General features: G+C 75.8%; 56 protein-coding genes (1 of these 56 cut by a window edge). 25 read left to right on the top strand and 31 right to left on the bottom strand.

From position 1 onward, the window contains the following. The 6 genes from ACZ3J7_RS16460 to ACZ3J7_RS16435 form a co-directional block, all read right to left on the bottom strand. Window positions 1-1,110, bottom strand: partial view of a class I adenylate-forming enzyme family protein gene (locus tag ACZ3J7_RS16460; RefSeq protein ID WP_465621224.1) — the 5' portion only. Its footprint begins 555 nt before the window's first position; 1,110 of the gene's 1,665 nt are visible here — the first part of the coding sequence; it begins with the start codon at window positions 1,108-1,110; the stop codon falls past the left edge of the window. Window positions 1,111-1,235: 125 nt separating this feature from the next. Beyond that, a complete protein-coding gene (locus ACZ3J7_RS16455) occupies window positions 1,236-1,799 on the bottom strand; it encodes a beta-ketoacyl synthase chain length factor (protein WP_465621222.1) in 564 nt (187 codons plus the stop codon). After that, a complete protein-coding gene (locus ACZ3J7_RS16450) occupies window positions 1,796-2,920 on the bottom strand; it encodes a beta-ketoacyl synthase N-terminal-like domain-containing protein (RefSeq protein ID WP_465621220.1) in 1,125 nt (374 codons plus the stop codon). The genes ACZ3J7_RS16455 and ACZ3J7_RS16450 overlap by 4 nt, the downstream gene beginning before the upstream one ends. After that, window positions 2,917-3,213, bottom strand: a complete 297-nt coding sequence (locus ACZ3J7_RS16445; protein ID WP_465621218.1) for an acyl carrier protein — start codon at window positions 3,211-3,213, stop codon at window positions 2,917-2,919. The genes ACZ3J7_RS16450 and ACZ3J7_RS16445 overlap by 4 nt, the downstream gene beginning before the upstream one ends. Beyond that, window positions 3,210-3,515: an acyl carrier protein gene (locus ACZ3J7_RS16440; protein WP_465621216.1), complete on the bottom strand. Its 306-nt coding sequence runs from the start codon at window positions 3,513-3,515 to the stop codon at window positions 3,210-3,212. The genes ACZ3J7_RS16445 and ACZ3J7_RS16440 overlap by 4 nt, the downstream gene beginning before the upstream one ends. A gap of 53 nt (window positions 3,516-3,568) precedes the next feature. After that, entirely contained in the window at window positions 3,569-5,002 is a 1,434-nt protein-coding gene (locus tag ACZ3J7_RS16435) for a class I adenylate-forming enzyme family protein (RefSeq protein ID WP_465621214.1), read from the bottom strand. Between the two features lie 173 nt (window positions 5,003-5,175). Between ACZ3J7_RS16435 and ACZ3J7_RS16430 the strand changes: the two genes are divergently transcribed. From ACZ3J7_RS16430 to ACZ3J7_RS16420, 3 genes are all read left to right on the top strand, one after another. Beyond that, window positions 5,176-6,261, top strand: coding sequence for an alpha-hydroxy acid oxidase (locus ACZ3J7_RS16430; protein ID WP_465621212.1), 1,086 nt, complete (start codon window positions 5,176-5,178; stop codon window positions 6,259-6,261). An 88-nt stretch (window positions 6,262-6,349) separates the two neighbouring features. Continuing rightward, window positions 6,350-7,288, top strand: coding sequence for an alpha/beta hydrolase (locus tag ACZ3J7_RS16425; RefSeq protein ID WP_465621210.1), 939 nt, complete (start codon window positions 6,350-6,352; stop codon window positions 7,286-7,288). After that, window positions 7,285-8,646 carry an aminotransferase-like domain-containing protein gene (locus tag ACZ3J7_RS16420; protein ID WP_465621208.1) on the top strand — a complete coding sequence of 454 codons (1,362 nt, stop codon included), beginning with the start codon at window positions 7,285-7,287 and terminating at the stop codon, window positions 8,644-8,646. Before ACZ3J7_RS16425 ends, ACZ3J7_RS16420 begins: the two co-directional genes overlap by 4 nt. Window positions 8,647-8,707: 61 nt before the next feature. Here ACZ3J7_RS16420 and ACZ3J7_RS16415 read toward each other — a convergent pair whose 3' ends face one another. The 4 genes from ACZ3J7_RS16415 to ACZ3J7_RS16400 form a co-directional block, all read right to left on the bottom strand. After that, a complete protein-coding gene (locus ACZ3J7_RS16415; protein WP_465621205.1) occupies window positions 8,708-9,472 on the bottom strand; it encodes an ABC transporter permease in 765 nt (254 codons plus the stop codon). A gap of 24 nt (window positions 9,473-9,496) precedes the next feature. Further along, window positions 9,497-10,450, bottom strand: coding sequence for an ATP-binding cassette domain-containing protein (locus tag ACZ3J7_RS16410; RefSeq protein WP_465621202.1), 954 nt, complete (start codon window positions 10,448-10,450; stop codon window positions 9,497-9,499). Window positions 10,451-10,567: 117 nt separating this feature from the next. Beyond that, a complete protein-coding gene (locus ACZ3J7_RS16405) occupies window positions 10,568-11,725 on the bottom strand; it encodes a glycosyltransferase (protein ID WP_465621199.1) in 1,158 nt (385 codons plus the stop codon). After that, a complete protein-coding gene (locus ACZ3J7_RS16400; RefSeq protein WP_465621197.1) occupies window positions 11,722-12,051 on the bottom strand; it encodes a hypothetical protein in 330 nt (109 codons plus the stop codon). The genes ACZ3J7_RS16405 and ACZ3J7_RS16400 overlap by 4 nt, the downstream gene beginning before the upstream one ends. A 99-nt stretch (window positions 12,052-12,150) precedes the next feature. Here ACZ3J7_RS16400 and ACZ3J7_RS16395 point away from each other — a divergent pair, with 99 nt between their 5' ends. The 4 genes from ACZ3J7_RS16395 to ACZ3J7_RS16380 all read left to right on the top strand — a co-directional run bounded on the left by ACZ3J7_RS16395 (window position 12,151) and on the right by ACZ3J7_RS16380 (window position 14,993). Next, window positions 12,151-13,083, top strand: coding sequence for a 3-oxoacyl-[acyl-carrier-protein] synthase III C-terminal domain-containing protein (locus ACZ3J7_RS16395; protein WP_465621195.1), 933 nt, complete (start codon window positions 12,151-12,153; stop codon window positions 13,081-13,083). Between the two features lie 68 nt (window positions 13,084-13,151). Next, window positions 13,152-13,451 (top strand): acyl carrier protein, encoded by a 300-nt coding sequence (locus ACZ3J7_RS16390; protein WP_465621193.1) that lies wholly within the window; start codon window positions 13,152-13,154, stop codon window positions 13,449-13,451. Window positions 13,452-13,455: 4 nt separating this feature from the next. Next, a complete protein-coding gene (locus ACZ3J7_RS16385) occupies window positions 13,456-14,268 on the top strand; it encodes a hypothetical protein (RefSeq protein WP_465621191.1) in 813 nt (270 codons plus the stop codon). After that, window positions 14,265-14,993, top strand: a complete 729-nt coding sequence (locus tag ACZ3J7_RS16380) for a 4'-phosphopantetheinyl transferase family protein (RefSeq protein WP_465621190.1) — start codon at window positions 14,265-14,267, stop codon at window positions 14,991-14,993. Before ACZ3J7_RS16385 ends, ACZ3J7_RS16380 begins: the two co-directional genes overlap by 4 nt. A 93-nt stretch (window positions 14,994-15,086) precedes the next feature. Here ACZ3J7_RS16380 and ACZ3J7_RS16375 read toward each other — a convergent pair whose 3' ends face one another. From ACZ3J7_RS16375 to ACZ3J7_RS16365, 3 genes are all read right to left on the bottom strand, one after another. After that, a complete protein-coding gene (locus tag ACZ3J7_RS16375) occupies window positions 15,087-15,608 on the bottom strand; it encodes a GNAT family N-acetyltransferase (protein WP_465621189.1) in 522 nt (173 codons plus the stop codon). Further along, entirely contained in the window at window positions 15,605-16,909 is a 1,305-nt protein-coding gene (locus ACZ3J7_RS16370) for a DUF6271 family protein (protein ID WP_465621187.1), read from the bottom strand. The genes ACZ3J7_RS16375 and ACZ3J7_RS16370 overlap by 4 nt, the downstream gene beginning before the upstream one ends. Window positions 16,910-17,432: 523 nt before the next feature. Continuing rightward, window positions 17,433-20,399 carry an AfsR/SARP family transcriptional regulator gene (locus ACZ3J7_RS16365; RefSeq protein WP_465621185.1) on the bottom strand — a complete coding sequence of 989 codons (2,967 nt, stop codon included), beginning with the start codon at window positions 20,397-20,399 and terminating at the stop codon, window positions 17,433-17,435. A 411-nt stretch (window positions 20,400-20,810) separates the two neighbouring features. Here ACZ3J7_RS16365 and ACZ3J7_RS16360 point away from each other — a divergent pair, with 411 nt between their 5' ends. After that, the gene (locus ACZ3J7_RS16360; RefSeq protein ID WP_465621183.1) at window positions 20,811-21,545 is read left to right on the top strand and encodes a helix-turn-helix transcriptional regulator; all 735 of its coding nucleotides are present in this window, start codon (window positions 20,811-20,813) and stop codon (window positions 21,543-21,545) included. Between the two features lie 85 nt (window positions 21,546-21,630). Here ACZ3J7_RS16360 and ACZ3J7_RS16355 read toward each other — a convergent pair whose 3' ends face one another. Then, window positions 21,631-22,533 carry a 5'-3' exonuclease gene (locus ACZ3J7_RS16355; protein ID WP_465621607.1) on the bottom strand — a complete coding sequence of 301 codons (903 nt, stop codon included), beginning with the start codon at window positions 22,531-22,533 and terminating at the stop codon, window positions 21,631-21,633. Window positions 22,534-22,688: 155 nt separating this feature from the next. Next, window positions 22,689-23,783, bottom strand: a complete 1,095-nt coding sequence (locus ACZ3J7_RS16350) for a cation diffusion facilitator family transporter (protein ID WP_465621180.1) — start codon at window positions 23,781-23,783, stop codon at window positions 22,689-22,691. 184 nt (window positions 23,784-23,967) lie between these two features. Here ACZ3J7_RS16350 and chrA point away from each other — a divergent pair, with 184 nt between their 5' ends. After that, window positions 23,968-25,215 carry a chromate efflux transporter gene (chrA, locus tag ACZ3J7_RS16345; RefSeq protein WP_465621178.1) on the top strand — a complete coding sequence of 416 codons (1,248 nt, stop codon included), beginning with the start codon at window positions 23,968-23,970 and terminating at the stop codon, window positions 25,213-25,215. Between the two features lie 33 nt (window positions 25,216-25,248). Here chrA and ACZ3J7_RS16340 read toward each other — a convergent pair whose 3' ends face one another. Then, window positions 25,249-26,055 carry a gamma-glutamyl-gamma-aminobutyrate hydrolase family protein gene (locus tag ACZ3J7_RS16340; RefSeq protein ID WP_465621176.1) on the bottom strand — a complete coding sequence of 269 codons (807 nt, stop codon included), beginning with the start codon at window positions 26,053-26,055 and terminating at the stop codon, window positions 25,249-25,251. A 240-nt stretch (window positions 26,056-26,295) separates the two neighbouring features. Here ACZ3J7_RS16340 and ACZ3J7_RS16335 point away from each other — a divergent pair, with 240 nt between their 5' ends. Next, a complete protein-coding gene (locus ACZ3J7_RS16335; protein WP_465621174.1) occupies window positions 26,296-27,486 on the top strand; it encodes a DUF2510 domain-containing protein in 1,191 nt (396 codons plus the stop codon). Between the two features lie 313 nt (window positions 27,487-27,799). Here ACZ3J7_RS16335 and ACZ3J7_RS16330 read toward each other — a convergent pair whose 3' ends face one another. From ACZ3J7_RS16330 to ACZ3J7_RS16320, 3 genes are all read right to left on the bottom strand, one after another. Further along, the gene (locus tag ACZ3J7_RS16330; RefSeq protein ID WP_465621172.1) at window positions 27,800-29,035 is read right to left on the bottom strand and encodes an RNA polymerase sigma factor; all 1,236 of its coding nucleotides are present in this window, start codon (window positions 29,033-29,035) and stop codon (window positions 27,800-27,802) included. Continuing rightward, window positions 29,032-29,439 (bottom strand): YciI family protein, encoded by a 408-nt coding sequence (locus ACZ3J7_RS16325; RefSeq protein WP_465621170.1) that lies wholly within the window; start codon window positions 29,437-29,439, stop codon window positions 29,032-29,034. Before ACZ3J7_RS16325 ends, ACZ3J7_RS16330 begins: the two co-directional genes overlap by 4 nt. Window positions 29,440-29,839: 400 nt before the next feature. Then, complete coding sequence (locus tag ACZ3J7_RS16320; RefSeq protein WP_465621168.1) at window positions 29,840-30,397, bottom strand: TetR/AcrR family transcriptional regulator; 558 nt, start codon at window positions 30,395-30,397, stop codon at window positions 29,840-29,842. An 85-nt stretch (window positions 30,398-30,482) separates the two neighbouring features. On the opposite strand from ACZ3J7_RS16320, the gene ACZ3J7_RS16315 reads away from it, so the two are divergent. After that, window positions 30,483-31,727, top strand: a complete 1,245-nt coding sequence (locus ACZ3J7_RS16315; protein WP_465621166.1) for an FAD-dependent monooxygenase — start codon at window positions 30,483-30,485, stop codon at window positions 31,725-31,727. Between the two features lie 112 nt (window positions 31,728-31,839). Here ACZ3J7_RS16315 and ACZ3J7_RS16310 read toward each other — a convergent pair whose 3' ends face one another. The 3 genes from ACZ3J7_RS16310 to ACZ3J7_RS16300 form a co-directional block, all read right to left on the bottom strand. Next, complete coding sequence (locus ACZ3J7_RS16310) at window positions 31,840-33,060, bottom strand: alanine racemase (RefSeq protein WP_465621165.1); 1,221 nt, start codon at window positions 33,058-33,060, stop codon at window positions 31,840-31,842. 123 nt (window positions 33,061-33,183) lie between these two features. After that, a complete protein-coding gene (locus tag ACZ3J7_RS16305) occupies window positions 33,184-34,245 on the bottom strand; it encodes an ABC transporter substrate-binding protein (RefSeq protein WP_465621163.1) in 1,062 nt (353 codons plus the stop codon). A 109-nt stretch (window positions 34,246-34,354) separates the two neighbouring features. Continuing rightward, a complete protein-coding gene (locus ACZ3J7_RS16300) occupies window positions 34,355-35,092 on the bottom strand; it encodes a serine hydrolase (protein WP_465621162.1) in 738 nt (245 codons plus the stop codon). Window positions 35,093-35,160: 68 nt separating this feature from the next. On the opposite strand from ACZ3J7_RS16300, the gene ACZ3J7_RS16295 reads away from it, so the two are divergent. Then, complete coding sequence (locus ACZ3J7_RS16295; RefSeq protein WP_465621160.1) at window positions 35,161-35,907, top strand: SseB family protein; 747 nt, start codon at window positions 35,161-35,163, stop codon at window positions 35,905-35,907. A 124-nt stretch (window positions 35,908-36,031) separates the two neighbouring features. Here ACZ3J7_RS16295 and ACZ3J7_RS16290 read toward each other — a convergent pair whose 3' ends face one another. Then, complete coding sequence (locus tag ACZ3J7_RS16290; RefSeq protein ID WP_465621605.1) at window positions 36,032-36,550, bottom strand: alpha/beta fold hydrolase; 519 nt, start codon at window positions 36,548-36,550, stop codon at window positions 36,032-36,034. 425 nt (window positions 36,551-36,975) lie between these two features. On the opposite strand from ACZ3J7_RS16290, the gene ACZ3J7_RS16285 reads away from it, so the two are divergent. The 9 genes from ACZ3J7_RS16285 (at window position 36,976) to ACZ3J7_RS16245 (ending at window position 45,029) form a co-directional block, all read left to right on the top strand. Beyond that, window positions 36,976-37,326 carry a cupin domain-containing protein gene (locus tag ACZ3J7_RS16285; RefSeq protein ID WP_465621158.1) on the top strand — a complete coding sequence of 117 codons (351 nt, stop codon included), beginning with the start codon at window positions 36,976-36,978 and terminating at the stop codon, window positions 37,324-37,326. A 14-nt stretch (window positions 37,327-37,340) separates the two neighbouring features. Beyond that, window positions 37,341-39,017, top strand: coding sequence for a methionine--tRNA ligase (locus tag ACZ3J7_RS16280; RefSeq protein ID WP_465621156.1), 1,677 nt, complete (start codon window positions 37,341-37,343; stop codon window positions 39,015-39,017). A gap of 13 nt (window positions 39,018-39,030) precedes the next feature. Then, window positions 39,031-40,113, top strand: coding sequence for an FAD-dependent oxidoreductase (locus ACZ3J7_RS16275; RefSeq protein ID WP_465621154.1), 1,083 nt, complete (start codon window positions 39,031-39,033; stop codon window positions 40,111-40,113). Further along, on the top strand, window positions 40,041-41,171 hold the full coding sequence (locus tag ACZ3J7_RS16270) for a hypothetical protein (RefSeq protein ID WP_465621153.1): 1,131 nt from the start codon (window positions 40,041-40,043) through the stop codon (window positions 41,169-41,171). The genes ACZ3J7_RS16275 and ACZ3J7_RS16270 overlap by 73 nt, the downstream gene beginning before the upstream one ends. Beyond that, a complete protein-coding gene (locus ACZ3J7_RS16265; protein WP_465621151.1) occupies window positions 41,171-41,659 on the top strand; it encodes a DUF4178 domain-containing protein in 489 nt (162 codons plus the stop codon). The genes ACZ3J7_RS16270 and ACZ3J7_RS16265 overlap by 1 nt, the downstream gene beginning before the upstream one ends. Before the next feature lie 37 nt (window positions 41,660-41,696). Further along, entirely contained in the window at window positions 41,697-42,509 is an 813-nt protein-coding gene (locus ACZ3J7_RS16260; protein ID WP_465621149.1) for a class I SAM-dependent methyltransferase, read from the top strand. 5 nt (window positions 42,510-42,514) lie between these two features. Beyond that, window positions 42,515-43,507, top strand: a complete 993-nt coding sequence (locus ACZ3J7_RS16255) for an SIS domain-containing protein (protein ID WP_465621147.1) — start codon at window positions 42,515-42,517, stop codon at window positions 43,505-43,507. A 154-nt stretch (window positions 43,508-43,661) separates the two neighbouring features. Beyond that, window positions 43,662-44,276, top strand: a complete 615-nt coding sequence (locus ACZ3J7_RS16250; protein ID WP_465621145.1) for a P-loop nucleotide/nucleoside kinase family protein — start codon at window positions 43,662-43,664, stop codon at window positions 44,274-44,276. Window positions 44,277-44,321: 45 nt separating this feature from the next. After that, entirely contained in the window at window positions 44,322-45,029 is a 708-nt protein-coding gene (locus ACZ3J7_RS16245; RefSeq protein ID WP_465621143.1) for a GNAT family N-acetyltransferase, read from the top strand. Window positions 45,030-45,191: 162 nt separating this feature from the next. Here ACZ3J7_RS16245 and ACZ3J7_RS16240 read toward each other — a convergent pair whose 3' ends face one another. Further along, the gene (locus ACZ3J7_RS16240) at window positions 45,192-45,383 is read right to left on the bottom strand and encodes a DUF5999 family protein (protein ID WP_465621141.1); all 192 of its coding nucleotides are present in this window, start codon (window positions 45,381-45,383) and stop codon (window positions 45,192-45,194) included. A 289-nt stretch (window positions 45,384-45,672) separates the two neighbouring features. Further along, a complete protein-coding gene (locus ACZ3J7_RS16235; RefSeq protein WP_465621140.1) occupies window positions 45,673-46,341 on the bottom strand; it encodes a hypothetical protein in 669 nt (222 codons plus the stop codon). 368 nt (window positions 46,342-46,709) lie between these two features. Here ACZ3J7_RS16235 and ACZ3J7_RS16230 point away from each other — a divergent pair, with 368 nt between their 5' ends. Continuing rightward, the gene (locus ACZ3J7_RS16230; RefSeq protein WP_465621139.1) at window positions 46,710-48,209 is read left to right on the top strand and encodes a glutamate-cysteine ligase family protein; all 1,500 of its coding nucleotides are present in this window, start codon (window positions 46,710-46,712) and stop codon (window positions 48,207-48,209) included. Window positions 48,210-48,319: 110 nt separating this feature from the next. Continuing rightward, the gene (locus tag ACZ3J7_RS16225) at window positions 48,320-49,108 is read left to right on the top strand and encodes a CPBP family intramembrane glutamic endopeptidase (RefSeq protein ID WP_465621137.1); all 789 of its coding nucleotides are present in this window, start codon (window positions 48,320-48,322) and stop codon (window positions 49,106-49,108) included. Here the strand turns inward: ACZ3J7_RS16225 and ACZ3J7_RS16220 are convergent. Then, entirely contained in the window at window positions 49,092-49,718 is a 627-nt protein-coding gene (locus ACZ3J7_RS16220; RefSeq protein WP_465621135.1) for a TetR/AcrR family transcriptional regulator, read from the bottom strand. The two genes, ACZ3J7_RS16225 and ACZ3J7_RS16220, sit on opposite strands and share 17 nt — an antisense overlap. Before the next feature lie 75 nt (window positions 49,719-49,793). On the opposite strand from ACZ3J7_RS16220, the gene ACZ3J7_RS16215 reads away from it, so the two are divergent. Together ACZ3J7_RS16215 and ACZ3J7_RS16210 are read left to right on the top strand one after the other, a co-directional pair. After that, window positions 49,794-50,543 (top strand): MBL fold metallo-hydrolase, encoded by a 750-nt coding sequence (locus ACZ3J7_RS16215; RefSeq protein WP_465621134.1) that lies wholly within the window; start codon window positions 49,794-49,796, stop codon window positions 50,541-50,543. 87 nt (window positions 50,544-50,630) lie between these two features. Further along, window positions 50,631-50,900 (top strand): hypothetical protein, encoded by a 270-nt coding sequence (locus ACZ3J7_RS16210; protein WP_465621132.1) that lies wholly within the window; start codon window positions 50,631-50,633, stop codon window positions 50,898-50,900. 44 nt (window positions 50,901-50,944) lie between these two features. On the opposite strand, the gene ACZ3J7_RS16205 is transcribed toward ACZ3J7_RS16210, so the two are convergent. The 5 genes from ACZ3J7_RS16205 to ACZ3J7_RS16185 all read right to left on the bottom strand — a co-directional run. Then, entirely contained in the window at window positions 50,945-51,463 is a 519-nt protein-coding gene (locus tag ACZ3J7_RS16205) for an HAD domain-containing protein (protein ID WP_465621130.1), read from the bottom strand. 81 nt (window positions 51,464-51,544) lie between these two features. Continuing rightward, a complete protein-coding gene (locus ACZ3J7_RS16200) occupies window positions 51,545-52,810 on the bottom strand; it encodes an MFS transporter (protein WP_465621128.1) in 1,266 nt (421 codons plus the stop codon). A 42-nt stretch (window positions 52,811-52,852) separates the two neighbouring features. After that, on the bottom strand, window positions 52,853-53,416 hold the full coding sequence (locus ACZ3J7_RS16195; protein ID WP_465621126.1) for a GNAT family N-acetyltransferase: 564 nt from the start codon (window positions 53,414-53,416) through the stop codon (window positions 52,853-52,855). Between the two features lie 163 nt (window positions 53,417-53,579). Next, window positions 53,580-54,983, bottom strand: coding sequence for a sugar porter family MFS transporter (locus tag ACZ3J7_RS16190; RefSeq protein WP_465621603.1), 1,404 nt, complete (start codon window positions 54,981-54,983; stop codon window positions 53,580-53,582). Window positions 54,984-55,228: 245 nt separating this feature from the next. Then, window positions 55,229-55,411: integrase core domain-containing protein (locus ACZ3J7_RS16185; RefSeq protein ID WP_465621124.1), on the bottom strand; the 183-nt coding region annotated here is incomplete at its 5' end.

Below are 55,411 nucleotides of genomic sequence, written 5' to 3'. Positions count from 1 at the left end.
GCCGTCCGGGCCGACCACCTCGCAGTCGACGAAGGTGTGCGGACGGCCCACGCAGCGGCCGTACTTCTCGGTGCCGGGGGCGTGGGTGATGTGGAAGTGCGAGTGGCCCATCTCGGTGGAGCCCAGGCCGTCGACGAACACCGAGCCGGCCAGCCGGCCGCGCCCCTCGCGGGTGACGGTCTCGCGCGAACCCTGGGCGATCAGGCGGCGGATGTGCGCCTCGTGCGCGCAGTCGCCGGTGTTCCACCACAGGCCGACCGAGGACAGGTCGCGGGCGGCGAGGTCCTGCCGGGCCAGGTCGGCCCAGCTGGTGGCGAAGCCGAACACGCTCTGCGGCCGCCAGCGCTCGATCGCGTCCAGCACGGCCGGGCCGGTCTGCTGCGAGATCAGGTGCAGCCGGGAGTCGAAGCTGAGCGCCAGGTTGAGCGCGATCAGCGTCGCGGCGTGCGCGGCGGGCAGCACGCTGAGCACCCGGTCGATGCCCTGCGGCCGGGGCAGCGCGGCCCGGTGCCGGATCGACGCGTACAGGCTGGCGTGCGAGTGCACCACGGCCTTCGGCATCCCGGTGGTGCCGGACGAGTGGGTGATCGCCACCGGGTCGTCCGCGTGGTGCCGGTACGGGGCGGGCGCCGCGTCCGGGTCGGCCGCGCCGAGGTCGGCGGCGTCGGCCAGCACCGGGGTCGCCGGGTCGTGCCCGGCCAGCTCGGCCCGGTGCGCGGGGTCGGTGAGGATGCCGACCGCGCCGAGCCGGGCGATGTAGCGGGCCGCGCGCTCGCCGTCCACCCCGGGGTTGAGCAGCGCCGGGATCGCGCCGAGCCGGGCCAGCGCCAGGAAGGACAGCACCTGGTCGGCGGCGGCGGTCGCGTACACCACCACCACGTCCCGCCGGCCGACCCCGAGGGCGTGCAGCGCGGCCGCCCGGGCCCGGACGGCGCGGTCGGCCGCGCGCAGGGTCAGCGCCTCGCCGGCGGGGTGCCCGTCCACCGGGGTGTCGAAGGTCAGCCGCGGGTCGTCGAGACCGAGGCCCAGGGCGACCCTGCTGGTCAGCACGTTCCCGGCGCCGACGTCCGGGTCGTTGGCCAACAGGCTGCGGATGCTGCGGATGCTCACGGTGTGGATCCCTCCCATGGTGCTGACCATGCGGGTGCGGTGCGGCGTCCGGGGACGCGTACGGACGGGGGTGGGCGGCGGGGCGGTGCGCGGCGGGGCGGCGCGTGGTGCGCGGCGCGGCGCGCTCAGGCGGTGGTGACCAGGACGGCGGTGGCGTGGTCGGTTCCCGCGGTCCCTGCGGCCGCGGGCTCGGCCTGCTCGGCGGCGATCACCAGGACCTGGTCGGCGTCGCCGTCCACGAGCAGCAGGGCGGCCGACTCCAGCGCCTCGGGCGGGAGTTCGCCGGGCGCGGCGGCGGTCGGGAGACCGATCGCCACGACCGGACCGGTCAGGCCCCAGCGGGCGGCGACGTGCCCGAGGACGGCGTTCGGGTTGGACTGGAAGAACAGCAGCGGCGGCATCCGGCGCCCCGCCGCGCCGGCGTCGATGGCCAGCGCGGTGGCCCGGTCGCCCGAGGCGCTGGCGAGCAGCAGGCCGGTGCGGCGCGGCTCCCCGGGTTCTCCGGACTCCCCGGGTTCTCCGGACTCCCGGGGTTCTCCGGGCGTCCCGTAGTGCGCGGCCAGGCAGCGGTCGGCGACGGCCGCGACCAGCGGGTTGAAGGTCGAGGCGGTGAAGCCGGGCAGCGGGGGAGGCGGTTCGCCGCCGGTCCAGCGCGCGGTGGCGAGGGTGCGCAGGCGGTCGGGGTTCACGCGGCGGCCACCAGGAGCGCGGTGTTGGCGCCGCCGAACGCCGAGTTGAGGCTCAGCGCGTAGCGGGGACGCGCGTCCGCGCGCGGCCCGGCGAGCACGAGGTCCAGCTCGACCTCCGGGTCCGGGCCCAGCCAGCCGGCGTTGACCGGCAGTCGCCCGCTGGCCAGCGCACCGATGGTGACCGCGAGTTCGAGCAGCGCGGAGGCCTCCAGGGCGTGTCCGTGGACGGACTTGCTGGAGCTGACCGGGAGTCCGGCCAGCGCGTCGCCGAACACCTCGCGCAGCGCCCGCGCCTCCGCCAGGTCGGACATCGGCGAACCGGTGCCGTTGGCATTGACGTAGCCCACCTCGGCCGGGGCGACGCCGGCCCGGGCCAGCGCGGACCGGACCGCCCGGGCCACGCCCGCGCCGTCCGGCCGCGGCCGGCACACGTGGTGCGCGTCGCCGGAGCGGCCCCAGCCGGCCAGTCGGGCCAGCGGACGGGCGCCGCGCCCGGCGGCGGCGTCCGCCGCCTCGACCACCACGGCCGCCGCGGCGTCCCCGAGCAGGGTGCCGCTGCGCCCGGTGCTGAACGGCCGCAGCTCGCCGTCGCGGGCCAGTGCCCGGCCCGCGTCGAAGGCCGCGAAGACGCCCGGCTCCACCAGGTGTCCGGCCGCGACCACCACCCGGGGGTGCCGGCCGGAGCCGACCAGCGCGGCCGCGTCGGCCACCGCGGTGGCGGCGGCCACGCAGGCACCGGTGTAGACCCGGCCCACCCCGGCCAGGCCGAGGGCGGCGGCGCCGGCCGCCACCTCCGCGACCGTCCCGCGGGTGTGCAGGTCGCTGTGCAGGGCGAGCAGCAGCGGTGCGCCGTCGGTGAGTCCGGCCTGCCCGCAGGCGTCGGCGACGGCGCCGAGCACCGCTTCGGCGAGCGGCGGCGGGTCGGCCAGCAGGGCCGCCCGCCGGGTGCCGCGCCGGGCGACGTCGAAGCGGGTCACCTCGGCGAAGCCGGTCGTGGCGGTCCCGGCCCCGGTGGTCCCGGCGGTCGCGGCGGCCAGCGGGGCGAGCCCGGCACCGAAGGCGCTGAGCACCCCGAGGCCGGTGAACACCGGCCGTCCGGCCGGCGGTGCGCTGCTGCTCATGACCGGGCGACCCCGCCGGTGTCGGTGCCACTCCCGCTGCCGGTGTCGCTGCCGGGGGTGGCGGCGAGCACGGCCCCGCGCAGCACCGCGACGGCGTCGTCCACCGTGCGGACGGCGGCGAACTGCTCGTCCGAGAGGTCCAGCTCGATGCCGTAGCGCTGCTCGAACTCGGCGGTCAGCCAGGTGAGTTCGAGCGATCCGAGGCTGTCGGGCACGCTCGCCGCGGCCCGCTGCCCGAACGCCGCGAGCATCGCCACGACCTCGGCCCGGTCCGGCAGCACGGTGCTGCTCACGCGGCGGTCCCGGCGGTGGCGGCGGTGGCGGTGGAGTCGGCGGCCGTGGCGGTGCCGGCGGCGATCCGGCGGGCCACGTCGGCGGTGAACTGGTCGAGGGTCATCAGGGCGGTGCTCTCCATCTCCTCCACCTCGAACTTCACCCCGAACTCGTCCTCGACCTGGACCGAGAGCTCGGCGAGCGCCAGCGACTCCAGGTCGAGGCCGGCCGGGCCGAGGTCGGTGTCGCCGGTGACCTCGGCGGTGTCGTAGTTCATCTCGGCGAGCGCCGCGATGACGAACTCCTGGATGCGCTCCTGCATGGTGTGCTCCTCGTGCTGGGTCGGGGTTCAGTGCGGTCCGGGGACGGACGTGGTCAGGGTGCGGCGGCGCGCAGCGCGGCGGCGTCGCGGACGAGCTTGCCGGTGGCGGTGCGCGGCAGCGCCGGGAGGAAGGCGAGCCGCCGGGGCCGCTTGAAGGCGGCCAACTCGCGGGCCAGCGCGGCCCGGACGGCCTCGGCCTCCGCCTCGCCGGCCCCGGCGTCCCCGGCGCTTTCGGTGGCCAGGTAGGCCTCGATGGCGCCGTCGGCGAAGACCACCACGGCCTCGCGGACCTCCGGCAGGGCCGCCAGGGTGTGCTCGACCTCGTTCAGGTCGACCTTCAGGCCGCCGATCGAGACCTGCGAGTCGCGGCGGCCGAGCACGGTGATCCGGCCGGTGGCCGGGTCGACCCGGCCGGCGTCGCGGGTGTGCAGCCGGCCGTCCGACCAGCGGGTGGGGTCGGTGAGGCCGGGGTACGGGGAGGCGGCCGTCGCGATGTGCAGTTCGCCGCCGTCCGCGCGCAGCTCCATGCCGTGGACGGGGGCCGTCTCGGGGTGCAGGACGCCGTCGAGGTCGGTGGCGATGACGCCGACCTCGGTCATCCCGTACATGGTGCCCAGCGGCACGCCGTACCGTTCGGCGAAGGCGGCGGGCAGGCCCGGGCGGACCAGTTCGCCGGCCACGATCATCCGGCGCAGCTGCGGCAGCGGCGGCGGGTCGGCCGCCCCGGCCAGCAGCTCGGCGTGGAACGGGACGCCGATCACGGTGGTCGGCCGGTCGTCCGCGGCGACCGCGGCGAGGATGCCCGCCGTGGTCATCCGGGCCGGGACGGTCAGCGGCACCCGGGCGTGCAGGCTGTTGAGCAGCCCGCCGACCAGCCCGAGGACGTGCACCACCGAGGAGAGCAGGACGACCCGCTCGCCGGCCTTCGGGAACTCCGGCAGCCGTGCGTAGCAGTCGAGTTCGCGCAGCAGGTCGGCGGCGGTGCGGGCGATCACCTTGGCCGGGCCGGTCGAGCCCGAGCTGAGCTGCACCAGGGCGTGGCCGGTCGCGGCCGGGCGGCCCTCCGGCCGCGCCACCGGCACCGGGTCGGTCTCGGCGAAGCCGCGCATCGCCGCCGCCGGGCCGTGCGCCGACTCGACCAGCACCTGGGGCGCCAGCCGCTCGACGGCGAGCGCGACCTCGTGGTCGGTGAGCCGGTGGTCCAGCAGGACGGCCTGCGCGCCCAGCTGCCAGCAGGCCAGCAGCGCGGCGGCGTAGCCGAGCGAGGGCGCCAGCCGCAGCGCGGCCGTGCCGCCGCGCCGCAGGCCGGCGGCGGACAGCCGGGCGGCCTGCTCGGCGACCAGTGCGCGCAGCGCGGCCCGGTCGACGGGGGTGCCGAAGCGCAGGCACTCCTGGTCGGCGGGGCCGGCCAGCAGGTAGCGGTCCACCCAGTCGTGCGGGGCCTCGCCCGACTGGCCGGGCAGGGAAGGAGATCCGGTCAACGCCACTCCACGGAGGGGAGGTTGGAAGGGGGCCGGTCGCGACGGACGTGGTCGGTTCGGCTTCCTGACGATTACACAGGCGTTCGAGCCGAAGCAAGGTCTAGACCATTGGGGGCACGGCCTCCTACGCTGCCGGGCCGGAGCGGGCCCGACCGAGGCCTGCCCGGAAAGGCAGACCCTTGGACGCACTGGAACTCGCGGACTTCGAACGCGCCGCCCGCGACCGGCTCCCCGCCGAGGTGTGGGACTTCGTCCAGGGCGGCAGCGGCGCCGAACGCACCCTCGCCGCCAACCGGGCCGGGTTCGACCGGTGCCGGCTGCGCCCGCGCACCATGGTCGACGTCTCCGCCACCGACCAGGGCCTCACCCTGCTCGGCAGCCGCCTGGAGACCCCGATCGGCATCGCCCCGATGGCCTACCACCAGCTGTTCCACCCCGAGGGCGAGGTCGCCACCGCCCGCGCCGCCGGCCGGGCCGGCGCGCTCCTGGTCGCCGGGATCTTCGCCAGCCGCACCCTGGAGTCCATCGCCGCGGCCGCCACCGGACCGCTCTGGCTCCAGCTCTACTGGCTGCGCCGCCGCGACGCCCTGACCGCCCTGGTCGAACGCGCCGAAGCCGCCGGCTTCCGCGCCCTGGTCCTGACCGTGGACGCCCCCCGGATCGGCCGCCGCCTGCGCGACGCCCGCAACGGCTTCGCGATCCCCGCGCACGTCCGCGCCGTCAACCTCGACCAGGCCGTGACGGCCGCCAGCCACCGCGCCGGCCACGGCAGTTCGGGCATCGCCGACCACGCCAAGGAGCAGTTCGACCCCACCCTGACCTGGGCCGACCTCGCCTGGCTGCGCGAGCGCACCCGCCTGCCGATCGTCCTCAAGGGCATCCTCACCGCCGAGGACGCCCGCCTCGCCGCCGAGCACGGCGTCGACGCCGTCCTGGTCTCCAACCACGGCGGCCGCCAGCTCGACGGTGCCCTCCCGTCCCTCACCGCCCTGCCCGAAGTGGCCGCCGCGCTGCCCCCGAACCTGCCCGTCCTCCTGGACGGCGGTGTCCGCACGGGCACGGATGCTGCCCTCGCGATCGCCCTCGGCGCCCGCGCCGTCCTCCTCGGCCGCCCGGTCCTGTGGGGCCTCGCCGCCGACGGCGAGAACGGCGTCGCCCGGGTCCTCGACCTGCTGAAGGCCGAACTCGACGACACCCTCGCCCTCCTCGGCCGCCCCCGCCTCACCGACCTCGACCCCGGCGCCGTCGCACCCGCCGCCGACTGACCCGCCGCGGACGTCGCACCTGCGCCCGCCCGACCCGCCACCGACCCCCGCCGCCACCGACGCGCGGCCCGAACCCAGGAACCTTCCCTTGCCACTGCACCCCCAGGCCGAGGCGCTGCGCCAGCAGCGCGCCGCGGCCGGCACGCCGCCGTTGTACGCCCTCGGCCTCGCGGAGGCCCGCGCCGCCGACCTCGCCGACATCCGGGCCGCCGCCGGGAACCCGGAACCGGTCGGAGCGGTCACCGAGCCGACCGTCGACGGCCCCGGCGGACCGCTGCCGCTGCGGACCTACCGACCCCGGACCGGCGCCACCACCGAACTCCCGGTCCTGCTCTACCTGTTCGGCGGCGGCTGGACCCTCGGCTCGCCGGACACCAGCGACGCCATCTGCCGCCGCCTGACCAACGCCGTCGGCTGCGTCACCGTCTCGGTCGGCTACCGGCTCGCCCCCGAGCACCCGTTCCCGGCCGCCGTGCACGACGTGGTCGCCGCCGCCGAGTGGGTCGCCGCGCACGCCGCCGAACTCGGCGGCGACCCGGGCCGGTTGGCGGTGGCGGGCGACAGCGCCGGGGGCAACCTGGCCGCCGCCCTCACCCTGGCGCTCCGCGAGCGCGGTGGCCCGGCGCTCCGCCACCAGCTGCTGGTCTACCCCAACACCGACCACGCCGCGGACACCCCGTCCGTCCGCGAGCACGACGACCCGCTGCTGTTCAACCGCCGTTCGGTGGCCTGGTACTGGGGCCACTACCTCGCCGACCCGGCCGACGGCGCCGACCCGCTGGCCTCCCCGCTGCGCGCCGCCTCGCTGGCCGGGCTGCCGCCCGCGACCGTGATCACCGCCGAGTACGACCCGCTGCGCGACGAGGGCGAGGCGTACGCGCGGGCCCTGCGCGCCGCCGGCGTCCCCGTCGAGCTGCGCCGCTACGACGGCGTGCCGCACGGCTTCTTCGCGATGGCCGGCGTCCTGGACGACGGCCGCGACGCCCAGCGCTACGCCGCCGACCGGCTCCGCGAGGCGCTCCGGTGACCGCCACGACCGAGACCACGCTCCCGCTGGGCGACCTGCACGCCAGCCTGGCCGACCCGCTGCTGGACGCGATGACCTTCCTCAACGAGGTCACCGAGCGCTACCCGGCCGCGCTCTCCTTCGCCCCCGGCCGCCCGCACGAGGGCTTCTTCGAACCCGAGGACGTCCACGGCCACCTCGACGCCTTCCTCGCCCACCTCGCCGAACGCGGCCTCAGCGGCGGCGCCGTCCGCACCGCGCTGTTCCAGTACGGCCCGACCAAGGGCATCATCGCCGACCTGGTCGCCCGCACCCTCGCCAACGACGAGGGCCTGCACGTCGACCCCGCCGCGCTGGTGCTCACCGTCGGCGCCCAGGAGGGCATGCTGCTGGTGCTGCGCGCGCTGTGCGCCACCCCGGACGACGTGCTGCTGGTCAGCTCGCCCTGCTACGTCGGCGTCACCGGCGCCGCCCGGCTGCTCGACCTGGCGACCGTGCCCGTCCCGGAGGGCCCGGCCGGCGGCCCCGACCCGCGGGCCGTGCGCGAGGCGGCCCGCGCCGTCCGGGCCTCGGGCCGCCGCCCGCGCGCGCTGTACGTCGTCCCCGACTTCGCCAACCCGTCCGGCGGCAGCATGCCGGTCGGGGCGCGCGCCGCACTGCTGGACGCGGCGGCCGACGAGGGACTGCTGGTGATCGAGGACAACCCGTACGGCTTCTTCACCCGCGCCCCCCACGCCCCCCACGCCCCCGACGCCCCCGACGGCGGCTCCGACGGCTCCGGCGCGCGCCCGACGCTGAAGGCGCTGGACCGCCGCCGCCAGGTGGTCTACCTGGGCTCCTTCGCCAAGACCTGCTTCCCCGGCGCCCGGCTCGGCTACGTCGTCGCCGACCAGCGGGTGCTCGCCCCGGACGGCCGGAGCACGCTGCTCGCCGACGAGCTGGCCAAGCTGAAGAGCATGACGACGGTCAACACCCCGGCGCTCAGCCAGGCCGTGATCGGCGGCATGCTGATCCGGCACGACTGCCGGCTGCGCGACGCCAACGCCCCGGCCCGCGCCCACTACGCGGCGAACCTGACCGTCCTGCTGCGGGAATTGGAACGGCACTTCCCGCCGGCCGAACGGGCCCGGCTGGGCGTCTCCTGGAACGAGCCGGAGGGCGGCTTCTTCGCCGTGCTCCAGGTGCCGTTCACCGCCGACGAGGCGGCGATGGAGCGCTGCGCCCGCGAGCACGGCGTGCTCTGGACGCCGATGGCCCCGTTCTACCCGGCGGGCGGCGGCGAGCACCGCCTGCGGCTGTCGATCAGCGCGCTGAGCGCGCGGCAGATCGAGACGGGCGTGGCCCGGCTGGCCGCCTTCGTCCGGTCGGCCGCGGGCTGAGCACAACGGGAGGAGGGGGGAGGGGCCGCGGCCCCTCCCCCCTCCTCCCCTACCCGCGCGGCTACCGGATCCGGGCCGAGAACAGCCGGGCCGAGTACCACACCGCCGCGCTGGTCAGCACCGCGACGATCAGCAGCCCCTGCCAGACCACGCTGTCACCGGGGTGCCCGGAGAACAGCGCCCGCATGCCCTCCACCGCCCAGTAGAAGGGGTTCCACTCGGCGACCCGCTGCAGCCACACCGGCGCCAGCGCCAGCGGCAGCAGCACGCCGGAGAGCAGGCCGATCGGCTGGGCGATGGTGTTCACCACCGGCGCCATCGCGGCGTCGTTGGGCAGCGCCAGCGCGATCCCGTACGAGACGGCCGAGGTCATCAGCGCGAGCAGGCCGAGCAGCACGTACGCCAGCAGCAGGCTCGGCACGTCGACCCGCAGGCCGAACGGCAGCGCGACCAGGGTGATGATGACCGCCTGGACGAGCAGGCCGAGCGTCTCGCGCAGCGCCCGGCCGAGCAGCAGGGCCAGCCGGCTGACCGGGGTCACCCGGGAGCGCTCGATGATGCCGGCCTTCAGCTCGCCGAGCAGGCTGAAGCCGGTGTAGAGGCCGCCGAAGATGCAGAGCACCGCCAGCAGGCCGGGGACGTAGATCTGGTAGGCCTCGGCGTAGGTGGTGGCGCCCATCGGGGCGAGCACCTTCTTCAGCAGCGGGGCGAAGAGCAGCAGGTAGAAGACCGGCTGGGTGATGCCGATGACGATCCAGATCGGTGTGCGCCACATCAGCAGCACTTGCCGCTGGAAGACCAGCCAGGTGTCACGGGCGAGCTTCACGGAAGGGACCCCAGGGCTTTCTCGTCAGGACTGTTCGATGGAGCGGCCGGTGCGGGCCAGGAAGACGTCGTCCAGGCTCGGCCGCTGGAGCTGCACCGTGCCGGGCACGATGCCCGCCCCGTTCAGGACGCTCAGCAGCTGCGGGATCGCGGCCGCGCCGTCGTCCAGGTAGAGCCGCAGGCCGTCCTCGCCCGGCTCCAGCCGGTGCAGGTAGGGCCGCCCGCGCAGGGCGTCGGCGGCGGGCCCGGCCTCCCCGGCGGCGAGGCCGAGCAGGACGACGTCGCCGGAGATCTCGCGCTTGAGCGCCTCGGGCGTGCCCTCGACGACGACCTCGCCGTGGTCGACGATCGCGACCCGGTCGCAGAGCGCGTCGGCCTCGTCCAGGTAGTGGGTGGTCACCACGACCGTCATGCCCTCGGTGCGTAGCCGCTCGATCTCGGCCCACACCTGGCCGCGGCTGGCCGGGTCGAGGCCGACCGTCGGCTCGTCGAGGAACAGCACCTTGGGGGAGTGGATCACCCCGAGCGCGATGTCCACCCGGCGGCGCTGACCGCCGGAGTAGGTGCCGCAGTGCCGGTCGGCGAACTCGGTCAGGTCGAAGGACTTCAGGGCGTCCTCGGTCTGGCGCAGCGCGTCGGCCTTGCGCAGGCCGTACATCCGGGCCTGCAGCACCAGCTCCTCCCGGCCGCTGACCGCGTCGGCGGTGCCGCCGCCCTGGGCGACGTAGCCGATCCGGCGGCGGACCTCGGCCGGGTCGGCCAGCAGGTCGGCGCCGGCGACCAGGGCCCGGCCGCCGTCCGGGCGGATCAGCGTGGCGAGCATCCGCAGGGTGGTGGTCTTCCCGGCGCCGTTCGGGCCGAGGAAGCCGAAGATCTCGCCCGCGCGGACGTCCAGATCGATGCCGCGGACGGCGTCGACGACGGTGCGGCCGTGCTTTCCGGACGGGTAGGACTTGCGAAGTCCCTTGGTCTCGATCAACCAGAACTCCCGGGCTGGGATGGGGTGCGGAGGCCCCGCGCCCGCCGGCCCCCGCTCATGGGACGGGGGTCGGCGGACGCGGAGCGGTATCAGGGGGTGGTGCCGGGGCGGGCGGTGTCAGCGGGCGGCCAGCGCCTCCATCCGGTCGGCGGCGGCCGACGCCCCGCCACCGGACAGCAGGTGACGACCGACCGTCTCGGCGGCCGCCCGGTGGGAGGGCTCGTCGAGCACCCGCCGCAGCCGCTCGGCGATCACCGGCGGAGCGGCCCGGGCGAACGGGACGCACAGGCCGGCCCCGGCCTCCGCGACCCGCCGCGCCACGAACGGCTGGTCGTTGCGGATCGGCGCCGCCAGCACGGGGACACCGTGCGCCAGCGACTCGACCACGGTGTTCATCCCACCATGGCAGAGCACCGCGTCCAACCGGCCGCCGGACAGCAGCTCCAGGACCGGTGCCCGATCGACCACCACGACGGAGTCCGGAAGGGCAGCCGGCAGTGCCCCGCGGGGCGCCGCCACCACCGCCCGCACCCCGTCGCCGAGCTGCCCCAGCGCCTCCACCGTCCGGTGCAGGAAGTCCGCGCCGACCGCGTCCGACATCGTCCCCATGGTGACCAGCACGGTGCGCCGCCCCGGCGCCAGCCGCTCCCACGGGAACGCCGGATCCGCCGGACGGGGCGTCAGCACCGGCCCCACCAGGGCGTGCTCCGGCCGCGGCGGCAGGTCGCCGAGCAGCACCCGCCCGGTGGTGGCCAGCACCAGGTGCGGCGAGAACCGCGGGTCGGTGAACTCCCCGGCGGGCAGCCCGGCCCGCTCCCACAGGCCCGCCAGCAGGCCCGCCGTCCAGGCCTCGACCCGCGGCAGGTGCCGGTACGGGCGGCCCAGCTCCATCGCCCCCGGTGCCAGCGTCGCCCACGGCAGCCCGTACCGGTGCGCGACCAGCGCGGCCGCCGGGGTGTGCTGGTCCACCAGCAGCGCGTCCGGCCGGAACTCCCGCACCACCGCGTCCAGCGGCTTCAGGGTGAACCTGGCGTACGGGACGACGAAGCCCTCCCAGAGCGAACGCAGCGAGGCCAGGCCGTGGCCGCCCATCGCCCGGAACATCCGGTTGCCGGTGCCGAAGACCCGGGCGTCCGGGCCCAGCAGCGGCCGCAGCAGCGTCTCGGTGCCGGTCCAGGCCACCTGGTGGCCGCGCGCGACCAGCTCGTCCGCGATCCCGGCCGCCGGGTTGACGTGCCCGGCCAGCGGCGGCACCGCCAGCAGGAAGCGGCTCACCGGCGCACCAGCTCCGCCAGGTCGCCGACGGTCAGCGCGGCCAGCCCGGCCAGGTCCAGGCCGGCCCGCAGCGCGCCCAGGTCGGCGCCGAAGCGCTCCCGCAGCAGCACGTCCAGCACGGCGAACTCGCTTTCGTCCAGGGCGAGATCACCGTCGAGTCGGTCCTCGGGGGCGAGCGACTCTGCCCATTCGGGCAGAGCGTCGGCGGCCTCCGCCAGCGCGGCCAGCAGACCCGCGTCCAAGGCGGCGGGCGGTCCGGCGGGCGGCGCGGAGACCAGCCCCGAAGCGGTTTCTGGGTACACGAAGGAAGGCTGGGAATCAGTCATCGCAAGGACTCCACCGGCTCGACGGCAACGGGGTGAGGAAGGGGGCTCCGGATCGGTGATCGCTTGTGCGACCCACGGAGCGTGGGAATACTAACCGGGGTGACCGCACTGGAGGCAGTGGCCGTCCACCTCCCCCCGCGACTCGAACCGATCGAGGACGTGGGCGCCAGGATCGGCCTTACCCCACGTCAACTCCGACTCTTCCGCCGCTTCCACGGCCTGGACCAGGTGCGCCTGGACCCGGACGGGACGCTGCTCGACCTGCTGGACGCCGCCGTCCGGGCCCTGCCCGAACTGCGCGGCAACGAACACCGGATCCGCTACCTGCTGCACGCCCGCAACACGCCGGTCGCCGTGCCCTACCCGCTCAACCCCCTGCACCAGCTCCGGGAACGCTTCGGCCTGATCCACGCCGACGCCTTCACCGTCACCCAACAGGCCTGCGCCGCCTCCCTGCTGGCCGTCGACCTGGCCGGCCGGCTGCTCGCCGACGACGGCGACCCGACGGCGCTGGCCCTGGTGGTCGCGGGCGAGAAGACCTTCACCCGGGACGCCCAACTCCTCCCGGAGACCACGATCTTCGCCGAGGCCGCCACCGCCTGCCTGGTCAGCTCCGACGGCGACCGCGACCGGGTGCTCTCCTACGCGGTCCGCCAGCGCCCCGAGTTCTACGGCCGACCCGCCGAGGACCCGGAACTGATGCTCCGCTACCAGCGCGAGTACCAGCCCACCATGATCGAGACCATCGAGGCCGCCCTCGACCAGGCCGGCCTCGCACTCCCCGACCTCGCGCTGCTGCTCCCGCACAACGTCAACCAGGCCTCCTGGCGGATGATCTGCCAGCAGCTCGGCTACCCCGTCGAGCGGGTCGTCCTGGGCAACGTCGCCTCGGTCGGCCACAGCTTCGCCGCCGACGCCTTCGTCAACCTCCGCACCGCCCTCACCGGCGGCGCGCTCCGCCCCGGCGACCCCTACCTGATCGCCGCCGCCGGCATCGGCGCCACCTTCGCGGCCATGGTCCTGCGGCACTGACCCGCGCCGCCCCCCGCCCTCCACCTTCTCCACCTCCACCTCCACTTCCACCGACGGACGGTCCAGCCATGTCAGAAACCGCCCCGCCCACCACCGAACCGGTCGACCCCGAGGTGCGCGCCCGCATCCGGCGCGGCATCGAGGACGTCCTGCCGCGCGTCCTGGGCGTCGAACTCGCCGAGATCCCCGCGAACGCCTGCTTCTTCGACGACTACGGCCTCACCTCCTCCGGCATCGTCGAACTGGTCCTGGACATCGAGGAGACCCTCGCCATCCAGGTCGACGTCGAGCGCCTCGGCATCGACGACATCCGCACCGTCGACAGCCTCACCGACTACGTCGTCGGGCACCACGTCGACGAGGACTGACCCGATGCCCGCCGAGACCCGCGGCCTGCGCGTCACCCGGGCGGTCACCACCGCAACCGACGGCCACGCCGCCGCCGCGCTCCACCCCGACCTGCGCACCTACACCGCCGACCTGGTCCGCCCGTACGGCCTGCCGCTGCGCGAGGACCTGCTCGCCGAGGGCGCCGGCCACGACTACGCCGAGCTGGCCACCGGCCTGCTCGCCCGGGCCCTGCCCGCCGGCGAACCCGCGGACCTGCTGATCCTCGCCTTCTCCTCCCCGGACGTCCGGCCCGCCGCACCCGCCTCGCTCCAGCTCAGCCGCCACTGCCCCGGACAGCCGACCGCCTTCGCCGTCTGCGACCAGGGCAGCGCCACCGCCTTCGCCGCCCTGCGGATCGCCGCCGCCCACCACCGCACCGGCGGCTGCCGGCGGGCCGTCATCGTGCTCGCCGAACAGAGCGCCCTGCACTACCGGCCCGCCGAACCCGTCGAACTGCCCACCGAGCACCGCGCCGTCGTGCTGGTCTGCGAGGAGGCCCCGGGCCGGCCCGGCATGCGCCTCGGCCGCCGCGAACAGCCGGACGGCGCCGAGGCCCTCCGCACCGTCCTCGACGAACACCGGCGCCTCGGCCCGGACGCGGAGCTGCTGCTCGCCGCCGGACTGGCCGCCCACGGCGCCCCCGCGACCGCCGGGACAGCCCGCCCCGGCCGGCCCTTCACCGGCCTGTGGAGCCTGCTCACCGACCGCCTGCCCGAGGCCGACACCGCCGGCCCGCTGCTGCTCGCCGACCACGACCCGCGCCTGGGCCGGCTCAGCACCCTCACCCTGCCGTGAGCACCGCACCCGCGACCGGCGCCGTCGACGCGACCGGCGCCGTCGACGCCACCGACGTCATCGACGTCTGGAGCATCCCGACCGACCGGCCCCCGGCCGTCGTCCGCCGGCTGTACGGCCTGCTCGACGCCGAGGAGCGCGAGCGGGCCGACCGGGCCCGCGACCCCCGGCAGGGCGCGCGCTTCGCCGTGGTCCGCGGCGCCGTCCGGCTGCTGGTCGCCGAACGCCTCGCCGTCGCGCCCGCCGAGCTGGCCTGGCGGCGCGGCCCGCACGGCAAGCCCGCCCCCGCCACCGACACCGGCCTCGACGTCAACTGGTCCGCCTCGGGCGCCCTCGCGCTGCTCGCCGTCGCGACCGGCCGCCGGGTCGGCGCCGACGTCGAGCGGCTCCGCCCGCCCGGCGTCGGCGCCCGGATCGCCCGCCGCCACTTCCCGCCCGCCGACGCGGCCCTCGTCCTCGACGCGCCCACCCCGGCCGACGGCGCCGAGCACTTCACCCGGCTCTGGTGCCGCCGCGAGGCCTGCGTCAAGGCGTACGGCGGCCGGCTCGCCCAGGGCCTCGCCCTCCCGCTGGCCGGCCCCTCCCCGCTGCGCCTGGCCGACCCGGGCCCGCTCGGCCCCGGCCCGCTCCGGCTCGCCGACGTCCCCGTGCCCGGCCCGTTCCGCGCCGCGGTCGCCGCCGACGGGGACCGCCCGTTCACCGTCCGCCGGCACCACTGGGCCTGACGGTCCGACGGCACGACGAGGAGCCCGACCGGCACACCGGTCGGGCTCCTCCGCCTTCCGTCCTCCGCCCTCCGGGACGGACCCCCTCAGCCCTCAGCCCTCGGGCTCCAGGGGCTCCAGGGGCTTCGACATGTAGACCGCCCGCCGCCCGTACGACGCGGGCAGCTCCACCTCCCGGTGCGCGCGGTAGCCGTAGAAGCGCAGCAGGATGTCGGAGCCGCGCACCGCGACCATCGAGACCTGCGCGAAGCCCGCCGCCACCGCCCGCTCCTGCACGTGCTCCATCAGCCGCGCGGCGAGCTCCCGGCCGCGCAGCTCCTCGGCCAGCACCAGGTCGTGCACGTGCAGGTTGTCCGACTCGAACGCCCCGGCCTCCGCCACGGCGAGGTCCGGGCAGCGCAGCGGCGGGTAGGGCAGGCTCAGCAGGTAGCCGCGGACGGCGCCGGTCTCGCGCTGCTCCAGCACGAAGCAGGTCCCCGGCGAGCAGGCGACCCGGGACTCCAGCGCCTCCCGGCCCTCGGAGAGGCCGTCGGCCGCGTAGGCCTCGTGCTCCAGCGCGACCACGGCGTCCCAGTCCCCGTCGGCCAGCTGCCGGATCAGGAAGTCCCCGCTCACCCGGCGAGTCCCCGCTCGCGGGCGGCGGCCACCATCGGCGCCCAGGCCTCGATCAGCGCGGCCCAGCGCACCGCGTCCTCCCGCGCCTCGTCCAGCAGCTGCTGCCGCTGCCCGGCCACCACGTCCGCCAGCTCGGCGTACTTGCCGCCCAGCTTGCGGTAGAGGCGGTCCACCTCGTCCAGGCACTGCTCGTTGGTGTCCCGGTCCAGGTCGAAGGTGCTGCGCACCAGGCCGAGGATCGGCTCGACCCGCAGCTCGTGCCGCTCGTCCAGCAGCCCGCGGCCGAGGTCGATCATCTGTCCGTAGACCGGGTACAGGTACAGCATCGACAGCAGCATCTTCACGAAGCGCAGCTGGTACGAGACGAACCCGGCGCCGACCCGGCGTTCGGGCGTGTAGTAGTTGACGATGTGCCGGCGGTGGATGACGGCGGGCAGCTCGGCGTGCACCAGGGCGTGCAGCAGCGCGTAGTCCGCGCCGATGGTGCGCAGCGACGGCACCAGCGGCAGCACCTCGTAACCCCGGTGGTCGATGGCGACGTTGCACATGTAGACGTCCCAGATGTCCGGCACGCCGAGCACCGAGTCGTCGGCGTCGAACGAGTCGTGCTCGGCGCCCTTGAAGGAGATCTCCACCATGGCGTCCTGCTGCTCGCGGGTCCACACCCGGGGCGTCCACAGCCGCACCAGGTCCCGGTAGACCTCCGGGTCCAGCTCGTTGATCTCGCCGATGTCCACGTTGAGTTCGCCCATGAAGGAGGCGCTGACCAGCATCACCGGCCGGTCCGCGTCCGCCGGGTCCAGCGTGGAGCGGGCCACCCCCGCCAGCGCCTCGCCGGCCGGCTTGCCCAGCGACAGCAGCTCGTGGTGGATCGGGAACATCTTCGCGCCGTCGACCACCCGGTAGTCGAAGTCGTCGTTGCGCAGGTGCGCCGAGGTGCAGCCGAGCGCGGCCGCGCCCAGGAAGATCCGGTTGACGCAGGAGCCGTACGCGACGTCCTGGGGCAGCATCAGGTCGAGCAGCAGCTCCGGGTCGGCGCCGCCGGAGCGCCGCGCCACGTCGAGGAAGAACGCGCGCTGCGCCTCGTTGCCGAGGTGGTGGACGAAGACGCCGGGCGCGGGGGCCAGCGCGGCCACCGCGTCCGCGTTCTTCGCGAACTCGGCGTCCACGGTGGTGTCCAGGACGAGGAGGTGCACCTCGACCCCGAAGGTCTCGACGGCGTAGGCCGCCTCCTCGGCGAGGTCCACGATGGTGCCGGGACAGGCCCGCATGGTGGGCAGGGCGAGGCAGACTCGTTGCATGGTGTGGGAATCTCCGTCTGATCGTCAGAGGGGGTGCGGCGCCCGGCTGTCGGGGCTGTCGGGGCTGTCGAGCGGGCGGGAGCGGCCGCGGCGGCACCGTGGAGGACCTGGTCGCCCCACACTGGACTAGACCAAAGTGGGGTGTCAACGAGCCGCCCGCCGCCCGTCCCCGCCGCCCGCCGACACTGCCCGATGGGGCAGCCGGCCCCGCCCGGGCCCCGCCCGGGCCCCGCTCGCCCCCGCCCCCGCGCGGAGTGGTTCGGGTGCGCTCCGGGGCCCGCCGGGCGAACGGGGAGCGCCCGCCCGGAATCCGGCCGGAATCGCCCCCGCCCGGCCCGGACCGCCTTCCGTGCCCGAAGTCGGCCGGGCCCCTATTCGCCCCCCGGCCGCCCGCACCGAAATTGATCCGTGATGATCGTTGCGCAGCCTGCGGTGAATATCTCGGGAAGATAACGGATTTGCGGTGGAGTTGTTCCGGATCCGCCCCGGCCCGGCGAATTCGAACCGCCCCGAAGGGCCCCGACTACGCCAGGCAGGCCCGCTCGCGGTCGTGCTCCCCGAGGTCGAACAGCGCCCGCCCGATCGCGGTCAGCGCGTTCGCCCGGCGGTGCTCCAACCCGACCTTCCGGGCGATCGCCAACGCCTGCTCGGCCGCCTCCAACGCCTGCTCCGGCCGCCCCGCGGCCCGGCAGGACTCGGCCAGGCCCACCAGCACGCCCGGCACCCGGTCCCACGCACCGAGCGCCCGCAACGCCCCCAGGCACTCCCGGTAGTCCTCGCACGCCGCCTCGAACCGGCCCAGCCCGTGCAGCGCCGTCGCCCGCGCGTACAGCATGTGCACCTGCCCGACGAAGTCACCCAGCCCCTTGAACGCCGCCAGACTGCGCTCGGCCCGGCGCCGCGCCGACTCCGCCCGGCCCACCGCCAGGTCGGCCAGCGCCGCCATCCCCTCCACGAAGGCGTGCGCGGACGGGTTGCCCAGCTCGGCGCTCAACGCCACCGCCTCCGCGCACCGGGCCGCCACCTCCTCGTCCGCGCCGTGCGGGATCCCGGTCAGCGCCAGCACGATCAACGCGCCGGGCAGCAGCGCCGCCTGCCCCGTCCGCCGGGCCAGCGCCACCACCCGGACCGCCTCGGCCCGCGCCTGGCTGGTGCGCTGGAACTCCCGCTGCGCCCACATCAGCGTGTACCGGGCCCGCACCTCGCTCTCCGGCAGGCCCGCCGCCCGCGCGGCCTCGGCCACCCGCCCGGCCAGCTCGCACAGCTCCGGCACGGCCGTGCCCAGGTCGATCAGCTGGATCAGCACCAGCGTCAGGTCCGCGACCACCGCCAGCGGGCCCCGCGGGTCCCGGGTGGCCTGCTCGGCGACCGCCAGCACCGCGGCGACCTCCTGCCGGGCCCAGCGCAGCCCCTCGGCCGGCCCGGCGAACTCCGGCTCGGCGACCCCCGCCGCCACCAGGTCCGGGAACGGGTAGCCCGGCCGCACCACCCGGTACAGGCCCGCCACCGCCGCCAGGTAGTACCGCAGCAGCCGCTCCACCGCCGCCCGCCCGGCGTCCTCCCCGTCCACCTCCCGGACCAGCTCGCGGGCGAACAGCCGCAGCAGGTCGTGGTACTGGTAGCGGCCCGGGAACGGACAGGACAGCAGCCCCAGGTCGGTCAGCGACTCCGCCAGCCGCTCCGCCTCCGGCTCCGGCAGCTCCAGCAGCACCCCGGCCGCCGCCGAGGACACCCCCGGGCCGTCCGCCAGCGACAGCAGCCGGAACGCCCGGGCCGTCTCCGGGTCCAACTGGTCGTAGCTGAGCCGGAACGACGCGGCCACCGCCAGCTCCCCGGTCGCCAACTCGGCCAGCCGCCGCCGCTCCGAGGCCAGCCGCTCCGCCATGTGCGACAGCTGCCAGGCCGGCCGGGCCGCCAACCGGGACGCCGCCGTCCGCACCGCCAGCGGCAGGAACCCGCAGGCCTCCGCCACCCGACGGGCCGCCGCCGGCTCGGCCGCCACCCGCTCCGGCCCGGCGATCGCCGTCAGCAGCCGCACCGACTCCTCCGCGGACAGCGGCTCCAGACCGACCTGCCGGGTCATCGGCATCCCCGACAGCCAGGCCCGGCTGGTCACCAGCACCGCGCAGGTGCGACTTCCCGGCAGCAGCGGCCCGACCTGCCGGCTGTCCCGGGCGTCGTCCAGCACGATCAGCACCCGCAGACCCGCCAGCCGCGACCGGAACAGCGCCGCCCGCTCCGCCGTCCCCTGCGGGATCGCCGCGTCCGCCACCCCCAGCGCGCCCAGGAAACCCGCCAGCACCTCGCCCGGATCGGCCGGGAACGCCCCCGCGCCCTGCAGGTTCACGTACAGCTGGCCGTCCGGGTACTGCCCGCCCACCGCGTGCGCGACGTGCACCGCCAGCGTCGACTTCCCCACCCCGCCCAGGCCCGACACCCCCACCACCGGCATCGCCGGACCGTCCGGCGCCAGGTCCGCGCAGAGCGCCGCGCACAGCTCGTCCCGACCGGTGTAGTCCGAGATGTCGGCCGGCAGCTGGGCCGGCGGCACCAGCACCGCCCCGGCCGGACCGCCGCCCCCGGGGCCGCCGGCGCCGGGCCCGCCACCGCCCGGCTCGAACGCCGGCGCGGGCTCCGCGACCGGCGCGGCCAACCGCGGATCGCCCGACAGCACCCCCAGGTGCAACTCCCGCAGCCGGGGCCCCGGATCGACCCCCAACTGCTCCACCAGCGTGCGCCGGGCGTCCGCGTACACGCCCAGCGCCTCGGCCTGCCGCCCGCTGCGGTACAGCGCCAGCATCAGCAGCTCGCGCATCGGCTCCAGCAGCGGGTACTGGTTCACCCACACGGTCAGCTCGCCGATCACGTCCGCGTGCCGCCCCGCCGCCAACTCGGCCGCCAGCCACGCCTGGACGGCGTTCAGCCGACGCTCGACCAGCCGGGCCCGGTGCGCCTGCGCGAACGGCCCCGGCAGCCCGGCCAGCGGCTCGCCGCGCCACAGCCCGCACGCCTCCCGCAACAGCCCGAGCGCCCCGGCCGGATCCCCCAGCGCCCGGGCCCGGCCCGCCGCCGCGACCCGGTTCTCGAACACCTCGGCGTCCACGCGGTCCGCCGGCAGCCGCAGCACGTACCCGCTGCCCGAGGACACCAGCACCGTCGGCTGCACCCGGTCCGGCTCCAGCCCCCGCTCCGACTCCGGCACCCGGTCCGGCTCCAGCACCCGCCGCAGCCGCGACACGTACGTCCGCACCACGGTCGCGGCCCGGGCCGGCGGCTCCTCCCACAGCGCGTCCAGCAGCTCGTCGACCGACACGATCCGGCGCGCCCGCAACGCCAACGCGGTCAGCAGCGCCCGCTGCTGCGGCGGGCCGAGCTCCAACTCGCGCTCCCCGCGCCAGGCCTGCACCGGCCCGAGCAGGCCCAGCCGCAGCCGCTCCCCGCCGCCCGGCTCCGGCGCCGACGTGCCGTGGGGCTCTCCGATTTCCGTCATCGTCAGACGGTAGCGGTTCCGGGTAACGGAGTGCCGCGCCGGGGCGGGTGCAATTCCACCGCCGGGGCCCGGTCTTGTCGCCCGCGCGGCCGCCCGCATTCGATTCCGCCGCACCGCGGATCGCCACCGGCGGGCCGGGAAAAGAAAAATCCACCCGCCGACCGGGAACCGATGACGCACATACGCATCCGTCAATCTTTTATTGACCGACGGGGGATAGCGTGGCCCCCGGTGCACAGGTCCGCCGAACCTCCGGCGGACACGGGAGCTCCCGCGGTGCCAGCCGGGCCGCAGGAGGAGGAGAGACGGCGTCGCGTGCGGACGACGCCAGCCGACCGGTTCAGACGGTGCGCCGCCGCCTGTGGGGGGCGGTGGGCGCACCGTCAAGCGCAACGAAAGGAATCCAGCGCCGTGCTTCAGTACGCCGACGACGTCCGCGCGACGACGACCCGAACGATCCCGCCGCAGACTGCCCGAACGGTCCCGCCGCAGACCGCCCGAACGGTCCCCGCGCAGACCGCCCGGCCCATCCCGGTCGCCGTCCACGCCCTGGACCCGCTCTCCCGGGCCGGAGTGCTGAGCTACCTCCGGCAGTGCCCGGAGATCGCGCTCCTCGACGAGGACCAGCCCCGGACCGGCACCGGCGTGGCCCTGCTGGTCGCCGACACCTTCGACGAGGCCGCCCTGGCCGGCCTGTCCCGCCTGGTCAAGGCCGACCGGACCCGGGTGGTCCTGGTCCTCGACCGGATCCAGGAAACCGAACTGCTCGACGTCGTCTCACTCGGCGTCACCACCATCCTGTGGCGCCGCGAAGTCACCGGCGAACGCCTCCGCCAGGCCGTCCGCACCGCCGCCCGCGGCCACGGCGACCTGCCCCCCGACCTGCTCGGCAAACTGCTCGGCTGCATGGGCCGCCAGCGCACCGGCGACACCCCGGACGCCGGCCCCGCCGACCACGGCATGCTCCCCCGCGAGGTCGACGTGCTGCGCCTGGTCGCCGACGGCATGGACACCGGGGAGATCGCCGGCAAGCTCCTCTACTCGGAGCGCACGATCAAGAACATCATCCACACCGTCACCACCCGCTTCCACCTGCGCAACCGCGCCCACGCGGTGGCCTACGCCCTGCGCGAGGGCTACATCTAGCACCGGGGCCGCGGGGCCCGGCTCGGCCCCGGCGGCCCGGCTGCGGTGTCCGGCCTTGGCGGCGGCCCGGCTTCGGTGCCCGGCCTCAGCGTTCGGCCAGCACCTCCAGCAGCCGGGTCAGCGACGTCCCGAGGCCCCAGCGGCCGGCCAGCCACTCCAGCGCCTCCGGATCCCGGGGGACCCGCGGCAGCTCCGGCTCGAACACGGGCAGCGGGACGTCCGTGGCGACCCGCACCACCGCGGGCGCCACGTCCAGGTACGGCGCCGCCTCCAGCAGGTTGCGGCGCCGTGCCGGGGTCAGCTTCGAGGCCGGATCGGCCGCCGCCGCCCGGACGCCCGCCAAGTCCCCGTACTCCTGGACCAGTTGCGTCGCCGTCTTCTCCCCGATGCCCTTTACCCCGGGCAGCCCGTCACTGGCGTCACCGCGCAGCGCCGCCAGATCGGCGTACCCGGAGCCGGGCACGCCGTACTTCTCGCGCAGCGCCGCGTCGTCCATCACCAGCGCCGAACCGACGCCCTTCGCCGGGTACAGCACCGTCACCGCGCGGGCGTCGTCGACCAGTTGGAAGAGGTCCCGGTCGCCGGTGACGATCTGGACCGGGCCGGTGGCGCGGGTGGCCAGGGTGCCGATCACGTCGTCGGCCTCGTAGTCGGGGACGCCGACCCGGGCGATGCCCAGCGCGTCCAGCACCTGCTCGATCACCGGGACCTGCGGGGCCAGCGTGTCCGGCACCTCCTCCTCGCCGGCCTGCGCCGCCTCGGCGACCCGGTGGGACTTGTAGGTGGGGATCAGGTCGACCCGCCACTGCGGACGCCAGTCGGCGTCCATGCAGGCGACCAACTGGTCCGGGCCGTGGTCGTGGACCAGCCGGGAGATGAAGTCCAGCAGGCCGCGCACCGCGTTCACCGGCTCGCCCTGCGGGGAGCGGAGCGAATCCGGGACGCCGAAGTAGGCGCGGAAGTAGAGGCTGGCGGTGTCCAGCAGCATCAGGCGGGGCGCGGCGGAGGCGGTCGGTGCGGTCACCCCCCGATCATGCCGCATCCCACCGACAACCCCGGGCTGACGGGCGGTCAGTACGGCCGGGGGATGCCCGGCGGGTGCGTTCGGTGCGGCTGCTCGGCGGATGCGTTCGGGGCGGGTGCTCAGTGCGGGTGCGGGCCCGCGCGGTGCACCGGGCCGTGGACGTCCCCGCAGTGGTCGCGGCCCTCGTCCCCGGCCGCCGCGTCCGCCGCCGCCGCGGCCGCCGCGCTGTTCGGCGCGATCTGCAGCAGGTCGTCCTCGCCGCCCTCGCCGACGTGGTCGACCTGCAGGGTGGCGTGGGTGATCCGGTACTCCTCGCGCAGCCGGCGCTGGAGCTCGCGCTGCACCGCGTGGCAGTCGCCGCCCGGAGTGACCAGGACGTGCGCGGACAGCGCGGGCTCGTTCGAGGTGATCTCCCAGATGTGCAGGTCGTGTACCTCCTCCACCTGCGGCGCCGACACCAGCCGGTCCGCCACCGCGTCCGGGTCGACACCGGCCGGCGCGGCCTCCAGGAAGATCCGCGCCGAGTCCCGGACCAGCCCGATCCCGGCCCGCAGCATCAGCGCCACCACCACCAGCGAGGCGATCGCGTCCGCCCGGACGAACCCGGTGAACAGCACCACCGCGCCCGCCACCGCCGTCGCGACGAACGCGTACAGATCGGTCAGCACGTGCTGGAACGCGCCCTCGACGTTCAGCGAGGACCGGTTCGCCTTCGACATGCACCAGGTCGCCGCGACGTTCACCACCACGCCCACCAGCGCCGTCACCAGCACCAGCGCGCCCTCCACCTCCGGCGGCGAGACGAGCCGGCCCACCGCCTCGTAGCCCAGCCACGCCGACAGCACCAGCAGCGTCACCCCGTTCGCCTGCGCGGAGAGGATCTCGGCCCGCTTCAGCCCGTACGTGTAACCGCCGCGCGCCGGACGCGCCGCCAGCCGCATCGCCACCAGCGCCAGCGCGATCGACGCCGTGTCGGTCAGCATGTGCGCCGCGTCCGAGATCAGCGCCAGCGACTGCGCGGCGAAACCGACCACCACCTCGCCGACCATGAACACCGACAGCAGGACCAGCGCGCTCCACAGCCACTTCCGGTCCGCGTCCGCCGCCACCGCGTGGCTGTGCCCGCCGGACGCTCCGTGCCGGTGGCCGTGGTCCTGGTCGTGGCCGTGGTCCTGGTGGTCCTGGTGGTCGTGGTCGTGGTCGTGCCCGGCCATCGGGATCCCTCCGCTTCTGGTGTCCGCCGTCCGCTGCCCGCACCGGAAGTGAACCCCAGAACGGACGAAGATCCAAAGGCGGCAGTGGTGACCGTTGTCGTTCCCCGTTGCGCCATCCGGGTCGGGTAGGGTGCGCCCCGCATCCGCGCAGCTCGCGCGGCAGTCGAGCAGGGGACGGACCCGGATGGCGGAGCAGGCGGGAGAGCGGACGGGGGAGCCGGCGGGGGAGCGGGTGCCGCTCGCGGTGATCGCCCGGGAGTGGGGCCGGATCGGCGTCCTCGGCTTCGGCGGGCCGCCCGCGCACATCCTGCTGCTGCGCCGGCTCTGCGTGGAACGGCGCGGCTGGCTCGCCGCGAGCGAGTTCGAGGACGGCATCGCCGCGACCAACCTGCTGCCCGGACCGGCCTCCACCCAGCTGGCGATCTTCACCGCCTGGCGGCTGCGCGGCACCGCCGGGGCCCTGGTCGGCGGCGCGGCGTTCATCCTCCCCGGGCTGGTGCTGATCCTGCTGCTGTCCGCGCTGTTCCTGACCGGGAACCCGCCGCGCTGGGTGCTCGGCGCCGCCGCGGGCGCGGGCGGCGCGGTCGCCGCCGTCGCCGTCCAGGCCGCCACCGCCCTCGTCCCGCCCAGCCTGCACCGCTCCGGCCCCGGCCCGGCCCGCGTCCGCTGGACGGCCTACCTGCTGCTCGGCGCGGCCGCCGCCGTCCTCACCGGCCCCTGGCTGGTCCTCGTCCTGCTCGCCACCGGCGCCGCCGAGATCGCCTTCCGCCGCCGCGCCCACCCCGGAACCAGCCGTACGGGGGACGGCCCGCTCGGCCGACCGGACGAGGACGGCCCCCGCCCCGGTGGCGGGCCGCGCCGGGCGCTGCCGCTGCTGGTCCCCGGACTGGCCGCGACCGGCGGGCTGGGCGCGCTCGCCTGGGTCGCGTTCAAGGTCGGGGCGCTGTCCTACGGCGGCGGCTTCGTGATCATCCCGCTGATGCAGCAGGACGCCGTCGAGCGCTACCACTGGATGACCGACGGCCAGTTCCTGAACGCCGTCGCGCTCGGCCAGATCACCCCCGGCCCGGTGGTGCAGACCGTCGCGGTGGTCGGCTACGCCGCCGCGGGCGTGTTCGGCGGGCTGCTCGCCCCGGCCGTGGCCTTCGCCCCGTCCTTCCTGTTCGTGCTGTTCGGCGCCGCGCACTTCGACCGGCTGCGCGCGCACCGCGCCGTCCAGGACTTCCTCACCGGCGCCGGCCCCGCCGTCATCGGCGCCATCGCCGGCTCCGCCCTCCCGCTCGCGCTGGCCCTCGGCCGCCCCTGGCAGTACGCCGTGCTGGGCCTCGCCGCGCTCTGGCTGCTGGTGCTGCGCCGGGGCGTCGTCCCCTGCCTGCTCGGCGCGGCCGGCCTCGGCGTGCTCGCCGCCGAGGCCGGACTCGCGCTGCCCTGAGCCGCTCCCCTCGCCTCGGAAGCGCGGGGAGGGCTAGAACGCCGGGAGGGCCGCCTCCGCCGGGCTGTCCGGGGTGGTGAGCGGGGCGAGCCGGGTGGCGTGCACGAGGGCGCGGGCCACCCGCAGGTCCTCGCCCTGCTCGGGGTGCCACTGGACGCCGACCGTGAAGCCCGCGCCCTCGACCGCCTCGACCGTGCCGTCCTCGGCGTACGCGCTGGCGGTCAGGCCCTCGCCGAGCCGGGCGACCGCCTGGTGGTGGAAGGTCGGCACGACCACCGACTCCTCCGGCAACAGATCCGCCAGCAGCGTGCCGGGGACGGGGCGCACCGCGTGCCGGCCGTACTCGCCGGGCCCGCCGATGTGGCTCAGCTCCTCGCCGACCACGTCCGGCAGGTGCTGGACCAGCGAGCCGCCGCACACCACGTTCAGCAGCTGCATGCCCCGGCAGATCCCCAGCAGCGGGGTACCGGCGGCGAGCGCGGCCCTGATCAGCGCGGCCTCCCACAGGTCGCGCTCGGGGGCGTTGGCCACCGTCTTCTCGTGCGGGAGCTCGCCGTACAGGACCGGGTCGACGTCCTCGCCGCCCGCGATCACCAGGCCGTCCAACCGGGCCACCACCGCCGCCGCGTGCTCCGGCGCGTCCGGCGGCAGCATCACGGCGATGCCGCCGGCCGCCCGCACGAACTCGGGGTAGCGCACGGGGAGCAGGACGGAGCGCAGCCGGTCCCAGCGGCCCCAGGCGGCGTCGCCGAGGTAGGTGCTGATGCCGATCACGGGCCGGGCCGCAGGACCGGCGGCGGGGCCGGACGCGGGACGGGTCACGGGAGGACGAGAGGTCATGGCGCGCATTCTGCCGTGCGCCCCCGCGCCCCGCCGGGTGACCCACCACTCCCGTGCGCCCCATCAGGCGCGTGGAGCACAGCGCGCGCCCCCGACGGCGAGCCGGGAGGGGTCGGGACGGGTTCGGAGGGCCCGGAAGGGGGACGGACGTCCGATTCTCACCGGAATCTCATCGCCGGACCCCGGTTTCCGGCCCCGCGCTGATTTCCCGCTTATCCGCAGCCCCCTAGGGTCTCTACCGTGAGCGAGCAGCAGATCCCGGCCGGGTGGTACCCGGACCCCGTCGACACCGACCGCGACCCCCGCCCCCAGCGCTGGTGGGACGGCAACGGCTGGACGGCCGAAACCCGCCCGGCCTCCGCCCCGCAGCCGGAGGCCGCCCCCGCCGACGCGCCCGCCGGCGGCACACCCGCCGATGCGCCCGTTGACGCGCCGCCCCCCGCGCCGTCCGCCGGCGAGCAGACGGCCGTCCTCGAAGGCACCGTGCTGGACGCCTCCGGGCAGGCCGTCGCCTACCCCCCGCTGCCCCCGTACACCGGGCAGTACGGCAGCAAGCCGACCCGCAACCGGCCCCCGAAGCCGGTCATGGTCGCCGCCTCGGTCGCCGCCGTGCTCGGCCTGGCGGTCGGCTCCGGCGTCACCTACCTCGCGATGGACGGCCGCCACGACGACACCAAGACCGCCTCCTCGAGCTCGGACGGACACCGCTTCGGCGGCGACCTCTTCGGCGAGGGCGGCGGCAACGGTGGCAGCGGCAGCGGCAGCGGGGGCAAGGGCGGGAACGGGAGCGGCGGGAGCGGCAGCGACCCGTTCGGCTTCGGCAGTGGCGGCAGCGGCAGCGGTGGCGGCAGCGGCAAGAACGGCCAGGGCAACGGCGGCGGCACCGGCGGTGGCGGCACCGGCAAGAACGCCCAGGCCGCCGTCGACATGGTCAACGGCATCTCGCTGCCGATCCCCAGCGGCTGGGAGGGCGGCACCACCGCCGGCGGCTACGCGGCCCTCTCCATCGGCAGCTACACCTGCGTGGACGGCACCGATGGCTGCTCGCTGGGCGGCGTCTCCACCAGCCAGCTCAAGGGCACCGACGCCAAGCAGGGCGCGCAGGACGACATCGCCACCGCCGCGAAGGAGGCCTACGGCGACCTGAAGGGCCACCAGGAGCTGAAGAGCGAGGCCGTCACGGTGGCCGGCCGCTCCGGCTACCTGGTCCGCTGGAAGGTCGACGCGGCCAAGGGCAACCCCGGCTACGTGGAGACGGTGGTCTTCCCGACCGCCGACGGCAAGTCGCTGACCGCCGTCCACTTCGGCTTCGACATCGCCGACAAGGCCCCCGCCCCGGACCAGATGGACACCATCGTCAAGGGCATCACCAAGATCGACCCCAGCACCTTCAAGGGCGGCACCGGCGGCACCGGCGGCACCACCACCTGACCGCCCCATCACCCGCCCCCGCCCGACCACCACCGCAGCCCGGCGCACCGCCCCCTCGGGGACCCGGAGCGCCGGGCCGCTCCGTTCGGCCACTCCGTTCGGCTGCGTAGGCGGCCGTCGGGCACGGTTCGACGACGGCCGAAGGGTCGTCGGCCCGCTTTCCGTCTCAACTTCCGCTGCTCGACAGCGCGCGGAGTCGGGCGGCCCGCCGGATCAGGTGGTTCCGTTCGGCGGCGGTGCCGTCCGTCGAGCACAGTTCGGCGGCGGTCGAAGGGTGGTGGGCGCGCTTCCCGTTGTTCCCGCTCCTCCCTCCTCAGCCGCTTTCGCGCAGCAGTGTGTTGAGCCGGGCGGCCTGCCGGATCAGGTGGTCCCGTTCGACTGCCGTGTCGGCTGCGCGGGCGGCTGCCGAGTACAGTTCGGCGGCGGTCGAAAGGTCGTCGGCCCGTTCGTGCAGGTAGGCGCGGGCGGCGGTGTGGCGGGGGAGTTCGGGGTCGAGCGCGGCGAGTGCGGCCAGGCCGGCGCGGGGGCCGTCCGCCTCGCCGACGGCGACGGCGCGGTTGAGGCGGGCCACCGGGTTGTCGGTCAGGGCGGTCAGTTCGTCGTACCACTCGACGATCTGCACCCAGTCGGTCTCGGCGGCGGTCGGCGCGTCCGCGTGCAGGGCGGCGATCGCGGCCTGGGCCTGGTACTCGCCGAGCCGGTCGCGGGCCAGTGCCGCCTGCAGGACGGCGACGCCCTCGGCGATGGCGGCGGTGTCCCAGCGGGTGCGGTCCTGTTCGGCGAGCGGGACGAGGCTGCCGTCGGGCGCGGTCCGGCCGGCTCGGCGGGCGTGGTGCAGCAGCATCAGCGCGAGCAGTCCGGAGACCTCGGGGTGCTCGACCAGGGCGGCGAGCTGCCGGGTCAGCCGGATCGCCTCCGCCGCCAGGTCGACGTCGCCCGAGTAACCCTCGTTGAACACCAGGTAGAGCACCCGCAGCACGGTCGCGACGTCCCCGGGCCGGTCCAGCCGGACGCCCGCGACGGTGCGCTTGGCCCGGCTGATCCGCTGCGCCATGGTCGCCTCCGGCACCAGGTACGCGGCGGCGATCTGCCGGGTGGTCAGCCCGCCGACCGCGCGCAGCGTCAGCGCCACCGCCGAGGACGGCGTCAGCGACGGGTGCGCGCACAGGAAGTACAGCCGCAACGAGTCGTCGGTGTCCGGGACGGGGCCGGGCGCGGGCTGCTCGTCGACGGCGTCCTCCCGGCGGCGACGCGCGCTGTCGGCCCGCGCCGCGTCCAGGAAGCGCCGCCAGGCGACGGTCACCAGCCAGCCCTTCGGGTCCCGGGGCGGCTCGGCCGGCCAGCGCCGGACGGCCTCCAGCAGGGCCTCCTGCACGGCGTCCTCGGCCGCCGCGAAGTCGGCCCCGCGCCGGACCAGCACGGCCAGCACCTGCGGCGTCAGCACCCGCAGCAGCCCCTCGTCGACCCCGCGGCCCTCCTCGGGCCCGGCACCGCCACCCCCCTCGGACGCGGCCCCGTGCGGCCCACCGGCGCCGTCCGGCCCGTTCATTCGGTGACGGTCGGCGGCTCGGACATGACCGGACGCAGCTCCAGCCACTCGCGGATCGGCTCCCCGCCCGCGCCGGGCGCCGCCGACAGCTCGCCGGCCAGCTCCAGGGCCCGTTCCCGGCTGTCCACGTCGATGATCATCCAGCCGGCGATCAGGTCCTTGGTCTCGGCGAACGGCCCGTCCGTCACCGGCGGCTTCCCCTCGCCCCCGTACTGCACCCAGGTTCCCTCCGGCGCCAGCCCCTGGGCGTCCACGAACTCGCCGGTCCGCTCCAGCTTCGCGGCGAAGTCCCGCATGTACTGGATGTGCGCCGTGACCTCCGCGGGCGTCCACCGGTCCATCGGGACGAAGCCCTGGGGCTCCGGCGCGCCGCGGTAGTGCTTCAGCAGCAGGTACTTGGCCATCGTTCTCACTCCTCCGTGCGGATGCGGCCCATTCTGGCCGCCTGCACCCCTGGGACGGAGCCGCTCCGGGGTTCTCGACACGGCCCGGCGAAATTCTTCGAGAAAGTTCCGCTGCCCCACCCGGAACGCCCCCGCCCCCGCCGAGCCCTGTCCGGACAGCCCCCACCGGCACACCCATTCCCCCGCACCGCCGGATCGGCCACTCCGCGCTGCCCGACCGCCTGCTCGCCCCCGGTGGCCACCTCGTCTGCACGCCCGCCGCGCTGCGCTGAGGCGTTGACCGGCCTCGCCGAGGTCGGGCCCCGCCGGATGCGCGAACAGCCGGACGGCTCCGGGTTGTTCGGCGTCCCGTTCCCGTGGACGGCGCTGGTGCGCCGCGACGCGGGGGCCGGTCGCCGCCTCAGCGCAGCGCGGCGGCGACCAGGCCTTCGAGGGCCTCGCGCGGGACGTCGCCGCCGCTCACCAGCCGGTCGAAGACCAGTCCGTCGAAGCAGGTCAGCAGGGTGTGGCTGCGCTCCTCCACGTCCGCGACGCCGCGGGCGGCGAGGAACCGCCGGACGGTCTCGCGGCCGGCGTTCTCGCGGGGGACGAGGATCTCGCGCAGTTCCCGGTCCCGGACGCTCTCGACGGCGCAGGCGTAGCGGGCGAGCGAGCGGCGGCGGCCCTCGCCGGTGAGCCGGCGCCGGGCGAGCAGGGCCATGCCGTCCACCAGGTCCCCGACGGTGCGCGGCGGCGGCAGTTCGGCGGGCACCGCCGCCAGCTCCGCCTGGTCGAGCCGGACCAGGTGGGTGACGAGCGCGGTGAGCAGCGCGGCCCGGGTGCGGAAGTACGCGGAGGTGGTGCCCGGCGGCAGGCCGGCCCGGCGGTCGACCGCGCGGTGGGTCAGGCCGCGGACGCCCTCGTCGGCGAGCACGTCGATCGCCGAGTCCGCGAGGAGGGTGCGCCGGTCCGAAGCCATGCTCCTTTCTACACCTGTAGGCGTATCCGCGGGTGCTCGGCTAGGGTCGTCTTCTACAGATGTAGAAGAAATGGGGGTTCGAGTCATGGGCGGCACGGCAGTGGTGGTCGGCGGAGGCATCGGCGGACTCGCCGCCGCGATCGGCCTGCACCGGATCGGCTGGGACGTGACGGTGCTCGAACGCGCGCCCGTGCTCGACGACGCGGGGGCGGGCATCTCGCTGGCCGCCAACGGCCTCCGGGCCCTGGACGGACTCGACCCCGCCGTCGGCGCGGCGGTCCGGGACGCCTCGCGCGGCCAGTACGACGGCGGCACCCGGACGCCCCGGGGCGGCTGGCTGACCCGGCTGGACGGCGCGGCCCTGGAAGCGGCCGTCGGCACCCCGATCACCGGCATCCCCCGGGCCGCCCTGCACCGCCTGCTCCGCGACGCCCTGCCCGCCGGCACCCTGCGGACCGGCCGCACGGCCCTCGCGGTCGAACAGACCGGCCCGGCGACCGTCCGCGTCGACCACGGCCCCGCCGCGCGCCCCACCACCCCCGTCGACGGCGCGAACCACGCCGCCACCACAACCCCCGCCACCACAACCCCCACCACTACAACCGCGCTGCACGCCGACCTGGTGGTGGCCGCCGACGGCATCGGCAGCGCGATCCGCCGCCGCCTCCTCCCCGACCACCCCGGCCCCGCCTACAGCGGCTCGACGGTGCTGCGCGCCATCACCGAGCACCCCGTCGACCTCCGCACCGACTTCGAACTCACCTGGGGCCGGGGCGCCGAGTTCGGACACATCGCCTTTCCGGACGGCCGGGCCGAGTGGCACGCCGTCCTCACCCTCCCCGCCGGAACCCGGTACGCCGACCCGCTGGCCGAACTGCGCCGACGCTTCCACGACTGGCACGACCCGATCCCCGCCCTGCTCGGAGCGACTCGGCCCGACGCCGTCCTGCACCACGACGTCGACGAACTCCGCACCCCGCTCCCCACGTACGCGCTCGGACGGATCGCCCTGCTCGGCGACGCCGCCCACGCGATGACCCCCAACCTCGGCCAGGGCGCCTGCCAGGCCCTGGAGGACGCGCTCACCCTCACCGCCGCCCTCGCCACCGAGCCCACCGTCGACGCCGCCCTCACCCGCTACGACGCCGACCGCCGCCCCCGCAGCCAGGCCGTCGCCCGCGCCGCCCGCCAGGCGGGCCGCATGGGCCACCAGCTCTCCCACCCCCTCGCCGTCGCCCTGCGCAACACCGCGCTGCGCCTGACCCCCTCCCGTGCCGCGATCCGCATGATCCTCCGCCACCACGCCTGGACCCCGCCCCGCCTCGCCTGACCCACCTCGCCTGGCCCGCACTTGGACCCGCCGCAGGTCACTCGTCGTCGTCCCCCGCGGCACGACGCGGCGCACCCGCCCGGCGTGAACCGGTGCCGGACGGGCGGGAGTCTCAGAGGAAGGTGTGCCCCTCGCCCCGGTAGGTCGGGACGGTGGCGGTGACCGCGTCGCCCTCGATCAGGTGCAACTGCTCGAAGCGCTCGCACAGTTCACCCGCCTTCGCGTGCCGGAACCACACCCGGTCGCCGATCAGCAGGTCGTCCGCGGCCGAGCCCAGCAGCGGGGTCTGCACCTCGCCCGCGCCCTCCTGCGGGTCGTAGCGCAGGCCGGCCGGCAGGTACGGGACGGGGGAGCGGTCCTGGCCGGCCGGGCCGGAGGCGGGGTAGCCGCCGCCGAGCACCGTCACCACGCCGACCCCGGGGCGCCGGACCACCGGCTGGGCGAACAGCGCGGCCGGACGGCCCCGGAAGGCGCGGTAGTTGTCGAACAGCCGGGGCACGAACAGGCCCGAGCCGGCGGCCACCTCGGTCACCGCGCGCTCCGCGACCGTCGACTCGACACTGCCGGTGCCGCCGCCGTTCACGAACTCCAACTCGGCGACCTCGCGCACCCGCCGCACCACCTCGGCCCGCCGCGCCGCCAGCTCGGCGCGGGCCTTCGCCTGCATCAGCCGAACCGCCGCCGAGCGCAGCGGCCGACCCGGCACCGCGTCCCCGACCCCCGCCACGTGGCCCTCGTACGCCATCAGCCCGACCACCTCGAACCCCCGCCGGGCGTTGACCAGTTCGGCGAAGCGGCCGAGCTGCTCGGGCGTGCGCAGCGGCGAACGGCGCGCCCCCACCCGGAGCCGGCCGCCCAGCAACCGCAGTGAGGTGTCCAGTTCCAGGCAGACCCGCACGGTCGCCGAACCCTCGCGCGCCGCGTCGATCAGGTCGAGCTGGGCGACGTCGTCGACGACCACGCTCACCTGCCGGGCCAGCTCCGGATCGGCGGTCAGCCGGCCGAACGCGGCCCGGTCCGCCGACGGGTACGCCAACAGCACGTCGGTGAAACCGGACTCCACCAGCCACAGCGACTCCGCGAGCGTGAAGCTCATCACCCCCGCGAACCCGTCCACCTTCAGCACCCGCTCCAACAGCGCCCGGCAGCGCACCGACTTCGACGCCACCCGGATCGGCTTCCCGCCCGCCCGTCGCACCAGATCGGCCGCGTTCGCGTCGAACGCCGCCAGGTCGACGACGGCCAGCGGCGCGTCCAGGTGCGCCGTCGCCCGGTCGTAGCGGGCCCGGTCGGAGACGGCGCCGCCGGTCGCGGGGGTATCGAGGAGTGCCATGGGCGCAGACTGCCACATCCCCCTACTGGACGGTAGATCCAACGGTCCCCGAATCCACCGCGCCCCGCGCCTCGTGCCCCACGCCCGGCGCCACAGCCCCGACCGGCCCCGACCGGCCCCGGCTCACGCCGTGTGCAGCACCCGCAGGCGCCCCGGCTCCGCCGGGTCCCGGTCGACCACTCGGACCGGCGGCCAGGCCCACTGCCACACCCCGCTGCCCGGCACCCGGGAGAACCGCACCGTCCCGCGGGTGCCCGCCACCTCGACGTCCGACCAGCGCACCTCCGCGCCGCTCCCCGCCCGCAGCGCCGCCGCCAGCACGGCCGCCGCGTCCCAGCCCTCGAAGGCGACGAACGACGGCTCGGCGCCCAGCAGTTCGCGCAGCTCACCGCCCACCCGGGTGCCCAGCGGGTCCAGCCGCTCGGGCAGGTAGCTCAGGAACGGGACCCCGGTGCCGTCCGGGCCCAGCGGCTCCAGCCAGTCCGCGAACTCGGGCTGTCCGGCCGGCGCGCCCAGCAGCAGTCCGCGCAGCCGCCGGTCGCCGCGGGCCGCCCGGACGATCGGTACCGCCGGGTCCGGGTAGCCGACCAGCAGCAGCAGCGCGCTCGCCCCGCTGCCCGCCACCGCGTCGCACAGCGTCCGCGGGGTGCGATCGCGCAGGTCGAACGCCACCACCTCCCCGTCGCGCTCGGCGAAGCGCCCGCGCAGCACCTCCGTCCCCGCCGCCCAGTACGCGCCCGGGGCGACGGCCAGCGCGATCCGGCGGTGGCCCGCGTCGAGCAGGAAGTCCGCGTACGCCCGCCAGCCGTACGACTGCGCGGGGGCGATCCGCGCCACCAGCCGGGCGGGCGCGTCGACCAGGCCGTCCAGCACCGCCGAGGAGCACAGGTACGGCAGGCCCAGCGCCTCGGCCCGCTCCGCCACCGCCCGGGCCACCACGCTGTGGTACTCGCCCACCAGCGCCGCCACCCCCAGCCCGGCCAGCTCACCGACCGCCTCCGCCGCCCGCGCCGGGTCCGCCGCCGTGTCCCGCACCAGCAACTCGACCGGCCGGCCGCCGATCCCACCCGCCGCGTTGACGTCCCGGACGCCCAGCTCCAGCCCCGCCAGCAACTGCCGCCCCGCCGCGACCCACCCGGGCCCGCTCAACGGCGCCAACGCACCGACCCGCACCACTGCCGTCATCCCGCCAACTCCCCCTGCCCGCCGCTCCGCCGGCCCGCCGGCCCGCTCACCGGCCACCGATTATCCGCCACGCCCGCCACGCGGCCGCCCCGGACCGCCGCCCCCGCCCCTACCCACCCGCTCCCGTCCCCGCCTCCGTCCCCGCCTCCGTCCCCGCCTCCGCTCCCGTCCCCGCCCCGGGCGACCGCTGTCGACCGCCGTCGACCGTCGTCACCGCCCGGCGGGCCGCCGCCTCCACCGCCGCCACGCCCGTCGCGAGGTCCGGCCAGCCGTCGGAGAGGACCGCGACCAGCGTCCCGTCCGGTCGGGCGCCGAAGCTGTCGACCACCCACCGGCCGGTCGCGCTGCGCGGCAGCCAGCCGTTCTTCAACGCGGTCGCGCCGGCCGCCGAGACGCCCCAGGCCTGCTCGGGTACCACCCGGCGCATCAGCCCGGCCAGCCAGGCCCGCCCGGGGAGCGCCGACGGGCCCTCGTCGGTGAAGATCCGCCGCAGCAGTCGGACCCGGTCGCCGACGCTGGTCGTGGTCAGGCCCCAGTAGCCGTCCCACCCGGCGGTCGTCTCCCGGAGGCCGAGCGTCCGGTAGGCCGCGTCCAGCCCGTCCGCGCCGCCGACCAGCAGGTACAGTTCGCTCGCCGACGAATTGTCGCTGCGGACGATCGCCGCCTCCGCCGCCTCCCGTGCGCCGGAGGCCAACCGCTCCGCGCCGCCGGAGCGCAGCAGCAGCGCCGCGACCAGGTCGACCTTCACCGTGCTGGCGGTCACGAACCGCCCGCCGCCGCGTACCGCCGCCGCGCCCGTCCGGGGCACCGCCGCCGCCACCGCCACCCGTCCGTGCCGCTCCGCCACGTGACCTCCCGCTCCGTCGCCCGTCGCCCGTCGCCGTTCCCGGGGTAAACGTGGCATACGCTCACGGGGTGGAGCGCAAGAACATCCCCGATCCCGGGTTCGCCGAGGACGACGGCACCGCCGACCCCGCCCTCGCCGCGGCCCTCGCCGCCTGGCAGCAGGACCCGGCCACCGAGCCCGACCTGCTCGCCGCCCTCACCCCGAGCCGGCTGATGGTGCCGATCGTGGCGCTGCTCGGCGAGGTCGAGGTCGACGCCAACGGGCACAAGCACGAGAAGACCAGCGACATGGCCGTCCCGGTCGTGGAGGCCCCGGACGGCCGCCGCGCGTTGCCGGCCTTCACCTCGCTCGCCACCATGGCCCGCTGGCGCGCGGACGCCCGCCCGGCGCCGGTCGCCGCCCCGCAGGCCGCGATGGTCGCCTTCGGGGAGCGCGCCGACACGCTGCTGGTCGACCCGGCCGGGCCGGTCGCCTACCAGCTGTCCGGCGCCCGCCTCCGCGCCGTCGCGGAGAACCGCCGCTACCTCCCCCCGCACCGGGACCCGGAGGTCCTGCGGGCCCTGCGCGACCTGCTCGCCGCCGAACCGGCCGTCACCGCCGCCCACCTCGCCCCGGCCCCGGACGCCGACGCCACCCTGGCCCTCGTCCTCGCCGACCCGGCCACCGACCCCGCCGCCCTCCAGGCCCTCGCCGCCCGCCTCGGCCCGGCCCTCGCCGCCGACCCGGCCCTGCGCCTGCGCCTCGACCAGGGCCTCCAACTCGCCTTCCTGGCCCGCCCCCCCGAGCAACGGCCCTTCTACACCCGCTCCGACTGACCGACCTCCCCGTCGTCGTCGAGGACCCGCCGCAGCGCCCGTTCGAACGCCGCCGGGGCGGAGAGCATCGGGTAGTGGTCGGCCCCGGGCAGCCCGGTGAGGGGGGCGGACGGGGCGGCGGCGGTCAGTTCGCCCGAAACGGGTGGCCATCGGCGGGTCCGGCCCGGTACCGAGGTGCCGGGCGTCGGGCAGCGTCACGTGGTGGGTGTTGGTGGCCTCCAGTCCGATCATCCTCCGGCGCCGGTCCGGTCCGGTCCGAGCGCCGAGCCCCAGGCGTCGGCGGCGGAGGCGTGCACGCCCTCGGTGGCCCGGACGCGCTCGATCCGGGCGAACCGCTCCCGCGGCGCGGCCCGGCTCGCCGCCTCCGCCGGACCGGGGCCGGGGAGGTCGCCGAACTCCCGCCCACCACCACGGCCCGGCGCACCCGCTTCGGGTACCGGTGGACGAAGGCCAGCACCCGGCGCGCCCCGCCGGAGACCCCGACCAGCACCGCCGTCGCGGCCCCGACCGCGTCGAGCACCGCCGCGGCGTCCTCGACCTCGCTGTGCGGTGCGGTGCCAGCCGAGGACAGGCCGGTGTCCCGGTAGTCGAAGACGGTGCCCCGGGCCGGCCGTGCCGGCCACAGCACGGTCGACTCCCACATCCGCAGGTCCGTCGCGCCCGTGTCGCACAGCAGTACGTGCGGCCCGCGCCCGGCCGTCCGCCAGCGCAGGTGGCTGCCGCCGCCCTCGCCGTCACCCCGCCCTCCGCCTCCGCCCATACCGCGGAACAGCGGGCGCGCCGGGGGCCGCGCCAGGGTGCGCGTCGGGTGCGCGTCGGGTGTGCGAATTCGTGTCCGACCGGGAATTCACGCGTCCGCGAAAGGGGCAAGGTGCTGGCCCTTCGGGCCCGGGGCTGACAGGTTGTCACCGGCTTTCGGAGCCAACTCCGCTGCTGGTGGGGACCCTTGACAGCCCATCACGGCCAATACGATGATCACACCGCCAACCATCGACGACGAACGGGGTTGACGGGGGGATCGGACGACCGCCGCATTGCCCCGAATTCGCCGGGGGAAGGTGTGGGTCCATGCTGATCCGTCCGATGACCGAGCACGAACTGACCGACGCGTACGGCATCCGCTACCAGCAGCTCTACCCGCACGGCGGGGAGGACCTGGCGCCCTGGGGCTTCGGGAGGGCGGTGGTGGAGCCCGGCGGGGCGACCGAGCCGCACCAGCACGAGGAGAACGAGGTCTTCGTGTTCCTCGAGGGCAGCGGCGAGATCACCATCGGCGAGGAGCGCGCGCCCGTCCACCCCGAGCTGTCCGTGTTCATCCCCGCGGGAAGCCGCCACCACGTGACGAACGCCAGCGGCGACACCCGGCTGGTGTTCCTCTCCATCTACTGGCCGCAGAGCCACGGACCCGTCAGCCTCTGAGGAGTTCACCAGCGATGCCCGTGTCCAGCATTGTCACCGCCGCGCCGCCGACCCCGAACGGCGACCTCCACCTGGGGCACCTCGCGGGCCCCTACTCCGGGGCCGACGTCTACACCCGCGCCTGCCACCTGCGCGCCGAGGACGCCCTGTACGCCACCGGCTCGGACGTCCACCAGAGCTACGTCCCGGCCAAGGCCCGCACCCTGGGCCTCGAACCCCTGGAGATGGCCCAGGGCTTCGCCGACGAGATCGCCGCGATCTTCGACTCGATCGGCTTCGGCGTCGACTCCTACGTCCGCCCGCAGCACTCGACGGGCCACCAGGAGGCCGTCCGCGACTTCGTGCTCGCCCTGGAGCGGCAGGGCCGCCTGGAGCGCCGCACCGAGGACTGCCTCTACTGCGAGGGCTGCGAGCGCTACCTCTTCGAGGCGTACGTCCGGGGCGGCTGCCCGCACTGCGGGGTGGTCACCGACGGCAGCTCCTGCGAGGTGTGCGCCTGGCCCAACGTCTGCACCGACCTGACCGACCCGCGCTGCACCACCTGCGACCGGCCGCCGGTGCCGCGCCCCTACCAGCGGCTGGTCTTCCCGCTCAGCCGCTACACCGAGCGGCTCGCCGCGTACCACCGCAGGACCGTGATGAGCCCCCGGCTCCGCGCCTTCTGCCTGGAGCTGACCGCCGCCGGACTGCCGGACATCCCGCTCAGCCACCCCACCGGGTGGGGCCTGCCCGTCCCGGTGGCGGGCTTCGAGGAGCAGCGGGTCTACGTCTGGGCCGAGATGGCGCCGGGCTACCTCAACGCGGTGGCCGAGGCGCTCGCCCGCCGGTGGGAGGACACCGATCCCCGGCGGGCGTGGGACGGCGCCGAGGTCGTGCAGTTCTTCGGCTTCGACAACAGCTACTTCCACGCCGCGCTGATCCCCGCCCTGCTGATGGCCTACGACGAGGGCCTGCGGCTGCCGGACGCGCTGGTGACCAACGAGTTCTACGAGCTCGACGCGGCGAAGTTCTCCACCAGCCGCCGGCACGCGATCTGGGCCACCGACCTGCTGGCCCACGTGCCCGCCGACACCGTCCGCTTCGTGCTGGCCCTGGACCGGCCCGAGGACGAGCGGACCGACTTCACCTGGCAGCGCTTCCACGCCCTGGCCGACGACGAGCTCGCCGGGCGCTGGCAGCCCTGGCTCGCCTCGGTGCTCGACCGCCTGGCGGCCGACGCCCCGACCGACACCCCGACCGACCCCGCCGATCCCGCCGCACGCGCCGACCCCGCCGCCCGCGCCCACCGCACCGCGCTCACCGGCCTGACCGACCCGCACCGCGCGCAGTTGGCCGAGCTGGCCCGCCTCGCCGCCCGCGGCCACGGCGCGTACCTGGCCGGGAGCTTCTCGCCGCGCACCGCCGCCCGGACCCTGTGCGAACTGGTCCGCAGCACCGCCGAGTTCGCGGCCGCGCATCCGCGGGACGCCGCGACGCTCGCCGTGGAGGCCGCGGCCGCGCAACTGCTCGCCCGGCTCGCCTACCCCGTCATGCCGGAGTTCGCCGAACGGCTCTGGCGGGCGCTGGGCCGCACCGGCCCGGTGCGCGGGACGGGCCTGGAGCCGCTGGCGGCCGAGGGCCCGGCGCAGGCCGGGGCCACCTTCTTCGCGGCGCAGCCCGCCGACCTGCGGTCGAAGGTGATGGACCGGTGAGCGGCCGGCCCCGGTGAACCCCGCGCTCGTGGTCGGAGCGGGAGTGGTCGGCCTCTCGATCGCCCGTGAACTCGCCCTCCGCGGGCACCGGGTGACGCTGGTCGACCCCAACGGGCCCGGCGAGCACGGCCCTTCGGCCGCCGAGTCCCGCGTCCTGCGCTGCGCCTACGGCGCGCGGCGCCGGTACGCCGAGCTGACCTGGCGGTCGCTGGGCCGTTGGCGGGAGTTGGAGCGCGAGAGCGGGCAGCAGCTGCTGGTGCCGTCCGGCGTGCTCAGCTTCGCCTCGCGGGGGACGTCCACGGGCTGGGAGGAACGCTCGCTGGCCGAACTGCGCGGCCTGGGCGTCCCGGCCGAACGGCTCTCCCCCCGCGAGGTGGCCCGGCGCTTCCCCGAAGTGGGCACCGACGACCTGGAGTTCGCGCTGTACGAGCCCGAGGCGGGCGTGCTGCGCGCCCGCCGGGCCGTCAGGGCGCTGGCCGCCTCCTGCCGGGCGCTCGGCTGCGAGTTCGTGCGCGCCGAGGCCCGCCCGGCCGGTGCGGGGGTGCTGGTCGACGGCGCCGAGCACCGGGCCCGGACGGTCGTCTGGGCGGTCGGCGCGGCACTGCCCGGGCTCTTCCCCGAGCTGGACTGCGGGCGGCCGGCGGGCCAGGTCAGCTACTACCTGGACTCGCCCGCGCTGCCCTGCGGACCACGGGTGCCGGCCTGGCTCGACACCGGCCGCGCCCTGTACGGCATCGGGGCGCTGAGCGGCGCCGGGGTCAAGGTCGTCCCCGACGTCGAGGCCCCGCCCGGCGCCCCGCCCCCGGACCCGCCCGAACTGCCGGAGCCCGCCCGGGCCTACCTGCGCCGGCGCTTCCCCGCCCTGGCCGGGGCCCCGGTGCTCTCCGCCGAGACCTGCACCTACACCACCACCGAGGACGAGGAGTTCGTCCTGGGGCGGCACCCCGCCGCCCCGTCCGTCTGGCTGGTAGGGGGCGACTCCGGCCACGGATTCAAGAACGCGCCCGCATGGGGGAGTGACGTATGCGACGTACTGGAGGGCAAGACCCCGCCGCACCCGCGACAGCGGCCGAGACCGAGGACGGCGACCCGCTGACGGCGGCCCTGGACCGGCTCGTCCCGACCGGCCCGGGGCACGGCTTCGGGGCCGACATCGACGCGGCGCACACCGTGCTGCTGTCGGCGGCCGCCACCCGGGAGGAGAAGGAGGCGGCGCTGCGCCGCTGGATCGGCGGCCACCAGCCGTGCGTCTTCGCCAAGGTGGCCGCCCGGCCGGACGCGGACCCGGCGCTCGACATCTGCTGGGTGGACGAGGAGGACCTGGCGCTCGGCGCCGAGCACGTCGGGAAACTGCTCCAACAGGCCCGCGAGCGCTGGAAGTCGCGCGCCCTGGAGGGCCGCACCAGCAGCCTGCAGGTGATGTTCAACAGCGCCCGGCTGGCCCACGCCCGGCCGGGCCCGGAACTGGTGGAGGCGTTCCGGCTGCTGGTCGGGCTGTACCTGCCGGAGTGGGCGCCGGTCGAGGCCGACACCATCTGCCTGGACGGCGTGCCGCTGCGCCGCCCCGACGGGAGCCTCGAACTCTTCGCCGCCAGCATGACGGTGTTCTTCACCGGCGCCCACCGCACCCGCGCGCACGACCACCGGGTGCCGGGCGGCATGCTGCTCAACGTCAACGCCGTAGGCCACCACACCCGGGCCGCGCACGACGCCGGCCGGTTCCGCACCCACGCCGAGGCCGTCCGCAACTCCCACGGCACGGCGCTGCGTTCGGTCGGCAACGGCGGCATCGGACACCCGACCGGCCACAGCAGCACCTGGCACCTGGGCGGCCCCGGCCCGGCCGGCTACGGCCTGCGCCGCCCGCCCCGCCCCGGCCACCTGCCGGCCGGCGCCGACCCCGAACGGTACGGCGCGCTCTACCACATCGACGTCACCGTCTCCTCCTACTACGCCGACCCGACCCCCTACCCGCCGCCCGCCACCGGGCCGGCCCCGGACGAGTGGACCATGATGCTCGACTACTTCACCGCCGAGGAGAGCCCGGCCTACCACAACGCCGCGCTGATGACCGGACTGCCCATCGAACCGGAGCAGTCGCACGACGCGCCCTGGAAGCCGGAGTCCCGGCCGAACAGCCGGCGGGAGTTCTGATGGCCGGGCTGCTGCACCTGCTCCCCGGCGACACCCTGCCGGACGGGCCGACGGTCCGCGGCGCGATCCGGGTCCGCAGCGCCACCCAGCACTGGGCCGAGTACCTGCTGACCGGCGGGCCCGACGGCGCGACGCTCTGGCTGGCGGTCGAAGCCCTGCCGGACGGCACCGAACGCAGCTCGTACTGGCACCGCACCACCGCCGAGGCGGCCGGCTTCGACCCGGACCGCCCCGCCCTGGAGGGCCGGGCCCTCACCGTGGTCGAGCGCGGCCACGGCGAGTACCGGGCGGTCGGCGAGTTCGACGGCCTGCCGGGCCTGCGCGCGGGCACCGGCCGCCTGCACTACGTCGACTACACCGGACCCGGCCTCCGGGCCAGCCTGGAGCACTTCGGACCGGCGGGCCCCGACGCCCCCGACACCCCCGGCGCTCCCGACACCCCCGGCGGGCCCGGCCTGCTCGGCGTCGAGGCCCGCCCGCCCGCCTGACCCCTCGTCCCCCGTACGACAGAACGGAACGACACCCGTGACCGACCGTCCCACCGAGTGGTGGAGCACCTTCTTCACCGACGTCTACACCGGCTCCGACCTGGAGCTGCGCGACGCCGCCACCGCCGAGGCGATGGTGCGCTGCGTCACCGGCGCGCTCGATCCGGAACCCGGCGCCACCCTGCTCGACCTGGCCTGCGGCACCGGCCGCCACAGCGTGCCGCTCGGCGCGGCCGGCTTCCGGGTCACCGGCGTGGACCTGATGGAGCCGTACCTGGCCCAGGCCCGGGAGCGGGCCGAGCGCGCCGGACAGCGGATCTCCTTCGTGCGGGCCGACATGCGCGACCTGAGCGCCCTCCCCGCGGGCTCCTTCGACGCCGTGGTCAGCCTGCACACCAGCTTCGGCTTCTTCGACACCGAGGAGGAGGACCTCGCCGTCCTGCGCGGGATCCGCGACCGGCTGGCCCCGGGCGGCCGGCTGCTGATCGACGTGATGAACCGGGACTGGTTCCTCACCCAGAGCGGCGAGTCCTTCGGCACCGCGCCGGAGGAGTTCGTGGTCCGCAACTTCGACTCCAGCACCGGCACCACGTACCTGTACGAGGAGCGGTTCGACGCGCTGACTAGCCGGATCACCTGGAACATCCAGGCCTTCGACCCCGCCTCGGGTACGGTCGGGCGCAGCGTCACCGCCGACTACCGCGTCTACAGCGCCCACGAGCTCACCGCCCTGCTCACCCGCGCGGGCCTCACCCCGGAAGGGCTGTACGGGGACTACGACCTCAGCCCGTTCCACGTCCACTCGCCCCACCTGATCCGCACGGCCAGCCGCCCGGCCGGAGAGGAGTGACCCCCATGCCCCGCCCCTTCCAGGAGACCGCCCTCCACCGCATGATCCACGCCCAGGCGGAGGCCGTCGCCCGCCTCGCCGAGGCCGACCTCGGCGAGGCCGCCGAACGCCTCGCGGGCGCCCGCCGGGTGCTGCTGCTCGGCACCGGCACCAGCCAGCACGCCGCCGAGCTCGGCGCCGCGATGCTCGGCCACGCCGGGGTGGACGCCCGCTGGTCCTCCGCCGCCGGGTTCGCCCGCTGGGGCGCGCCGCCGCGCCCCGGCGACGCGGTGGTCGTGATCACCCACACCGCCGAGACGGCCTTCGCCCTGCGCTGCCGGGAACGGGCCCTCGCGGCGGGCGTGCCCACCGTCTCGATCACCGGCGTCGGCACCGCCGACTGGCCCGAGGCGGTCGAGACCGTGGCCAAGGAGCAGTCCGAGACCTACACCGTCAGCTACACCGCCGCCCTCACCGTGCTGGCCGGACTCGCCCACCGCCTCGGCGCCGAACAGTACGGCCCCGAGCACCTGCACCGCACCGCCGAGGCCGTCCGCGAGGTCTGCCGGGACCAGGCCCCGGACACCGTCGCGCTGCCCGCCCGGTCCCTCGCGGTGATCGGCGCCGGCCCCTGGGGCGTCACCGCCCGCGAAGGCGCGCTGAAGATCCGCGAGGCCGCCCGCGTCCTCGCCGAGGGCTACGAGTCGGAGCTGTACCTGCACGGCTCGGCCGTGCCGTTCGGCGCCGCCGACGGCCTCCTGCTGCTCGAACCCGGCGCCGACCCCGACGGCCTGACCGCCGCCCTCGGCGCGGCGGCCGCCGCCGAGGGCATCACCGTCGACACCCTCGCCGCCACCGGCACGGCCGCCGAGCTGCCCCCGCTGCTGGCCCAACTCCCGCTGACCGTCCGGCTCCAGCTGCTGGCCGGCCGCTGGGCGGGACTGCGCCACCAGAACCCGGACGTGGCGATCACCGGCGCCTGGGCCAAGACCGAGCTGTGGAGCGTGGGCGCGCCGTGACCCGCACCCGCCCCCGGGCGTGAACCCGGACCGGGGCCCGGTCCCGGTCCCGGTCCCGGACCCGGTCGGTGCCGCCGGGGCCTCGTGACCGGCGGCGCCGTCCGGGAGCCCGGTTCCCGTCCCGACGGCACGTCACCGCCGTTACCGTGACCGGATGACGACCGTACTGGTGAACGGCCTGCCCGGCGCGGGTAAGAGCACCCTCGCCCGCGCCCTGGCCGCCGAACTCGGCCTCCCGCTGTTCAGCAAGGACGCGGTGAAGGAGACCCTGGCCGACCAGCTCGCCGCCCTGCGCCCCGCCGACCGCCGGGAGTGGAGCCGGCTGCTCGGCGCCGCCGCCGGCGAGACGCTCTGGACGCTGCTGCGCGACGCCCGCGGCGCCGCCGTGCTGGAGGCGCCCTGGCTCGGCGACCCGCTGCGCCGGATCGTCCGCGCCGGGCTGGACGCCGCCGGGATCGGCGTGCCGCAGGAGGTCTGGTGCGAGGTCCCGGTCGCGCTCGCCCGCCGCCGCTTCGAGGAGCGCATCCCGCACCGCCATCCCGCGCACCCCGAACGCCCCGGCGAGGCCGACCCGCGCTGGGACGCCTGGGCGCTCGACGTCGGCCCGCTCGCCCTCGGCCCGGTCCACCGCGTCGACACCACCGGCCCGGTCGACGTCCCCGCCCTGGCCGCCGCCCTGCGCCGGTCCTCCCGCGCCGGCCGTCCCGCGCGAGTCGGCCCGCCCGCGCCGCCGGAAACCCCGATGACACCACCGAGACCCGGACGGTAAGCTTCACTGGCCATTAGAGACCATTACACTTTCAGGAGCGCGCCCATGCCCGACGACGCCACCGTCCCCGAACTCGTCCGGGCCTGGATCAGCGGCTGGACGGTCTCCCGCGGCGCCGCCGACCCCGCCCCCGAGCCCTGGGGCTGGAGCATCGACGTCGGCCAGGCCCGCCAGGTCTGGCGCCACGTCCTGCCCGCCCCCACCGAGGCGGACGTCCGCAAGCTCACCGAAGGACCCGCCGCGCCCTGGACGTGGCTCAAGCTGTTCGGCGAGGAGGACCGCGTGCTGCCCTGGGTCGGCCCCGGCTGGCACCAGGACGCCCCCGGCTTCCTGATGACCCTCCCGCTGCGCCCCGGGAGCCCGGCCGTCCCGGCCGGCTACCGGATCACCACCTGGCACCGGGGCGGCACCGTTCGGGCCCTGGTCCGCACCACCGGCGGGGAGTTCGCGGCCCGCGGCCAGATCGGGCTCGGTCCCGCCACCCCGCTCGGCGGTCGGGTCGACGCCCCGCTGCTCGCCGTCCCCGACCAGATCGAGACCGCCCCCGAACACCGCCGCCGGGGCCTCGGCTCCCTCCTGATGCGCACCCTCCAGCACGAGGCGCACGCGGCCGGCGCGCGCACCGCCCTGCTGGTCGGCACCACCGAGGGCCGCGCCCTCTACACCAGCCTCGGCTGGACGCTCCGCTCCCCGATGGCCAGCCTCTGGTACGACCCGGCCACGCCCACCGGCCGCCCGACCGGCGGCTCCTGACCCCGCGACGGCCCCCCGGCCGGGCACCGGCCCGCGCCCGCACGCACCCGCACCCGCACCCGCACCCGAACGCACCCGCACCCGAACGCGCCGGTGCCCGCCGGGAGGGCGAGCTCCGGGCGGGCACCAGGGGAAGCGAACGGGCGATCGGGAAGCGCGGGTTCAGGCGGCGATCAGCAGGTTCCGGCGCGGGGCGACCACCCGGCCGTCCGGCAGCAGCTCACCGGTGTCGTCGAACAGCAGCACCCCGTTGCAGAGCAGGGTCCAGCCCTGCTCGGGGTGGAACGCGACCGGGACGGCTGCCTCGTGGTCGGCCGACTCGGCGGACGGACACTCGGTTCGGTGCTGGCACATCCTTGTACCTCGCTTCGCTGAAATATCGCACCGGGTCAGGTGTGAAACGGCGCCAGCCGGGTAGGACGATTGGTCCTCCACCCGACCGACACCAGTGTCCGACTCCCCGGGCGTTCGCGCAGCCATTTGGTGACACGCGCCACAGAACGAGCGCGGAGATCACCCGACCGGGCGGAATACGGCCCGTCCCGCGCACGGAAAGGCCATGCCGGGCTAGTCCGATCGGATCAGCCCGGCATGGCCTCTTCGGGTGGTGCGGGTACGGGCGCGGGCGCCGGCGGCGGTCGGCTCAGCCGATCAGCGCGGTCGGCCGGGCGACCGGCGAGCGCTCCAGCCGGGCCAGCAACTCGGCCGCGGGCAGTGCCTGGTGGGCCGCCACCCCGAGCGGGGCGGGGGCCAGCGGGATCAGCAGGTCGTCGCCGGGGCGGCCGCCGTGCAGCCAGAGCGCCGAGGCGTAGTGCTCGGGCAGCGGCAGCAGCCGGGGCTCGTAGCGCGTCGGCGCGCCGTGGGTCAGCTGCCAGGCCTCGCGCAGCGCCCGGACGGTGGAGTCGAGGAACGGTCCGGCGGTCAGGTGGGAGAAGGCCGGCCCGTCCGGGCCGTTGACCACCTCGGCGGCGGCCACCACCCCGTCCAGCCCCTCCGGGGTGAACTCGCCGGCCGCCGGTGGCCCGTAGTCCCGCGCGTCCTCGCCGGTGGCGCCGCCGGGGCAGCCGCCGTGCCCGCAGGGCGCGGGCGCGGCGGGGTCGGCGCGCCCGCCCAGCAGGAAGCGCCAGCCCGTGCAGTGGGCCCCGGCCAGCCGGGGCTCGGGCCCGCGCAGGGCGTGGACGGGCAGGGCCAGCAGGGCGCGCGGCCGGTGCGGGCCGGCGGCCGCCGGTGGCGGCAGCGCCGCGCCGGAGGCGAGGGCGGAGAGCACGGCGCGCAGTGCGCCGGCCGGGGGTCGGGTCAGGTGCAGGGTCATGGCTGAGTCGCCTCTCCGTGCGAGATCGGCGGGACGATGCGGCATACCGGCATGGCGCCGACTCTGAGGGAGGTCTGGCCGTGTCCGGTTGTGCATGGGCGCCGAATGGGGTGGGCGGGTCGTCGACGAGATCCCTCGACATCGTGGGCGTCTCGGACGGCCTGGACCGGGCCTGAGCGCGTGCGAATACATTCGAACAGGTGCGCAGGGTGACCTTCATATCACGTTCGGTTGCGCCGCACAAGTCGGGGAGTGGCTGACCATCCGTCAGAAACCCTGTCTCGCCCGGGTGTTCGCATCGTGGGCTATCGATCTTCGACTTGGGCATGATGCTGGGGCACTGTCGACCGAGGGGAGGGAAGGCACCCGTGGGCGAGAAGGTCGTGGCGACCAGGGCGGAGCTGGCCGACCGGCAGCTGTACCGCCGCAAGCTCCAGTCCTGTCTGGACGTCCTGGAGCGGATGCTCAGGGAGGAGCGGTTCGACCGCCCGAAGGCGATGATGGGCGTCGAGATCGAACTGAACCTGGCGGACGACCAGGGCCTGCCGGTGCTCGGCAACGAGCGGGTGCTGGGCGCGATCTCCTCCGCGGACTTCCAGACCGAACTGGGCCGGTTCAACATCGAGGTCAACGTCGCCCCGCGCCGCCTGACCGGCCACGTCTTCGAGGACCTGCGCGAGGAGCTGGACACCGGCCTGCGCTACGCCGACCGGCGGGCCGCCGAGGTGGGCGCCCGGATCGTGATGGTCGGCATCCTGCCGACCCTCGACCTGGAGCACGCCGGGCTGGACGCGATGAGCAGCAACGACCGCTACGGCCTGCTCAACGAGCAGATCCTGGCCGCCCGCGGCGAGGACATCGCGCTCGACATCGACGGCGTGGAGCGGCTGGCCGTCGACTCGGTCTCGATGGTCGCCGAGGCCGCCGCCACCTCGCTGCAACTGCACCTGCAGGTCACCCCGGCCCGGTTCGCCTCGGTCTGGAACGCGGCCCAGGCGATCTGCGGCGCCCAGCTCGCGCTCGGCGCCAACTCCCCGTTCCTGTTCGGCCGCGAGCTGTGGCGGGAGACCCGCCCGGTGCTGTTCCAGCAGGCCTGCGACACCCGTTCGGCCGAGCTCAAGGCACAGGGCGTGCGCCCCATCACCTGGTTCGGGGAGCGCTGGGTCGACTCCGCGCTCGACCTGTTCGCCGAGAACCTGCGGTACTTCCCCGCGCTGCTGCCGATCTGCGAGGACGAGGACCCGGTCAAGGTGCTCTCCTCCGGCGGCGTCCCCCGGCTCGGCGAGATGCGGCTGCACAACGGCACCATCTACCGCTGGAACCGCCCGGTGTACGACGTCGCCGACGGCGTGGCCCACCTGCGGGTGGAGAACCGCTGCCTGCCCGCCGGCCCGACCGTGGTCGACACCCTGGCCAACGCCGCCTTCTTCTACGGCCTGGTCCGGGTGCTGGCCGAACAGCCCCGCCCGATCTGGACCAGGCTCCCGTTCGACAGGGCCGACCAGAACTTCCAGCAGGGCGCCCGGCACGGCATCGAGGCCGTCCAGTGGTGGCCCCGCAGCGGCCGCGGCGGCCGCGGCCTGGTCGAACTCCCCGCCACCGACCTGGTGCTGAACGAACTGCTGCCGCTCGCCCACCAGGGCCTGGACGAGTGGGGCATCGAGCCCCGCGACCGGGACCGCTACCTCGGCATCATCGAGCAGCGCTGCCTGCGCCGCACCAACGGCGCCGCCTGGCAGGCCGCCACCGTGCACCGGCTGCGCGAGCACCACAACCTCGGCCCGAACGAGGCGATCGCCGCGATGACCCGCCGCTACGTCGAGCACATGCGCGGCGGCGAACCCGTGCACACCTGGCCGGTCGACTGACCTGCGGCCGGGCCACGGCGTTTCACGGACGCCTCATCTTCCTGTGAAAGGATGATCGGCCCGGGGCGGCAGCAACGCCCCGGGCCGACCGTCCGCCCCCCGGGAGACCCGTGACCACCGCCTCGGCCGAGCCCGCCACCACCCCCGAGACCCCCTCGCGCCGGCTGCTCGCCGCCGAACTGCTCATCGTCCTCGGGCTCTCCCTCGGCGCCAGCGGCCTCACCTCGCTGATCAGCTTCGTCGGCTCGCTCACCGAGACCGCCGACCTCGGCAGCCAGGTCGCCACCCTGAACGCCTCCCGCGCGCCCGGCCGGCCCTGGCTCGACCTCGCCTGGCAGCTCTACTACGTCGCCCGCGGCCTGATGCCGGTCGTCCTGGTCGGCTACCTGCTGGTTCGCGAGGGCACCACGCTGCGGGTGCTCGGCTTCGACCTGCGCCACAAGCTCGCCGACCTCGGCCGGGGCACCCTGGTCGCCGCCGCCATCGGCGGCTCCGGCCTCGCCCTCTACCTGGGCGCCCAGGCGGCCGGCTTCAACCTCACCGTCGCCCCCTCCGGCCTGCCCGAGGTCTGGTGGCGGATCCCCGTCCTGATCGCCTCCGCCTGGCAGAACGCCGTCCTGGAGGAGGTCGTCGTGGTCGGCTACCTGCTGCGCCGCCTCCAGCAGATCGGCTGGAGCTGGCCCGCGGCGGTCACCGCCAGCGCCGTCCTGCGCGGCTCCTACCACCTCTACCAGGGCGTCGGCGGCCTGGTCGGCAACATGGTGATGGGCCTGGTCTTCTGCCTCCTGTACCGCCGCTGGCAGCGGGTCGGCCCGCTGGTCGCCGCCCACGCCCTGATCGACACCACCGCCTTCGTCGGCTACGCCCTGCTGGCCGGCCACGTCAGCTGGCTGCCGTAGTCCCCTTCCGGCGGGCGTCCAGCAGGGCGTCCACCAGCACCTCCACCGGCGGCCACGGGAACCCCGGCCGGTCCCGGCGCAGCGTCACCAGCCCGTGCAGCGCCGCCCACACGCCCAGCGTCTCCGGCGCGATCCCCGCCGCGTCCCCGGCCGCCGCCGCGTCCCCCGCCGCCTCCCGGACGGCCCCGTCCAGCAGCGCCAGCGCCGGCAGGCCCGCCATCTGCTCCGGCTCCCAGCCGGGGGAGCCCGCGGTGCCGAACAGCACCCGGTAGTGGCCGGGGTGCGCCAGCCCGTACGCGCAGTACGCCAGGCACAGCGCCCGCAGCCGCTCCCGCCCGCCGCCCGCCGCCGGGCCCCCCGCCTCGGTCAGCGCCGACAGCAGCTCGCCGAACCGGGCCCGGTAGACCGCGACCAGCAGCGCCCGGACGTCCGCGAAGTGCAGGTAGACGCTCTGCGGGGCGACGCCCGCGCGGCGGGCCACCGCGCGCAGCGAGAGCGACTGCTCGCCCTCGCCCTCCTCCAGCAGCCCGCTCGCCGCCGCGACCAGTTCGTCGCGCAGCAGGCCGCCCTGGCCGCGCCGGTTGGGCCGTCGCCCCGGTGTCGTCGTCATGTTGACAAGCTTACCGGACAGGCGTCTACTCACAGCTGTCAGTGGACAGCTGTCCACTCAAGCTGAGGGGGAGTCATGACCACCACCGTGCAACGCGTCGTCCACGCCAGCGCGCTGATCGATTTCGCCGGCGCCCGGATCCTCACCGACCCCTGGTTCTCCGAGCGCCGCGGCTACCACCCGGGCGAACCGCGCTCGGTGGCCGGTGCCGCCGACCTGCCGCCGCTGGCCGGCATCGTGATCAGCCACGGCCACTACGACCACTGCGACCTCGGCGCGCTCGCCGCCCACCCCGACAAGGACGTCCCGTTCGCCGTGGTCCGCGGCCTCGCCGGCCGGGTCCGTGCCGCCGGGTTCCGCCGGGTCACCGAACTCGACCCCTGGCAGTCCACCCGCCTCGGTCCGGTCGAGGTCACCGCCGCCCCCGCGCTGCACGGCGTCCCCGAGGTCACCTTCGTGCTCCGCCACGAGGGCCGCACCGTCTACTTCGGCGCCGACACCGCCCGCCTCCCCGCCCTCGACGAGATCGCCCGGCGCTTCCCCGAGATCGACCTCGCCCTGCTCCCCGTCAACGGCCTGCGGATCCGTCCCGCCCTCAACCGCCAGGTCGTCATGGACGCCCGGCAGGCCGCCGAACTCACCGCCCTGCTCCGCCCCCGCCTCGCCGTCCCCACCCACTACGCCTTCACCGCCGGCCGGCTGCGCGAGGCCACCGTCCTCAAGCTCGTCCGCGACCGCCCCGACCTCTACCGGGACGCCGCCGCCGAGCTCGCCCCCGACACCGCCGTGCACATCCTCGCCCCCGGCCGCGTCCTCACCCTCTGACCCGCGGCTGACGGGGTGTCACCGCCCGGCGGTAGGGTGGCCACCGACAGCGGCGGTGGGGCCGTACGGCGGACGGGGGAGCGCGGCATGGACGGACAGTCGACCCGGCACGGCGAACGGGTCCGCCGGATCGCGGACGCGCTGCACAAGCTCACCGGCCGCCCCCCGGTCGTCGACCGCACCCGCACCGGTGCCACCCGGCTCTCCGTCCGGGTCGCCGAGCAGCCCGACGGCACCCAGGCCCTCGCCGTGCTGCGCGTCCTCGGCCTCGGCGACCGCTTCGGGCACAGCGACAACGCCCGCTGGGAGCGGGTCTGGGTCGAGATCGCCGACCACCCCGCGCCCCCGCAGGACTGACCCCGCGGGACCGGCCCCGCGGGACCTCGCGGACCGCCCCGCCCTCAGCAGGCCCAGGGGTTCGGCCAGGCCCGCGACGGCGGCCGCCGCAGCAGCCGGTCCACGTGCTCGCGCTGCAACCCCTGCGCCGGGTCGACCGGCAGCAGCAGCCGGTCCGCCCGCAGGACGCTGCGCCGCACCAGCCTCGGCGGGATGCAGTCGTCCACCCAGGCGAACGGACGGCCCTGCGCGTGCCGCAGGAGCGGCGCCCACTTGGCCGCCGAGAACAGCTCCATCAGCGGCACCCGCGGATCGCCGGGCCGCGGCACGTACCCGCTGAACACCACCACCGGCAGCTCGGGCAGCCCGAGCAGCGGGGCGATGTGCTGGTTGGCCTTCTCCTCCCAGGTGGTCGCCCAGACCAGGGTGTAGTGGTCGGCCAGTTCGCGCAGCCAGTCGCCGTGGCGCGCCGACAGCAGCACCGAGTAGCCGAGCAGCGTGTGGGTGTCGAAGCCGTCGTCGGGGTGCGGGAACACCGGGTTCAGCACCCCGTCGACGTCGAGGTACAGCAGAGGCTTGCCCATGCGCCAATCTCCCGGGGATCGCGGCCAGTTACCTGATCGGACGAGCCGCGCCCCCGGGAGGTTGCAAGCTGTCAGCGACTGTCACCCGGAAGTGACGGATTCCGGTTCCCGGACCCGCGCGGACGCCTCGGGGACCGCCCGCTCCAACCGCCGCACCTCCGGCACCAGCAGCACCAGTCCGGCCAGCACCGCGCAGATCAGCGCGCACCCCCACAGCGCCCCGGACAGGCCGAACGCCTGCGCCGCCGGACCGGCCAGCCCGGTGCCCAGCGGCAGCAGCGCGAACGAGCCGAACGAGTCGTACGCCGACATCCGCGACAGCAGCTCCTCCGGGATCTCCTGCTGCAGCGTCACCATCCAGCCGACCACGAACACCGTGGTGCCCGCCCCCGCCAGGAACATCGCCAGCGCCACCAGCGGCAGCGGCCACCCCAGCGCCAGCGCCAGCGGCGGCAGTCCGAACAGGAACACCCCGCCGTTGCCGACCAGCAGCAGCCGGCGCGGCTGCCAGCGCGTCATCAGCGGACCGGCCACCACCATGCCGACGCTCAGCGCGGCCATCGCCGCGCCCCACGCCCCGGCGCCGCCCATCCGCTGCTCGGCCACCACCGGCCCGTACACCGCCTCCACGGCGAGCACGCAGGCGTTCATCAGGCCGAACTGCACCACGATCGCCCACAGCCACCGCCGGGCGGCGAACTCCCGCCACCCGACCAGCAGTTCACGCCACAGCCCGGGCCGTGCCGGCCCCCGCTCGACGCCCCCGGGCTCCAGGCCCACCCGCAGCGCCGCCGCGACGGCGAAGCACGCCGCGTCCGCCGCCAGCACCCAGCCGGGCCCGACCACCGCGACCAGCGCGCCGCCGAGCGCCGCGCCCGCGATCGAGGCGCCGTTCATCGCCATCTTGAACACCGAGAACGCCTTCGCGGCGTGCTCGGCCGGCACCGCCTGCAGGATCACCCCCTCGGCGGCCGGCGCGTAGAACGCCTGGCCCGCACCGCCGGCCGCGGAGAGCAGCATCAACGCCCACAGGCCCGGGTGCCCGAACAGCACCAGCGCCGCCAGCGCGGCCTGCGAACCGGCGTTGAACAGGTTGGCCCCGACCATCACCAGGTGCCGCGGCAGGCGGTCCGCGACCGCGCCGCCGACGAGCAGCAGCACCACCAACGGCACCGTCCGGGCGGCGGTCACGTAGCCGACCTCGGCGCTGCCCCACCGCGCGTCGGAGTGCAGCACGGCGAACGCGGTGGCGATCGGGGCGGCGGCGTTGCCGAGCCCGCTGACCACCGTCGCGGCGGTCTGGATGCGGTAGTTGCGGCCTGCCCAGGCCGGATCGAGGAAGCTCACCGCCCGACCATGGACCTGCCATGCCACGCCTGTCCAGCGGTTTTACCGCCGCCCGCCCCGCCGCCCGTCCTGCGGCCCGCCCCGCCACTCGTCCGCCAGCAGCCCCAGTACCACCTCGTCCTCGAACCGCCCCAGCACCCACGCCGACCTGCGCAGCACCCCCTCGCGGACGAAGCCCGCCCGCTCGGCCGCCGCGACCATCGCCGCGTTGTCCGCCAGCGTCTCCACCTGCAGCCGCTGCAGCCCGCGCACCTCGAAGCCGTACCGGCACATCACCCGCACCGCGTCCGCCCCCAGCCCGCGACCGCGGAACGCCGGCCGCAGCGCCAGCCCCAGGTGCGCCACCCGGTTGTGCCCGTCCACCCCCCACACCACCGCCTCCCCGGCCAGCTCGCCCCCGGCCCGTTCCACCACCGAGAACGCCGCCGCGTCCTCCATCGGCGCCTCCACCCGGTACGGCGACCGCCCCGACTCCACCGGCATCGGCCGCCAGGCCCGCGAGTCGGCCCGCGCCCGCATCTCCACGTCCTCGTACAACTCCTCGTGCAGCACCGCCACGTCACTCCCGACCCGGGCCCGCAGCACGACCTTCTCACCAGATAGCATGTGACATTTCCTAGCACCCGCGGCCCTCGCCCCGCCACCGGTTTCCCACCCCGCCGGAGGCGGCTCCCGTCCCGCTCCACGCGCGGCGGGTGGCGGCATCCGCTGCCGCCACCCGCCTCCGACCCACCCGTCGACCGCCGGTCTGCGGCCGGACGGGTGCCGTTCAGCCCATCTCCTCCAGGGACTTGCCCTTGGTCTCCTTGATGCAGAACGCCACGAACGGGATCGACAGCAGCGCGAAGCAGGCGTAGATGACGTACGTCGCCGACAGGTTCCAGTCGGAGAGGTTGGGGAAGGTGACGGTGATCGCCCAGTTGGCGATCCACTGCGCGGACGCGGCCACCGACAGGGCGAGCGCCCGGATCCGGTTGGGGAACATCTCGCCGAGCAGCACCCAGACCACCACGCCCCAGGAGAAGGCGAAGCAGAACACGAAGACGTGCGCGGCGACCAGCGCCACGGTGGCGTACGCGTCGTCCAGGGTCGCGCTGTCACCGGTGCCGTGCCGGAAGGAGAACGCCCAGGCGGCCAGGCCGAGCGAGACGGCCATGCCCGCGGAGCCGGCCAGCGCCAGCGGCTTGCGGCCGATCCGGTCGACCAGCAGCATCGCGACCACGGTGCCGACCACGTTGACGATCGAGGTGGAGAGCGAGATCAGCAGCGAGTTGGACTCGTCGATGCCGACCGACTGCCACAGGAACGACGAGTAGTAGAAGATCACGTTGATGCCGACGAACTGCTGGAACACCGAGGCGCCGATGCCGATCCAGACGATCGGCAGCAGCCCGAACCGTCCGCCCAGCAGGTCCTTCAGCCGGGGCTTGTGCTCGGTGTTCAGCACCTGGCGGATCTCGGCGACCCGGGTGTCCAGGTCGACGTCCGCGCCCTCGACCTCGGCCAGCACCTTGCGGGCCTGCGCCTCCCGGCCGTCGGAGATCAGGTACCGCGGCGACTCGGGGATGGACAGCGCCATCAGCCCGTAGACGACGGCGGGCACGGCCTCCACGCCGAGCATCCACTGCCAGGCCTGGACGCCCGCCAGGTGGTTGGTGGACTCGCCGCCGGCCGCCTGGTTCAGCGCCCAGTTGACGAGCTGCGAGACGGTGATGCCGAGCACGATGGCCATCTGCTGGAAGGAGGCCAGCCGGCCCCGGTACGCGGTCGGCGCGACCTCGGCGATGTAGGTGGGGGCGATCACCGAGGCGATGCCGATGGCGATGCCGCCCAGCACGCGCCACATCCCCAGCACCTCGATGCTGGGCGGGAACATCGAGCCGACGCCGCTGATCGCGAACAGCACGGCGGCGAGCAGCATAGTGCGCACCCGCCCGTAGTGGTCGGCCAGCCAGCCGGCCGCCACGGCGCCGGCCGCCGAGCCGAGCAGCGCGATGGCGACCACGAACGCGGTCTCGCCGTTGCCGACGTCGAAGTGCTTCTGGATGCCGGTGACCGCCCCGTTGATCACCGCACTGTCGTAGCCGAACAGGAAGCCGCCCATCGCGGCGGCGGCGGAGATGAACACCACATGCCCGAGGTGCTCGTCCCTGGTGGCGGAGTGGGTACCCAGTGGTCTCTCCCTACGTGACGATCCGTCCGGTTTCGGACGGAAATATCCGGAGGTAATTCGACCAGCGGCTACCCCGCCGTACGCGTCCGACACGCCCGCAGCCGATGAACCGTCAGTCCGACGAACGCCCGCCGCCCGCCGCCGGTACGGCCATCCGCCGCAGCGCACCACCCACCCGCACGCCCCGCCCACCCCGCACACTCCGCCCGCCCGGCCCGCTCCGCCCGCCCGGCCGCGCCGCCGGGCTAGCTGTACTGACCCGTGAGGTTGGTTACGCGGCTGGCGGGTGGTTTGCCTGCGAGTGCGGTGTGTCCGCGGTGGTGATTGTAGGTATGGAGCCAAGCGGGGTAGGCGTCTCGGCGTTCCTGCTCGGTGCGGTAGGGCCTGGCGTAGGCCCATTCGTCGAGCAGGGTGCGGTTGAAGCGTTC

Source organism: Kitasatospora sp. NPDC015121, from assembly GCF_055562955.1.
Note: the sequence above shows the minus strand (reverse complement) of the source record. Positions and strands in the feature narration are given on the sequence as shown.

Excerpts from the sequence above, each read along its gene's own strand:
- ACZ3J7_RS16450 (WP_465621220.1), bottom strand. The coding sequence starts at position 2,920 with ATGAGCAGCAGCGCACCGCCGGCCGGACGGCCGGTGTTCACCGGCCTC.
- ACZ3J7_RS16440 (WP_465621216.1), bottom strand. The coding sequence starts at position 3,515 with ATGCAGGAGCGCATCCAGGAGTTCGTCATCGCGGCGCTCGCCGAGATG.
- ACZ3J7_RS16400 (WP_465621197.1), bottom strand. The coding sequence starts at position 12,051 with ATGACTGATTCCCAGCCTTCCTTCGTGTACCCAGAAACCGCTTCGGGG.
- ACZ3J7_RS16390 (WP_465621193.1), top strand. The coding sequence starts at position 13,152 with ATGTCAGAAACCGCCCCGCCCACCACCGAACCGGTCGACCCCGAGGTG.
- ACZ3J7_RS16385 (WP_465621191.1), top strand. The coding sequence starts at position 13,456 with ATGCCCGCCGAGACCCGCGGCCTGCGCGTCACCCGGGCGGTCACCACC.
- ACZ3J7_RS16370 (WP_465621187.1), bottom strand. The coding sequence starts at position 16,909 with ATGCAACGAGTCTGCCTCGCCCTGCCCACCATGCGGGCCTGTCCCGGC.
- ACZ3J7_RS16365 (WP_465621185.1), bottom strand. The coding sequence starts at position 20,399 with ATGACGGAAATCGGAGAGCCCCACGGCACGTCGGCGCCGGAGCCGGGC.
- ACZ3J7_RS16355 (WP_465621607.1), bottom strand. The coding sequence starts at position 22,533 with ATGCTGCTGGACACCGCCAGCCTCTACTTCCGCGCCTACTTCGGCGTC.
- ACZ3J7_RS16350 (WP_465621180.1), bottom strand. The coding sequence starts at position 23,783 with ATGGCCGGGCACGACCACGACCACGACCACCAGGACCACCAGGACCAC.
- chrA (WP_465621178.1), top strand. The coding sequence starts at position 23,968 with ATGGCGGAGCAGGCGGGAGAGCGGACGGGGGAGCCGGCGGGGGAGCGG.
- ACZ3J7_RS16340 (WP_465621176.1), bottom strand. The coding sequence starts at position 26,055 with ATGACCTCTCGTCCTCCCGTGACCCGTCCCGCGTCCGGCCCCGCCGCC.
- ACZ3J7_RS16330 (WP_465621172.1), bottom strand. The coding sequence starts at position 29,035 with ATGAACGGGCCGGACGGCGCCGGTGGGCCGCACGGGGCCGCGTCCGAG.
- ACZ3J7_RS16325 (WP_465621170.1), bottom strand. The coding sequence starts at position 29,439 with ATGGCCAAGTACCTGCTGCTGAAGCACTACCGCGGCGCGCCGGAGCCC.
- ACZ3J7_RS16320 (WP_465621168.1), bottom strand. The coding sequence starts at position 30,397 with ATGGCTTCGGACCGGCGCACCCTCCTCGCGGACTCGGCGATCGACGTG.
- ACZ3J7_RS16315 (WP_465621166.1), top strand. The coding sequence starts at position 30,483 with ATGGGCGGCACGGCAGTGGTGGTCGGCGGAGGCATCGGCGGACTCGCC.
- ACZ3J7_RS16310 (WP_465621165.1), bottom strand. The coding sequence starts at position 33,060 with ATGGCACTCCTCGATACCCCCGCGACCGGCGGCGCCGTCTCCGACCGG.
- ACZ3J7_RS16305 (WP_465621163.1), bottom strand. The coding sequence starts at position 34,245 with ATGACGGCAGTGGTGCGGGTCGGTGCGTTGGCGCCGTTGAGCGGGCCC.
- ACZ3J7_RS16290 (WP_465621605.1), bottom strand. The coding sequence starts at position 36,550 with ATGTGGGAGTCGACCGTGCTGTGGCCGGCACGGCCGGCCCGGGGCACC.
- ACZ3J7_RS16285 (WP_465621158.1), top strand. The coding sequence starts at position 36,976 with ATGCTGATCCGTCCGATGACCGAGCACGAACTGACCGACGCGTACGGC.
- ACZ3J7_RS16280 (WP_465621156.1), top strand. The coding sequence starts at position 37,341 with ATGCCCGTGTCCAGCATTGTCACCGCCGCGCCGCCGACCCCGAACGGC.
- ACZ3J7_RS16270 (WP_465621153.1), top strand. The coding sequence starts at position 40,041 with ATGCGACGTACTGGAGGGCAAGACCCCGCCGCACCCGCGACAGCGGCC.
- ACZ3J7_RS16265 (WP_465621151.1), top strand. The coding sequence starts at position 41,171 with ATGGCCGGGCTGCTGCACCTGCTCCCCGGCGACACCCTGCCGGACGGG.
- ACZ3J7_RS16255 (WP_465621147.1), top strand. The coding sequence starts at position 42,515 with ATGCCCCGCCCCTTCCAGGAGACCGCCCTCCACCGCATGATCCACGCC.
- ACZ3J7_RS16250 (WP_465621145.1), top strand. The coding sequence starts at position 43,662 with ATGACGACCGTACTGGTGAACGGCCTGCCCGGCGCGGGTAAGAGCACC.
- ACZ3J7_RS16245 (WP_465621143.1), top strand. The coding sequence starts at position 44,322 with ATGCCCGACGACGCCACCGTCCCCGAACTCGTCCGGGCCTGGATCAGC.
- ACZ3J7_RS16240 (WP_465621141.1), bottom strand. The coding sequence starts at position 45,383 with ATGTGCCAGCACCGAACCGAGTGTCCGTCCGCCGAGTCGGCCGACCAC.
- ACZ3J7_RS16235 (WP_465621140.1), bottom strand. The coding sequence starts at position 46,341 with ATGACCCTGCACCTGACCCGACCCCCGGCCGGCGCACTGCGCGCCGTG.
- ACZ3J7_RS16220 (WP_465621135.1), bottom strand. The coding sequence starts at position 49,718 with ATGACGACGACACCGGGGCGACGGCCCAACCGGCGCGGCCAGGGCGGC.
- ACZ3J7_RS16215 (WP_465621134.1), top strand. The coding sequence starts at position 49,794 with ATGACCACCACCGTGCAACGCGTCGTCCACGCCAGCGCGCTGATCGAT.
- ACZ3J7_RS16210 (WP_465621132.1), top strand. The coding sequence starts at position 50,631 with ATGGACGGACAGTCGACCCGGCACGGCGAACGGGTCCGCCGGATCGCG.
- ACZ3J7_RS16205 (WP_465621130.1), bottom strand. The coding sequence starts at position 51,463 with ATGGGCAAGCCTCTGCTGTACCTCGACGTCGACGGGGTGCTGAACCCG.
- ACZ3J7_RS16195 (WP_465621126.1), bottom strand. The coding sequence starts at position 53,416 with ATGCTATCTGGTGAGAAGGTCGTGCTGCGGGCCCGGGTCGGGAGTGAC.